General features: G+C 73.3%; 23 protein-coding genes (1 of these 23 cut by a window edge). 10 read left to right on the top strand and 13 right to left on the bottom strand.

Going from position 1 to position 53856, the window contains the following annotated elements; all coding sequences use genetic code 11:
- From ABT147_RS16395 to ABT147_RS16385, 3 genes are all read right to left on the bottom strand, one after another.
- Positions 1-7271: SDR family NAD(P)-dependent oxidoreductase (locus ABT147_RS16395; protein WP_351406348.1), on the bottom strand; the 7271-nt coding region annotated here is incomplete at its 3' end.
- Complete coding sequence (locus ABT147_RS16390; protein ID WP_351406346.1) at positions 7268-16675, bottom strand: type I polyketide synthase; 9408 nt, start codon at positions 16673-16675, stop codon at positions 7268-7270. The genes ABT147_RS16390 and ABT147_RS16395, both read right to left, overlap by 4 nt.
- A gap of 167 nt (positions 16676-16842) precedes the next feature.
- Positions 16843-17373: an NlmOI gene (locus ABT147_RS16385; protein ID WP_351406344.1), complete on the bottom strand. Its 531-nt coding sequence runs from the start codon at positions 17371-17373 to the stop codon at positions 16843-16845.
- 227 nt (positions 17374-17600) lie between these two features.
- Here ABT147_RS16385 and ABT147_RS16380 point away from each other — a divergent pair, with 227 nt between their 5' ends.
- Complete coding sequence (locus ABT147_RS16380; protein ID WP_351406341.1) at positions 17601-18821, top strand: cytochrome P450; 1221 nt, start codon at positions 17601-17603, stop codon at positions 18819-18821.
- Between the two features lie 78 nt (positions 18822-18899).
- Here ABT147_RS16380 and ABT147_RS16375 read toward each other — a convergent pair whose 3' ends face one another.
- From ABT147_RS16375 to ABT147_RS16345, 7 genes are all read right to left on the bottom strand, one after another.
- Entirely contained in the window at positions 18900-20111 is a 1212-nt protein-coding gene (locus ABT147_RS16375; protein ID WP_351406339.1) for a cytochrome P450, read from the bottom strand.
- A gap of 59 nt (positions 20112-20170) precedes the next feature.
- Positions 20171-21163, bottom strand: coding sequence for a 3-oxoacyl-ACP synthase III family protein (locus ABT147_RS16370; RefSeq protein WP_351406337.1), 993 nt, complete (start codon positions 21161-21163; stop codon positions 20171-20173).
- On the bottom strand, positions 21160-22527 hold the full coding sequence (gene ccrA / locus ABT147_RS16365) for a crotonyl-CoA carboxylase/reductase (RefSeq protein WP_351406335.1): 1368 nt from the start codon (positions 22525-22527) through the stop codon (positions 21160-21162). The genes ABT147_RS16370 and ccrA overlap by 4 nt, the downstream gene beginning before the upstream one ends.
- Before the next feature lie 14 nt (positions 22528-22541).
- The gene (locus tag ABT147_RS16360) at positions 22542-22751 is read right to left on the bottom strand and encodes a DUF5988 family protein (RefSeq protein WP_351406333.1); all 210 of its coding nucleotides are present in this window, start codon (positions 22749-22751) and stop codon (positions 22542-22544) included.
- Between the two features lie 95 nt (positions 22752-22846).
- A complete protein-coding gene (locus ABT147_RS16355; RefSeq protein ID WP_351406331.1) occupies positions 22847-25531 on the bottom strand; it encodes a LuxR C-terminal-related transcriptional regulator in 2685 nt (894 codons plus the stop codon).
- Positions 25532-25794: 263 nt separating this feature from the next.
- A complete protein-coding gene (locus tag ABT147_RS16350; RefSeq protein WP_502983095.1) occupies positions 25795-32619 on the bottom strand; it encodes a type I polyketide synthase in 6825 nt (2274 codons plus the stop codon).
- 154 nt (positions 32620-32773) lie between these two features.
- Positions 32774-39466, bottom strand: coding sequence for a type I polyketide synthase (locus tag ABT147_RS16345; protein ID WP_351406327.1), 6693 nt, complete (start codon positions 39464-39466; stop codon positions 32774-32776).
- 247 nt (positions 39467-39713) lie between these two features.
- Here ABT147_RS16345 and ABT147_RS16340 point away from each other — a divergent pair, with 247 nt between their 5' ends.
- The gene (locus ABT147_RS16340; protein WP_351406325.1) at positions 39714-40496 is read left to right on the top strand and encodes a thioesterase II family protein; all 783 of its coding nucleotides are present in this window, start codon (positions 39714-39716) and stop codon (positions 40494-40496) included.
- A gap of 23 nt (positions 40497-40519) precedes the next feature.
- On the opposite strand, the gene ABT147_RS16335 is transcribed toward ABT147_RS16340, so the two are convergent.
- The 3 genes from ABT147_RS16335 to ABT147_RS16325 all read right to left on the bottom strand — a co-directional run bounded on the left by ABT147_RS16335 (position 40520) and on the right by ABT147_RS16325 (position 44553).
- Positions 40520-41683, bottom strand: coding sequence for a restriction endonuclease (locus tag ABT147_RS16335; RefSeq protein ID WP_351406323.1), 1164 nt, complete (start codon positions 41681-41683; stop codon positions 40520-40522).
- Positions 41684-41778: 95 nt separating this feature from the next.
- Positions 41779-42618, bottom strand: a complete 840-nt coding sequence (locus ABT147_RS16330; protein WP_351406321.1) for a class I SAM-dependent methyltransferase — start codon at positions 42616-42618, stop codon at positions 41779-41781.
- A gap of 48 nt (positions 42619-42666) precedes the next feature.
- On the bottom strand, positions 42667-44553 hold the full coding sequence (locus ABT147_RS16325; RefSeq protein WP_351406319.1) for a glycoside hydrolase family 35 protein: 1887 nt from the start codon (positions 44551-44553) through the stop codon (positions 42667-42669).
- Between the two features lie 90 nt (positions 44554-44643).
- Between ABT147_RS16325 and ABT147_RS16320 the strand changes: the two genes are divergently transcribed.
- From ABT147_RS16320 to ABT147_RS16285, 8 genes are all read left to right on the top strand, one after another.
- The gene (locus tag ABT147_RS16320) at positions 44644-45663 is read left to right on the top strand and encodes a LacI family DNA-binding transcriptional regulator (protein ID WP_351406317.1); all 1020 of its coding nucleotides are present in this window, start codon (positions 44644-44646) and stop codon (positions 45661-45663) included.
- Positions 45664-45851: 188 nt separating this feature from the next.
- Complete coding sequence (locus tag ABT147_RS16315; protein WP_351406314.1) at positions 45852-47174, top strand: carbohydrate ABC transporter substrate-binding protein; 1323 nt, start codon at positions 45852-45854, stop codon at positions 47172-47174.
- A 16-nt stretch (positions 47175-47190) separates the two neighbouring features.
- The gene (locus ABT147_RS16310) at positions 47191-48183 is read left to right on the top strand and encodes a carbohydrate ABC transporter permease (protein WP_351406312.1); all 993 of its coding nucleotides are present in this window, start codon (positions 47191-47193) and stop codon (positions 48181-48183) included.
- A 17-nt stretch (positions 48184-48200) separates the two neighbouring features.
- Complete coding sequence (locus ABT147_RS16305; protein WP_351406310.1) at positions 48201-49079, top strand: carbohydrate ABC transporter permease; 879 nt, start codon at positions 48201-48203, stop codon at positions 49077-49079.
- Between the two features lie 30 nt (positions 49080-49109).
- Entirely contained in the window at positions 49110-49316 is a 207-nt protein-coding gene (locus tag ABT147_RS16300; protein ID WP_351406308.1) for a DUF6903 family protein, read from the top strand.
- Positions 49313-50689 (top strand): alpha-L-fucosidase, encoded by a 1377-nt coding sequence (locus tag ABT147_RS16295; protein ID WP_351406305.1) that lies wholly within the window; start codon positions 49313-49315, stop codon positions 50687-50689. The genes ABT147_RS16300 and ABT147_RS16295 overlap by 4 nt, the downstream gene beginning before the upstream one ends.
- On the top strand, positions 50686-51750 hold the full coding sequence (locus ABT147_RS16290; protein WP_351406303.1) for a hypothetical protein: 1065 nt from the start codon (positions 50686-50688) through the stop codon (positions 51748-51750). The genes ABT147_RS16295 and ABT147_RS16290 overlap by 4 nt, the downstream gene beginning before the upstream one ends.
- Positions 51747-53856, top strand: partial view of a discoidin domain-containing protein gene (locus ABT147_RS16285; protein WP_351406301.1) — the 5' portion only. The gene runs 212 nt beyond the window's last position; 2110 of the gene's 2322 nt are visible here — the first part of the coding sequence; the start codon lies at positions 51747-51749; its stop codon lies off the right edge, out of view. The genes ABT147_RS16290 and ABT147_RS16285 overlap by 4 nt, the downstream gene beginning before the upstream one ends.

The following is a 53856-nucleotide window of genomic DNA, read 5'->3' as shown; positions in this document are numbered from 1 at the left end:
GCCCACATCGCCCCGCCCGACGGCAACGCCTGCATCAACCGCGCCCGCGCCGCCACCACCCGACAGGCATCCTCCAGCGACCACACCCCGGACACGTGCGCCGCCACCAGCTCACCCAGCGAATGCCCCATCAACACATCCGGCCGTACACCCCACGACTCCAGCAGCCGGAACAACGCCACTTCCAAAGCGAAGAGAGCCGGCTGCGCCCACCCCGTCGACTCCAACTCCTCCGCCAGACCGTCGAACACCACCTCCTGCAAGGAATCCGGCAACAACCCCTCGAAGCCCTCGCACACCTCGTCGAACGCCGCCGCGAACACCGGAAACGCCTCATACAAGTCACGGCCCATACCCACCCGTTGAGCCCCCTGACCGGAGAACACCACCGCCAGGCCGCTTCCGGTGGCGGCTGTTCCCCGCGCGAGGCCGGGGTACGGGCGGTCCTCGGCCAGCGCGTCGAGGGCGGCGCGGAAGGTCTCCTTGTCGGCGGCCAGGACGGCGGCGCGGTGGTCGAGCGCGGCGCGGTGTGCGGCGAGGGTGAGACCGATGTCGTGCAGGGCGGGTGTCTCTGCCTCGCCGTCCAGGAGGTCGCGCAGGCGTGCGGCCTGGGCGCGCAGGGCGGTGGTTCCCCGGGCCGACAGCAGCAGGGGCACGACCGGCAGGGGGCGGCCGGTGTCCGGGGCGGCGCCCGGCTCGTCCGTATCGCCCTGTTCGAGCGCATCGCCCTGTTCGAGGATGAGGTGGGCGTTGGTGCCGCTGACCCCGAAGGCCGACACACCGGCCCGGCGCGGACGCCCCGTCTCCGGCCACTCCCGGGCCTCGGTCAGCAGCTCCACCGCACCGGCGGCCCAGTCGACCTGCCCCGTCGGCGCGTCCACGTGGAGGGTGCGCGGCAGCGCCCCGTGCCGGAGTGCCATGACGGTCTTGATGACCCCCGCGACGCCTGCCGCGGCCTGGGCATGACCGATGTTCGACTTCAACGACCCCAGATACAAAGGCCGTTCACGTTCCTGCCCGTACGTCGCGAGCAGGGCCTGGGCCTCGATGGGGTCGCCGAGCCGGGTGCCGGTGCCGTGGGCCTCCACTGCGTCCACGTCGGCGGGCGACAGGCCCGCGCTCGCCAAAGCGTCCCGGATCACCCGCTGTTGGGAGGGGCCGTTCGGCGCGGTGAGGCCGTTGGACGCGCCGTCCTGGTTCACCGCCGAACCCCGCACCACCGCCAGCACCGGGTGGCCGTTGCGACGGGCGTCGGACAACCGCTCCACGACCAGCACGCCCACCCCCTCCGACCACCCCGTGCCGTCGGCCGTGTCCGCGAAGGCCTTGCAGCGGCCGTCGGCGGCGAGGCCGCCCTGCCGGGCGAAGGCCTCGTAGGCGGCGGTGGTGGCCATCACGGCGGCGCCGCCGACGAGGGCGAGTCCGCACTCGCCGTCGCGCAGGGCGCGGGCCGCGTCGTGCAGGGCGACGAGGGAGGAGGAGCACGCGGTGTCGACGGTGACCGCCGGGCCCTCAAGGCCGAGCGTGTACGCGATCCGGCCGGAGAGGACGCTGCCGGCGGAGCCGGTGAGGGCGTAGTCCTTGCCCTCTTCGGTGGCGAGGGCCAGGGAGGCGTAGTCGAAGTGTCCGGCGCCGACGAAGACGCCGGTACGGCTGCCGCGCAGGGAGAGCGGGTCGATGCCGGCCCGTTCGATCGCCTCCCACGAGACCTCCAGCAACAGCCGCTGCTGCGGGTCCATCGCCAGGGCCTCGCGCGGCGAGATACCGAAGAACGCGGCGTCGAAGCCGGCGAGGTCGTGCAGGAATCCGCCCTCGCCGGGGAGGGCGTGCCCGTCGCCGAGTGCGGCGGTGTTCCAGCCCCGGTCGGCCGGGAAGGGGGTGATGCCGTCGCGGCCTTCGGCGACCAGGCGCCACAGGTCCTCGGGTGAGGTCACGCCGCCGGGCAGACGGCAGGACATGGCGACGACGGCGATGGGGTCGTCGGTGAGTACGGGTGTACGGGTCCCCTCCGATGCCGATGCCGAGGCCAATGCCGATACCGGGGCCGGGTCGGGGGTGAGCAGGGTGCGCAGTTCGGTGGCGACGGCGGTGGGGGTGGGGTGGTCGAAGACGAGGGTGCCGGGCAGGGTCAGGCCGGTGGCGGTGGCGAGCCGGTTGCGGAGGTCGATGGCGGTCACGGAGTCGAGGCCGAGGTCGCGGAAGGTGGCGGTGGCGCCGACCTCGGCCGTGTCGGCGTGGCCGAGGGCCGTGGCGGCGGCGGAGCGTACGAGGTCCAGCAGGCGGCGGTCGCGTTCGCGGTCGGTGAGGCCGGTCAGGGTGTCCGCCAGGGCGGAGGTGCCGGTGGTGCGCTCCGCGTTGTGCTCCGCGTCCGGGGCGGGTTCGGCGGTCGGGGGCGTGTCGGTGGCCTCGGGGATGTCGTCGAGGAGGGTGCGGCGACGGGAGAGGCGGAAGCCGGTGGCGAAGGCCCGCCAGTCCATGTCGGTGACCGTCAGCCGGGTCTCGCCCCGGGCGACGGCGTCGAACAGCGCCCCGACGGCGAGGTCCGGGTCCATGGCCCGTACGCCGATCCGCTCGAACACGCGCTGGATCCGGGCGTCGACCATCCCGCCCCCGCCCCAACTGCCCCACGCCACACAGGTGGCGGTCAGTCCACGGGCGCGGCGGCGGGCGGCGAGGGCGTCGAGGTGGGCGTTGGCTGCCGCGTAGGCGGCCTGGCGGGCGCCTCCCCAGACGGCGGCGCCGGAGGAGAAGAGAACGAAGGCGTCGAGGTCGCGGTCGGCGAGGAGGTCGTCCAGGTGGCGTGCGCCGCTCACCTTCCCCTCCGCCATCGCGGCGAGGTCGGCGCAGTTGGTGGTGTCGAGCCGGCCGAGCGCGCTGACGCCCGCGGCGTGCACGACGGCGGTGAGGGGTTGTTCGGCGGGGATCGCGTCCAGGACGGCGGCCAGTGCGTCACGGTCCCCGACATCACAGGCGGCGAGCGTCACCCGCGCGCCCAAGGCACGCAGCTCCTCGGCCAGTTCGGCGGCCCCGGGCGCCTCGGCCCCACGACGGCCGGTCAGCACGAGATGGTCCACACCTTCCCGAGCCAGCCGACGAGCGACGTGACCCCCCAGGGCACCGGTCCCACCGGTGATCAGGACCGTGCCGCGCGGCTGCCAGCGGCCGGTGGGGGTGCTCGCCGAGGCGGGCGGGGTGGGGGGCGTCGAGGCGGGCGGGGTGGACGGCTCGGTGGCGGGCGGAGCGGTGGGCCCGGTGGCGGGCGGAGCGGTGGTCGCGGCGGCGCCAGGAGTGGCAGACGAGGCGGTACGCGGAGCGACGGCCCCGGCGGCGCCAGGAGCGGCGGTCGCGGCGGCACACGGAGCGGAAGGCACAGCGGCCCGCGAGGCGGCGGACGAGGCGGCACGCGGAGCGGCAGTCTCATCGGCGCCAGGAGCGGCCGTCGCGGCGGCACGCGGATCGATGGTCGCGTGGGCGCCAGAAGCGACGGCCCCGGCGGCGCCCGGAAAGGAAGACACAGCGGCGCCCAAAGCGGCGGACGACGCGGCGCGCGGGGCCCGGACGAGGCGGCGGACGAGGGGGCCCCCGGCGCGCAGCGCCCACTCCTGTTCGTCGCCGGGGGCGGCGAGTACGGCGCCGAGCATGTGGGCCGCCGGGGTGTCGAGGTGGATCGGCAGGTCGATGAGCCCACCCCAGATACCCGGCGTCTCCAGCCCGGCGACCCGGCCGAGCCCCCAGATCTGGGCCTGTTCCGGACTCGGACCGGGGACGGGGACGGGGACGGAACCGGGCACAGGGCCGACGTCGGCACCTTCGCCACCGCGACCGCGACCGCCAACTCCACCGCCACCGCCAGCGCCAAAGTCGGGCTCGGCCTTGGCGTTCGGCGGTCCGCCGTCCGGGCCCGTGGTGACCGCCCCCCGGGTGAGGCACCACAGCGGGGCGTTGCCGTCGGCGTCCAGGAGGGCCTGGGCGGCCGTGAGGGTGGTGGCGACGCCGGTGGGGACGGTCGGGTGGTCGGGGTGGGGGCGTATGTCGGTGCCGAGGAGGGAGACGACGCCGGCGGCGGAGGCGTGGCGGCGCAGCAGCTCGGCGAGTTCCGTACGCCCGGTCGCTGCGGTGACCGGGATCCGGTGGACGCGGTCGGCGCCGTGGGCGAGGAGGGTTTCCTCCGCCCAGTCCGCGAAGTCGGGGCCGTCGGACGAAGCGTGGTCGCCGGGTGTCAGCAGCACCCAGTCGCCGGTGAGCCGGGGGCCCGCCGACGCGGGGACGGGGACGGGCTTCCAGGCGACCCGGTAGCGGCAGCGGTCGATGGCGGTGGTCCGGCGGGAGTCGGCCCGCCAGGCGGCCAGCGCGCGCACGGTGTCCGCGAGGGAGTCGTCGGGCTGTACGCCCAACTGCCCGGCCACGCCCGCTATGTCGTCCCGGTCCACGGCCTCCCACAGGGCGGCCGTGGCGGGATCGTCGGAGCCGACCGCGGCCGAGGGCCTGCTCAGCCAGTGCCCGGAGCGTTGGAACGGGTAGGTGGGCAGCTCGACGCGGCGGGCGCCGGTGCCGGCGACGAGAGCCGTCCAGTCGACGGACGCCCCATGGACGTACGCCTCGGCGAGGGCCTCCACGAACCGCTCGGGCCGGCCGCCCGGCCCCCGCCGCAGGGTGCCGAGCACGGCGGCGGTCTCCTCGGCCGCGTCCAGGGTGCCCTGGACCGCGCCGACGAGCACTGGATGCGGACTGACCTCGATGAACAGAGTGTGCCCGTCGTCGAGCGCGGCGCGGGTGGCCTCCTCGAACCTGACGGTGTGGCGCAGGCTGCGGTACCAGTAACCGGCGTCGAGCCCGGTCGTCTCCAGGCGGCCGCCGGTGAGCGGGGAGTAGTAGGCGATACGGCCGGGGAGGGGGCGTACGGGGGCGAGGAGGTCGGTGATCCGGTCCTCCAGGGCGGCGACGCGCGGGGAGTGGGACGCGTAGTCGATGTTGACGCGCTGGGCGCGTACGCCGTCGCGGGCACAGTCGGCCGCCAGGGCGTCGAGGTCCGTCTCGTCGCCGGTGACGACGGTCGAGGCCGGGCCGTTGACGGCGCCGATGTCGAGACGGCCGGAGAAGGAGGCCAGGCGGGCGCGTACGGCGTCGGCGGGTTCCGCGACGGAGAGCATGCCGCCCCGGTCCGGCAGTTCGGCCAGTGCCCGGGAGCGCAGGGCGACGACGCGGGCGCCGTCGTCGAGGGTGAGCGCGCCGGCGACGACAGCGGCGGCGATCTCGCCCTGGGAGTGGCCGACGACCGCGTCGGGCCGTACCCCGCAGGAGGCCCACAGCTCGGCGAGGGAGACGACGACCGCCCACAGCACGGGCTGCACGACGTCCACACGTGTCAGCAGCCGCGCGGCGTCCGGGGCACGCAGGACGTCGGTGAGCCGCCAGTCGGCGTACGGGGCGAGGGCGGCCTCGCACTCGGCCATGCGGCGGGCGAACACCGGTGAGGCGTCCAGCAGGTCGACCGCCATGCCGGCCCACTGGGAGCCCTGGCCGGGGAAGACGAACACGGTGCGGGCGGGCCCGGGGCCCGCGTGGTGGCCGCGTACGAGACCCCGCGGGGTCTCGCCCTCGGCGGCCCGCGCCAGCAGGGCGAGCAGGCCGTCGCGGTCGGGTGCGAGGGCGACCGTACGGTGCTCCAGGGGTGCCGGGACGGTGGCGAGCGACCGGGCGACGTCCGCCGCGGAGGCCTCGGCGGCGGCTTCGGCGGCGGCTTCGGCGGCGGCCTCCAGGTGCCGGTGCAGGATGCGGGCCCGGTCGCGGAGCGCGGCCGACGAGCGGGCGGTGAGCGGCCAGGGCAGCAGGGGCGGCACGGTGAACGGGGTCTCGGCCGGGTCGACGGCGCCGGTCTCGATGTCGGCACCGGCGTTGGCGTCGATGTCGGCGGGGGCGGGGGCCTGTTCGAGGATGACGTGGGCGTTGGTGCCGCTGATGCCGAACGACGAGACACCCGCCCGGCGCGGGCGGCCCGTCTCCGGCCACGGCCGGGACTCCGTCAGCAGCCGTACCGTGCCGTCGGACCAGTCCACCTCACGGGTGGGCTCGGAGGCGTGCAGGGTCGGCGGCAGGATGCCGTGCCGCATCGCCAGCAGCGTCTTGACGACACCGGCGGCGCCCGCGGCGGCCTGCGTGTGGCCGATGTTCGACTTCAGGGAGCCCAGCCACAGCGGACGGTCGGCGGGGCGGCCGTCGCCGTAGACGGCGAGCAGGGCCTCGGCCTCGATGGGGTCGCCGAGCCGGGTGCCGGTGCCGTGCGCCTCCACCGCGTCGATGTCGGCGGCGGTCAGCCCGGCGTCGGCGAGCGCGGCCCGGACGACCCGTTCCTGCGCGGGACCACTGGGCGCGGTGAGCCCGTTGGAGGCACCGTCCTGGTTCACCGCCGTACCCCGTACGACGGCGAGGACCGGGTGGCCGTTGCGGCGGGCGTCGGACAGCCGCTCGACGAGGAGCAGTACGGCGCCCTCGGACCAGCCCGTCCCGTCGGCGCCGGCCCCGAAGGCCTTGCAGCGGCCGTCCGGCGCGAGGCCGCCCTGTCGTTCGAAGGTGAGGAAGGTGCCGGGCGTCGGCAGCACGCACACCCCGCCGGCGAGCGCCAGGTCGCAGTCGCCGCGCCGCAGCGCCTGGGCGGCCAGATGCAGGGCGACCAGGGAGGACGAGCAGGCGGTGTCCACGGTGACGGCCGGGCCGTCGAAGTCGAAGGTGTAGGCGATACGGCCGGAGGCCACGCTCGCGGTGGTACCGGTCAGCACATGCCCGCCGGTGTCGTCGGACGCCTCGTCCAGGCGGGGCCCGTACTCCTGGGCGACGAGCCCCGCGAAGACTCCCGTCCGCCGGGACGCGGGCGAGCGCGGGGCGATCCCGGCGTGTTCGAAAGCCTCCCAGGCGGTCTCCAGGAGCAGTCGCTGCTGCGGGTCCATGGCGGCGGCCTCGCGCGGCGAGACACCGAAGAAGGCCGCGTCGAAGCCCGCCACGTCCGGCAGGAAGCCACCCGGGTACACGACGTCCCAGCCCCGGTCGGCCGGGACCTCGCCGATGGCGTCGTGTCCGCCGGCCACCAACTCCCACAGCCGTCGCGGCGAGTCCACGCCGCCCGGCAGCCGGCAGCCGACGCCGACGATCGCGATCGGCTCACGCGCGCTGTCCTCGGCCCTCCGCAACCGGCCACGGGTCTCGTGGAGTTCGGCCGTGACGCGCTTGAGGTACTCGACCAGCTTCTCGGATTCCGCTGCCGCCATGTCCGTCATTGCCCGTGCTCCTGCCGGTCGGTACCGAGTTCCCGGTCGATGAAGGAGAAGAGATCGTCGACACTGGCTGTGCTGAGTGCCGCCCGTACGCCGCCGCCCTCGACGGTGTCCGCCCCGTGCGCATCGTTCGCGCCGCTCGCGCCGTTGCTTCCATTCACGCCGTTCGTGCTGCTCGTGCCGGGGTGTGTGCCGTTGCCGGCCGTCGGTGCTGTCGCTGTCTCCCTGCCGCCCTCGGGGACGGTGACGGCGTACGGCGTCTCGCAGCGGGCGAGCAGGATGCGCAACCGGTCGGCCGCGTGGCGCAGTTCGGCGGGATCAGTGGGGTCGGCGGGGGCGCCGGCCAGGAGTTCTTCCAGCCGGTCGATCCCGTCGGCGAGTGTCCCGGCGGGGGTCGGCGGGGCCGGTGGGGCGAGGCGGGTGCGCAGATAGCGGGCGACCGCCTGGGGTGTGGGCTGGTTGAACAGCAGTCCGGCGGGCATGCGGTGGCCGCTCGCGGTGGTCAGCCTGTTGCGGAGTTCGACGCCCATCAGGGAGTCGAACCCCAGCTCCTTGAAGGTGCGGGCCGCGTCCACCCGTCGTCCGTCGCGGTGGCCGAGCACGGCGGCGGCGTGCGCGCGGACCTGTTCGAGGAGGGCGGCCTCCTGCTCCGGGGCGGAACGCCCGGCCCCGGCCGACAGCCGTACCGGCGTGGAGCCGGCGGTCGCGCCGCCACCCGCTTCTTCGCGGCCGGCGCCGAGGAGGTCCGCCTCGGCGGGGTCGCGCCACGCGCTGCCCGCCAGTTCGCGGTAGAGCGGCAGCGCCTCGCCGTCGTACGCCGTCCGCCGCACGACCGGCAGGGACAGTGCCAGCGGCAGTCGTAGCGCGGGGCCCGGCCGGGACAGGGCGGCGTCGAGGAGGGCGAGGCCGTGGGCCGGGTCGAGCGGCAGCAGTCCTGTGCGGCGCATCCGGCGCAGATCCGTCTCGGTGAGACCGCCGGTCATGCCTCCGCCGGGAGCCCAGGGCCCCCAGGCGAGCGACACGGCGGGCAGCCCCCGGGCACGGCGTGCCTGCGCCAGCGCGTCGAGGAAGGCGTTGCCTGCCGCGTAACTGCCCTGCCCCGCCGCCCCGTTGATCCCGGAGACGGACGAGAACAGCACGAACGCGGAGAGGTCGGCCCCGGCGGTCAGCTCGTGCAGGTGCCAGGCCGCGTCGATCTTGGGCCGCAGTACCCGGTCGAGGTCGCAGGGCTCGATGGCTTCGACGACGGAGTCATGGAGCACACCCGCCGTGTGCACGACCGCGGTGAGCGGGTGCGCCCCGGGGATCCCCGCGAGAACGGCGGCGACCGCGTCCCGGTCCGCCACGTCACAGGCGGCGACCGTGACCCGCACGCCCGCACCGAGCGCGGCGACGGCTTCGCCGATGCCCGGCGCCTCGGCGCCCCGACGACTGACCAGCAACAGATTCCGGACACCGTGCCGCGCGACCAGATGCCGGGCGACCAGGCGCCCCAGGGATCCGGTACCGCCGGTGACGAGGACGGTTCCGTCGGGGTCGAGGGTGGGCCCGGCGGTGTCGAGGGTGGGCCTGACCGCCTCGGCGGGTACGGCTGCTTCCGGGGCGAGGGGGGTGGAGGGCCGCCGCGTGCCGTGGGACACGGATGGGGTGGGGCCCGTTGTCGGCGCCGTGTCGGGGGCGAGGGGCCTCGGTCGGACTAGGCGGGGTGCATGCAGGCGGCCGGCCCGGATGGCGATCTGGGGCTCGCCGCAGGCGGCCGCTGCGGGCAGGGCGGCGGCGGAAACGGGGTCGTCGTCCAGGTCCACCAGCAGGAAACGGCCGGGGTGTTCGGTCTGCGCCGAGCGGAACAGGCCCCAGGCGGGTGCCTCACCGGGCTCGCACGGGCCGTCGTCGACCGCGACCGCCCGGCGCGTGACGACGACCAGCCGGGTGTCGGCGAGACGTTCGTCGGCGAGCCAGGCGCGGGCGAGCCGTGCCGCCCCCTGGGCAACGGCGCGGGCGGCGGCCCCGGTGGAGCCCGCGTCCCCGTCGGCCGGTGCGGTGGCGCAGCGGGCAACGACCAGTTCCGGCAGCGTGTGCGCGGTCGTGAGGGAGGCGAGGTCCCGGTGGTGGTCGGCGCCGGGCAGTGCTCCGGCCGGGAGGAGATCGGGGTCGCCCAGCAGGGCCCAGCGGGCGGGCGGTGCGCCTAGCGGCTGTTCGACGGGGCGCCAAGCCAGTTCGTACGGCGCGGTGTTGGCGTAGGAGTGGTCGGCCGACTCGGTGGGGGTGGGCAGCGGACGCGAGGTGAGCGTGCCGACGCTCGCCACGAGGCGCCCGGCGGGGTCGGTGATCCGGACGCCGACACCCACGCCATGGCCGACGCCCACGCCCACGCCCACGCCGGCAGTGGTACTGCCACCGGCACCAGCACAGTGGCTGACGCCCGCGCCCGCGCCCTCGCCCTCGCCCTGGCCGTGGCCGACGCCGTCGGAGTGGCTATCGCCGTCGCCGTGGCCGTAGGACTGGCCGTCGCCACCGGGCTGGCCGTCGCCGTCGGAGTGGCCGTCGCCCACGCCGGCCGGCGTGATCCGCACCCGCAGTCGCCCGGTCGGGACGCCCGGCACGCTGACGTGGCGGTAGGTCGCCGCGTACCACGTTCCGTCGCCGTCCGCCCGGGTGAGTCGGAGGGCGTGCAGCACGCTCTCCAGGAGCGCCGGGTGCAGCCCGAAGTCGGCGGCGGTGGCGCGGTCGGAGTCCGGTACGACCAACTCGGCCCACAGCTCTGCGCCACACCGCCACACCGCGCGCAGAGCGGAGAGACCGGGCCCGTACGTGACAGCGGCCCCCGAGTCGTACCCGTACCCGTCGGCGAGGGCCCGCACATCGACCGGCTCGGCCCCTCTCGGCGGCCACTCCCCCGCTCCGCCCGTGTCGACGTCCGTGGCGGGCGCGGGTACAGGGGCGCCCCCGCCGTGCCCGGACCGCCCGGCCCCGGCGCGCTCCGCGCCGGTCGCGGGCGCGAGAGCGCCCTCCGCGTGTCGGACCCATCCGGTGTCACCGCCCTCGGCGCGGGCGTGCACGGTCACGGGGCGGTGGCCGTGCACGCCGTCCTGGGGGCCGACCGTGACCTGGAGCTCCAGCGCTCCGTGCGCGGGCGGCGGCAGCGGTGCGGTGGGCCGTAGTGCGGCGACCTGTCCGGCGCCGGTCTCGCGCGCGGCGGTGACGGCGAGGTCCAGGAGCACCGTGTCGGGTACGGCCACCCGGTCGTGCACCGTGCGGTCCGCGAGCCAGGGATGGGTGGTCGTGGAGAGCCGGCCGGTCAGCACGGTGTGCCCGGAGTCCGCGAGGGTGAGGGCCGAGGAGAGCAGCGGATGGCTGAGCGGTGTCGTACCGGGCGCGGTTGCGGGCTGGGCCGTCGTGGGGGCGAGCCAGTAGCGGCGCCGCTGGAAGGCGTAGGTCGGCAGGGACTCGGGAGGAGCGGGCGGGTGCCCTTCGAAGACCGAGGCCCAGTCGGGGGTGTGGCCTGTCACGTGCAACCGGGCGACGGCGGTCACGGCGCTCAGCGGCTCCGGCCGCCCAGCACGCAACAACGGCACGACGAGCGCGTCGGCCCGCCCCGCGACACGGACACCCACCCCTTCGCTCCGCTCCGCAACACCACGCCCCTCACATCCCTCAAGCCCCCCGCCCGTCACACCGCGCCCGTCACTCCCCTCCGCCAAGCACTCCCGCACCATCGCGCCGAGCACCCCGTCCGGACCCAGCTCCAGGTACCGCGTAGTGCCCAGGGCCCGCAGCTGGCGCACACCGTCGTGGAAGCGGACGGTCTCGCGCACGTGGCGGACCCAGTAGTCGGGCGAGCACAGGTCGGCGTCCGTCGCCGGTTCCCCCGTGACATCGCTGATCACGGAGAGGGCCGGCGGGTGGTAGGTCACCGAGCGGGCGACCTCGTCGAAGTCGGCGAGCATCGCGTCCATGTGGGGTGAGTGGAAGGCGTGGGAGACCCGCAGCATGCGGGTACGGCGGCCACGGCGCTCCCAGTCGCGTGCCACGCGGGCCACCGCTTCGGTGTCACCGGAGATCACCACCGCCGTCGGGCCGTTGACGGCGGCGAGGCCGATCTCGTGGCCGCGTCCGACGAGTTCGGGCAGGATCTCCGCCTCGGTGGCCTCCACGGCGGCCATGGCACCCGTCCCGGGCAGCGCCTGCATCAGCCGGCCACGGGCCGCGACGAGCCGGCAGGCGTCCGGCAGCGACAGCACCCCCGCGACATGGGCCGCCGCGAGCGCGCCGACGGAGTGGCCGAGCAGGTGGTCGGGGGCGATCCCCCAGTGTTGCAGCTGCCGGAAGAGGGCCACTTCGAGGGCGAACAGGGCGGGCTGGGCGTACTCGGTGCGGTCGAGCAGGCCGGTCTCGTCGGCCAGTACCTTCGCCAGGGGCCTCGTCAGATGCGGGTCGAGTTGCGCCGCCACGTCGTCGACGGCACCCCGGAACACGGGCTGGTCGGCGGCCAACTCCAGCCCCATGCGCGGGCGTTGACTGCCCTGGCCGGTGAAGAGGAACGCGGTCCGCCCGTCGACGGCCGTCGCCCGGAACGCCGTGGCCGTCTCGGCCCCGGCCGCCAGGGCGTCCAGGTCGGCCAACACCTCCGCGCGGTCGGCGGCCACGACAGCGGCCCGGTGCGGCAGCGCGGCCCGGGTCACGGCCAGCGCGTGGCCGAGCCCGGCGAGTCCGCGGAGGGTGGCCTCGGCGGGAGCTTCGGCGAGCCGGGCGCGCAACCGCCCCGCCTGCGCCCGCAGCGCGTCCTCGGTCGCGGCCGACAGGACCAGGGGGACCGGGGACACCGGGGACACCGGGGAGGCCGGGGAGACCGGGGGGACTGGAGCGCACTCGGGCGACGGACCGGGCTGGTCCGCCCTGGGACCTTCGTCACCACCGGCATGGACAGGCGCCTGTTCGAGCACGACATGCGCGTTCGTCCCGCTGATCCCGAACGACGACACCCCCGCCCGCCGTGGACGGCCCGTCTCCGGCCAAGGCTGGGACTCGATCAGCAGTTCCACCGACCCCGCCGACCAGTCGACCTCGGGCGACGGCTCGTCCACGTGCAGGGTGCGCGGCAGCACCCCGTGCCGCAGCGCCAGCACCGTCTTGATGACACCGGCCACTCCGGCGGCGGCCTGGGCATGGCCGATGTTCGACTTCAACGACCCGAGCCACAGCGGCCGTTCACGGTTCTGCCCGTACGTGGCGAGCAGTGCGTGCGCCTCGATCGGGTCGCCGAGCCGCGTCCCCGTCCCATGGGCCTCCACGGCGTCCACATCCGCGGGCGACAGCCCGGCGCTCGCCAACGCGTCGCGGATCACCCCTTGTTGGGCGGGCCCATTGGGGGCGGTGAGGCCGTTGGAGGCCCCGTCCTGGTTGACCGCCGAACCGCGCAACAACGCGAGGACGGAACGGCCGTTGCGGCGGGCGTCGGAGAGCCGTTCGACGACGAGGACGCCGACCCCCTCCGACCAGCCGGTACCGTCGGCCCCCGCCCCGAACGCCTTGCAGCGGCCGTCGCCCGCCAGCCCGCCCTGGCGCGCGAACTCCGCGAACAGACCCGGGGTCGCCATCACCGCCACACCCGCCGCGAGGGCCGTCGTGCACTCCCCTCGCCGCAGGGACTCGGCGGCCAGGTGGAGGGCGACCAGCGAGGACGAGCAGGCCGTGTCCACGGTGACGGCCGGACCCTCGCAGCCGAGGACGTAGGACAGACGGCCGGAGAGGACACCGGCCGTGTTCCCGGTGAGGAGGTGGCCGCGCAGGTCGTCGGGGGCGTCGTGGAGCCGGGGGCCGTACTCCTGGGACATGGCACCGACGTAGACGCCGGTCCGGGTGGAGCGCAGGGACGACGGGGCGATGCCCGCCCGTTCCACGGCCTCCCACGCCGTCTCCAGGAGCAGCCGCTGCTGCGGGTCCATCGCCAGGGCTTCGCGCGGCGCGATACCGAACAGCTCGGCGTCGAAGTCGGCGGCCTCGGCGAGGAAGCCTCCCCGGTGGCCCTCGTCCTCCCAGCCCCGGTCGGCCGGCGGCGCGGAGATCGCGTCGACCCCGTCCAGAACAGCCCGCCACAGCCCCTCGGGATCGCGGATGCCCCCGGGCAGACGGCAGGCCATGCCGACGATCGCGATCGGATCCTCGGCCGAATCGGAAGAATCAGCCGACGCCGACGAGGCGGACGAGGCGGCTGCGGTTGCGGTTGCCGCAGCCGTCGACACGGACCCAGACACGGCCCCAGCCCCGGCCCCGGACACGACCCCGGAAGCGGACACGACCCCGGGTGATGTCGGCCCGACCCCATGGTCCTCGGCGAGATGCCGGGCGACCGCGCCGGGCGTGGGGTGGTCGAACAGCAGCGTGGTGGGCAGCCGTCGGCCGGTCACGGCGCCCAGCCGGGTCCGCAGTTCGAGGGCCAGGTGCGAGTCGAGGCCGAGGTCCTTGAACGTCAGCCCCGGGTCGACGTCCGCCGCCGCGTCATGGCCGAGGACCGCAGCGGCCTCGGCACGCACGAGGTCGAGGACGTCACGCGCGCCGCCCACCGTCCGGTCATCCGGCACCGCACCGACACCGACACCGATTCCCGCACCTGCTGCACCCGCCGTACCAGCGGCACCCGGCATACCAGCGGCACCCACCGCTCCCACTACACCCGCCGCACTCGCCCCCTCCACCGCACTCATCGCACCACCCCCCGCAACCAGCCAATGCCGTCGCCGCTGGAACCGATACGTCGGCAGTTCCAGAGGCGGGCCGGGCCGGTGTGCGGTGTACGCGGTCGTCCAGTCCACGTCCGTCCCCGCGACGAACGCCTGGGCCAGGCCCGCCGCGAACTGCTCGGGGCCTCCGTGGTTGCGGCGCAGCGTGGGGACGACGACCGGTACGGCGCCGGTGTGTTCGACGGTGGCGGCCACCGAGGCGGTGAGGACCGGATGGGGGCTGATCTCGATGAAGGTGTGGTGGCCGGCCTCGGCCAGGGCGGTGACGGCGGAGGCGAAGGCGACCGGCTCGCGCAGGTTCCGGTACCAGTAGGAACCGTCCAGCCGGGGCCCGTCCTCCCCGAGCACCACCTGCCCCCGGTCGACGGTGGAGTGCAGAGGGATCCGGGCGGGCAGCGGGGTGATGTCCGTAAGGGCGTCCATGAGTTCGGCGTGTACGGCCTCGACGCGGGAGGAGTGGGAGGCGTAGTCCACGGCGATGCGACGGGCGCGTACGTCGTCGGCGGCGCAGGAGGCCAGCAGTTCGTCCAGCGCGTCGGTGTCGCCGGCCACCACGACCGCGCCGGGGCCGTTGATGGCGGCGAGTTCGACCCGTCCGCCGAGTGCCGCCAGCCGGGCGAGGGCGTTCTCCTCGGGCTCGGGTACGGCCACCATGCCGCCCCCTCCCGAGAGCCGGCGGCCGATCAGTTCGGCACGGCGTACGGCGATCCGGGCGCCGTCGGCGAGCGAGAGGACGCCGGCCACACAGGCCGCGGCGACTTCGCCCTGCGAGTGCCCGACGACCGCGGCGGGCTCGACGCCGTACGCGCGCCACACCTCGGCGAGGCTGACCATCACGGCCCACAGCACGGGCTGGAGCACCTCGACCCGGTCGAGGCCCGGTGCGCCGGGCGTTTCCCGCAGGACGGCGGTCGGGGACCAGTCGACGCAGGCGGCGAGGGCCTGTTCGCAGCGGGCCCAGGCGGCGGCGAACTCCGGTTCCGTGTCGAGGAGTTCGACGGCCATGCCCGCCCATTGGGAGCCCTGGCCGGGGAACACGAAGACGGGGCCGGGCCCGTGTCCGGCGGGTCGCCAGCCCGGCGAGGTGACGAGAGCGGGTGAGCGTTCGCCCGCCGCGAGCGCGGTGAGGCCGCGCAGCCTGGCGGGGTGGTCGGAGCCGAGCACGACCGCCCGGTGCGGGAAGAGGGTGCGGGTCGTCAGCAGGGCGTGGCCGAGGTCGGCGGGCGTCGCCTCGGGGGCGGCCTCCAGCAGGGCCCGCGCCTGATCGGCGAGTGCCTGGGGGGTACGGGCGGACAGCACCCAGGGCACCACGGCGGGCGCACGCCCTTCGGCGACCACCGGGATCCGGGCCGGCCCGCTGCCGCCTCCGTCGTCCTCCGGACTCGTGTCCGCCTCCCAACTGGACAGCACCACATGGCAGTTCGTGCCGCCGAGTCCGAAGGAGCTGACTCCGGCGACCCGTGGTGATCCGGCGGTGTCCGGCCAGGGTTCGGCGGTGCGCTGGACGGTGATCCGCAGGTCGCGCAGGGGGATGCGGGGGTGCGGGGTCTCGTGGTGGAGGGTCGGTACGAGGCGGGCGTCGCGCAGGCAGAGCACCGTCTTGAGGAGCCCGGCGATGCCGGCGGCGCCTTCCAGGTGGCCGATGTTGGTCTTGACCGAGCCGACGCGCAGGGGCCGGTCGGCGGGGCGGGCGGCGCCCAGGGCGCGGCCGAGCGCGGCGGCCTCGGCGGGGTCGCCCTCGGGCGTTCCGGTGCCGTGGAGTTCGACGTACTGGATGTCGGCGGGATCGGTGCCGGCCCGCTCGCAGGCGAGGAGCAGTACCTCGTGCTGGGCGTCGGGGTCGGGGACGGTCAGTCCGCTGCCGCCGCCGTCGTTGTTGACGGCGCTGCCCCGGATCAGGCAGTGGACGCGGTCGCCGTCGGCTAGTGCCCGGGAGAGCGGCTTGAGGACGACGAGGCCGCCGCCCTCGCCGCGCACGTAGCCGTTGGCGCGGGCGTCGAAGGTGTGGCAGCGGCCGTCGGGCGAGAGGGCGCCGAGGCGGTCGACGGCGTGGGTGCTGTCGGGGGCCAGGATCAGGTTGACGCCGCCGGCGAGCGCGAGCGCGCACTCGCCGCGCCGGAGGCTCTCCACGGCCAGGTGGACGGCGACGAGCGAGGAGGACTGGCCGGTGTCGACCGTCAGGCTGGGACCGCGCAGGCCGAGGGTGTACGAGATCCGGTTGGCGAGGAGGGAGCGCTGTACGCCGGTGAAGGTGTGGGGGGAGACGGCGTCGGGGCCGTACCGCTGGACGAGCCGGGCGTAGTCGTCGGCGAGGGCGCCGACGAAGACGCCGGTGCGGGTGCCGGCGAGCTCGGCGGGGACGGTGCCGGTGTGTTCGAGCGCCTCCCAGCCCAGTTCCAGCAGCAGGCGTTGCTGCGGGTCCATGGCGGCGGCCTCGCGCGGGGAGACCCCGAAGAAGCCGGCGTCGAACCCGTCCACCCGGTCCAGGAATCCGCCCCTGGCCGGGCGGCCGGGGGTGTCGGGGACGGCGGAGCGGCGTTCGGCGGGCACCTCGGCGACGGCGTCACCGCCACGGGCCAGCAGGGCGGCGAACTCCGCCGGGTCGGTGGCCCCGGGCAGCCGGCACGCGATGCCGACCACCGCGATCGCCTCGGACGCACCCGTCATCCGCTTCCCTCCCTGTGATCCAGAACATACGGAGACAACTCGCGGCGCGGGCCGGCGAATCGGGCCGGCGGCGGGGGGCCGGCGAATCGGACCGGCGGCTCAGACCGGCGAATCGGACCGGCGGCTCAGGTCCGGTGGTTCAGATCCGGCGGCTCACATCCGGTGGCTCAGATCCGGTGGAAGTGCAGGATGTCGCCGGGTACCAGGTCGTCGCCCACGACGACGAACCCGTGCTTGACGATGTGGTCGTCGTCGACCACCTCGAAGTCCTCCACGAAGCCGTGGCGGGCGCCGAACACGGCGCTGTCACCGGAGAGTTTGAAGTGGCCGTCGACCCAGCCGGGGCCGCCGAACACACCGTGGTGGCCCCAGTCGTCGTAGTAGAAACTGGTGAACGCCTTGTCGACGTCGCTCCAGCCGATGAGCCAGGTGGCGACGATGCCGGGCACCGGGATGCGCTGGGTCAGCTCGTAGAACCGGCCGTCGGCGAGGGAGCGGGTGGAGCAGGTCGCCTCACCGGTGGTGACCTTCTCCGTGGTCAGGTTCGTGTATTCGATACGGAAATCCCCCAGCAGGAAATCCAGTTGCCGCATTTCGGCCGCCGGCTCACCGCGGCCGGGAAAGACGACTTCACCGCTCTCGGCGGGAACGGAATCCCGCAGAACGTCGTCCGAGGACTGAATGGGCTGCGCGCTCATGGCCAACTCCGAGATCTCGGGGGCGTCTTGGACAGCGTGGATACGGTTGACGAATTTATGGACCCGGCATTGCGCGGCACAAGCCCGGACGGGCCGGTTAGGGGGGTCGTCGCGATTGATCGGGGGCGACCCGTTCCGGCTAGGGGTGTTCGGCATTACGGGAGGTCATTAGGCTCCGGCGGACGGGACCGGCTCATGGTCCGGTTCCTTCCCGAAGGAGCGAGGCGATGACCACCGATCAGCAGTCTCCGATGCCAGAAACGCAGGACGACTTTCCGTCGCTGCTCGCCTGGCTGACGAAGAACCGGCGGGAAAGTCCGGTTCTTCCCGATGCCTTCCCCGGGCTTTGGCATGTGTTCCGGTATGCCGACGTCTCCCGGGTCCTGTCCGACACGGCGACGTACTCCAGTGACATGTCCGCCGTGATTCCGACCCATCCGGACACCGGCTGGATCGCGAAAGGGAACGTCGTCGGAATGGATCCGCCGATGCACCGCAGGCTGCGTTCGCTGGTCAGCAAGGCGTTCACGCCCCGGCTGGTGGCCGGTCTGGAGCCTCGGATCACCGAGCTGGCCTCCGGTCTGCTGGACGCGGTCGCCGGCCGCGACCGGTTCGATCTGGTGGAGGCGGTCACCCACCCCCTACCGGTGTTCGTGATCGCGGAGATGCTCGGCATCCCCCTGGCCGACCGGCCCCTGTTCGAGAAATGGGGGCTCGCCTTCATCTCGGCCAACGGCGGTGGCGAGAGCGCCCTGCCGAGCGAGGAGAACATCCTCTCGTTCGTACAGACGGCCACGGAGATGCGGGCGTACATGCTGGAGCAGATCGCCCTGCGCCGTAAGGCGCCCGGGGACGATCTGATCAGCCAGCTGGTCACCGCCCGGACCGAGGACGGGCAGTTGGAGGACGACGAGATCGTCGGCTTCGTCGGCACGCTGCTGCTGGCCGGTCACATCACCACGACGGCGGTGCTCGGCAGCACGGTGCTGTGCCTGGACGAGAACCCCGGGGCGCTGGCCGAGGTGCGCCGGGACCGCTCGCTGGTGCCGGCGGCGGTCGAGGAGGCGGTGCGGCTGCGTCCGGCGTTCTCCCGGCTGGTGCGGATGACCACACGGGAGTCGGAGGTGGGCGGGGTGACGATCCCGGCCGGTCAGGTGCTGACCCTGTGGCCGGTGGCCGCCAACCGCGACCCGGAGCGCTTCGACGACCCGGACGCCTTCGACCTCCACCGCGACCAGCAGGGCCGCCACCTCGGCTTCGGCCAGGGCGTCCACTTCTGCATGGGCGCCCCGCTGGCCCGGCTGGAGGGCCGGATCGTACTGAACCTGCTGCTCGACCGGTTCCCGGAGCTGTCCGTGGTCGCGGAGGACGACGCGGTGGCGTACCACCACCCGAAGAACGTGGTCGGGCCGCGCCGGCTGCTCGTCGACGTGACCAAGAACGTCTGACCGTCCGCGCACGGAAGCGGCCGCCGGTCCCCTCGCGGGGGCCGGCGGCCGCTTCGTCGTGCCGTCCGGGTCCACCGGTCACCAGGCGACCGGCAGCCGGGGGATGTCGGGGTGCCAGCTCGGCACGGCGTAGGCCTCTTCGAGCGGGGCGGCGAGCCGTAGTTCCGGCAGCCGCCGGAACAGGGTTCCGTACGCGACCTCCAGGCCGACCCTGGTCAGGTTGGCGCCGAGGCAGTGGTGGATGCCGGAGCCGAACGCCAGGTGCCCTCGGGCGGAGCGGCGTACGTCGAACCGGTCGGGGACGGGGAACTCGGCCGGGTCACGGTTGGCGCCGCCGCCCGCGACGATGACGCCGTCGCCCGCCCGGATCAGCTGGCCGCCCACCTCGACGTCCTCCCGGGCCACCCGGGGCATCAGGTCCAGCGGGCTGACCATCCGGATGGTCTCGTCGACGGCGGCGGGCAGGGTCGCCGGATCGTCCCGTACGACGGCCAGTTGGTCGGGCCTCTCCAGCAGCAGCGCGACGCCGACGGTCAGCATCGTCTGGACGGGCTTCTGGCCCGCCGTGAAGATCACGAAGCAGAGGCCGGCGAGTTCGGCCTTGCTGAGCGAACCAGTGGTGACGTGCTGGGCGATCACCCGGCTGATCGGATCGTCGCCCGGGCTCTCCTCCTTGGTGTCGACGAACCGGGTGAAGTACTCCTGCAGCGCGAGGATCGCCTTGGCCGCCTCGGCCGCGGCCTGCTCGGGGTCCTTGGGCGCGCCACCGCCCGAATAGCTGCTCGCGAGCCACGCCTGCATGTCCGCGTACTCCATGCCGAGGGCCCAACAGGTGATGCTCGCGGCGAACGGCTCGGCGAACTGCCCCACCAGGTCGGCGGATCCGCCCGCGGCGACCATGGCGTCGATCAGCTCGTCGGCCTTGCGCTCAATCCGGGGACGCAGATCCTCCGCCCGGCGCAGCGTGAACTCCCGTACGAGGGCCTTGCGGTGCGCGGTGTGCAGGGGCGGGTCGATCGTGTTGAGCAGGGGGAAGGCCCGGAAGCCCTCGAACGCCGGGGCGTAGAGGGGATATCCGGGGTTGGTGATGTCGGAGCTGAAGCGTTCGTCGCCCAGTACGGCGCGGGCCTGGTCGTAGCCGGTGATGAGCCAGACCCGTCGCCCGTTGTAGATCCGCCCCGGTGTGGGGGCGCCGGTGGCCCGGAGGGTGTCGTACCCCTCGGGCGGCGCGTACGGGCACTGGCGTATCAGGGGCAGGTCGATGTCGTCGGGGGCGGGGGCTTCGGTCACTGCTCACGTTCCTTCTGTGAGGGAGTCAGGACAGGGCAGGAGAGCGGGCGTACGGTGCTTCAGGCCGACCAGCGCAGCAGGCACAGCCCGGCGGCCATGCCCGCGCCGAAGCCGGCGAGCAGGAGCAGTTCGCCGTCGCCCAGCAGGCCCGCGCAGGAGGCCTCGTCGAGGGCGACGGGTACCGAGGCGGCGCCCATGTTCCCGTACTTGACGAGGGGGGTGTGGGTGCGGGCGCCGGTGAGGCCGCAGCGTTCGACGAGTTCGCCGAGGAGGACTCCGTTGGCCTGGTGCGGCACGAAGTGCGTGACCTCGTCGAGGGTGGTGCCGGTGCGCTCCAGCAGGGGGGTGATCATCGGGGGGACGTTCGTCATGACGAAGTCGGCGACGCCGCGTCCGATCATGCGCAGATGGTGCCCGCCGTTCGCGACGGTCTCCGCGGAGGCGGGGACACGGCTGCCGCCGCCCTCGATCCAGATCAGTTCGTGGGCGTCGCCCCGGCCGGCGAGTTCGGTGTCGAGGATGCCGTACGGCTCGGGCACGGCGCCCACCACGGCGGCGCCGGCGGCGTCGCCGAGGAGGACGGCGGTGCCCCGGTCGGTGTAGTCGAGGAACCGTGAGTAAAGGTCGGCGCCGATGACGAGGGCGAGCGAGCCGGGGCGCTGGGCGACCAGGGCGCGGGCGATGTCGAGGGCGTAGACGAAGCCGGCGCAGGCGATGTTGATGTCGAAGCAGGCCGCGCGGTGGGCGCCGAGCGCGCTCTGCACCAGGGAGGAGGTGGGGGGCAGGGGGGCGTCGCCGGTGGAGGTGGCGACGATGAGGTGGTCGATACGGTCGGCGGTGACGCCCGCGTCGTCGAGGGCGGCGAGGGCGGCGTGCCGGGCCAGGTCGGAGGTGGCCTCGTCCGGTGCGGCGTACCGGCGGCCGGTGATCAGGGTGCGGCGGCCGATCCACTCGGCGGTGATGCCGGGGACACGGCGGGCGATCTCCTCGTTGGTGATCTCCTCCTTGGGGAGGTAGGAGCCGGTGCCGAGGATGCCGGTGCGGGGGGTCATCGGGTCACCGCCAGGGCGCCGGGGACGTCGGCGGCGAAGGGGCGCAGCGGGTTGAGGCGGTCCTCGCCGACGCGGGCCCGCAGTGCGGGGTCGGTGACGCCGAGGCCGGGTTCGGGGGCCAGGCACAGCACGCCGACCTTGCCGATGTGTTCGTTGCGCTGTACCAGCCGGGTGGCCTCGCCGACCTCCGCCAGCGGGAAGAGCGAGGACATCACCGGCATGATGCGGCCCTGCCCGAACAGCCGGGCGCACTCCCACTGTTCGTGGAGGTTGGCGACATGGCTGCCGATGACCCGCTTCAGCCGCATCCACAGATAGCGGTTGTCGTAGCGGTGCCGGTAGCCGGTGCTGGAGCCGCAGGTCACGACGGTGCCGCCGCGTCGCACCACGAACAGGGACATCCCGAACGTGGCCTGTCCGACGTGCTCGAAGACGATGTGGGGGTCCTCGCCGGTCTCCCGGCGGATGGCCGCGCCGAGCCGTTTGCCGTCGGCGACGGCCTGCTCGAAGTCGTCGCCGTCCGTCTCGCCGATGCCGATCTCGGAGCGGTCGATCACGATGTCGCAGCCGAGGGCGCGCAGCGCCTCCGCCTTCCGCGGGGAGCCGACGACGCCGACGGGGATGCCGCCGCCGTTCTTGACGAACTGCACGGCGTACGCGCCGACTCCGCCGGTGGCGCCCCAGATCAGCACGACGTCGCCCTGTTTCATCCGGGCGCCCCGGTCCGAGACCAGCATCCGGTAGGAGGTGCCGGCGCACGCGGGCACGCACGCGGCCTCCTCCCAGGTGAGGTGGGCGGGCTTGGGGATGAGCTGGCTGGCGCGGGCCAGGCAGTAGTGGGCGAGGCCGCCGAAGTTGGTCTCGTAGCCCCAGGCGAGCTGGTGTTCGCCGAGCATGCCGTCGGCCTGGGTGACGGCCTCCTGTTCGTCGACGCAGGCCGCGTTGACGAGGACGTGGTCGCCCACGCGCCAGCGCCGGACCGCGGAGCCGACCCGGACGATCACGCCGGCCGCGTCCGAACCGAGGACGTGGTAGGGCTGGTCGTGGCGGGCGGCCCAGCCGCCCTGCCGGCCGTAGGAGGCGAGGAACCGGAAGGTCGGCAGGGGTTCGAAGGTGGCGGACCAGACGGTGTTGTAGTTGATGGAGCTGGCCATGACGGCGATCAGCACCTCGTCGGGCGCCGGCTCCGGCATCGGCACGGGGCCGACCCGGAGGGTCTTGCGTACGTCCTTGTCGGCGACGTCCCGGAAGACGTCCACGTCCTCGATCCGGAGGTGGGCGGCGGTGAACTCCGTCGGCAGAGCCGCACGCTCCAGTTCCTCGGGGGGCGCCCCCGCGAGCACCGCGTCAGTCACAGAACCCATGTCGGCCGCGCCCCCTACTCCGCGATCGCGGTCCGGGTCGTCCAGCGGAACACGGCGACCTCTTCACCGTCCAACGTGGTGAATTCCCCTTGGTGGACGAAGTGCTCGTATCCCGCGCCGAACCTGTGTTTGATCTTCTCCGTCAGCGAGGTCGCGAACTGGACCCTTTCCTCCTCGGGCAGGGACGAAGGGCCGTCGGACAGCAGCACTTTGTAATTCACCATGCCGAAAACCTCTGTTCTCTCGCGAATTCGCCGTCCCAGGAAATCTGACAGCGTCCGGGCGGGTGAACAACCCCTATGGCCCCCGTAAGACGGCCTCACGCGGTTTCCGGCAACCCCAGTTCTATGTGCAGGGGCAGTTCCTGACGGGATGTGATGTCGAGTTTCTTGTAGACACGGGTGAGATGCTGCTCGACCGTGCTGACGGTGATGAAGAGTTCGGTGGAGATCTCACGGTTCGTCATGCCCCGGGCCGCGAGCACCGCCACGCGCCTTTCCGAGTCGCTGAGTTTCGCCGCCGGGTCCGGTATTCGGTGGGGGCCGCGCGGGGACCGCAGGACGGGGCGCTCGTCGACGAGCCCGAGAAAGGCGATCCTTTCCCTCAGAGGGCCCGCCCCGCATTCCTCGGCCAGTTGCTGCGCCTTGCGGAGCGTCAGATCGGCGCGGGCGGACTGGTCGAGGTCCTGGTAGGCCTCCGCGAGGTCGACGAGTACACGTGCCAGTTCCCATGAGTTGCCCGAGGCCTGCAATTGTTCGGCGGCCCGGGTGAGCAGGCCGGGCCGCTCGCACACCTCGGCGAGCTGGGCGCGGACCCGCAGCCACCGCCCGGTGACCAGGGCGCCCTCGGTGCCGGAGGCGGCCTCGTGGGCGGCGAGCAGCTCCTCGGCCTCGTGGGTGTTGCCGAGGGCGAGCCAGGCCTCGGCCGCGTCGATCCGCCAGGTCGGCCGGGGCCGCAGGGACAGCTCCCAGCGCTCGGTGTAGCGGCCCTCGGCCAGGAAGTCCGACAGCGCGAGATGCGGCCGGCCCACGGCCAGCAGGAACCGGCCTCGGGCCCTGAGGTACTCCAGCCCGTAGACGCTGCGGAAGAATCCGTCGGGGACGGGCCGGTCGAGGAGCCGGACGGCCTCCTCGTACCGGCCGGTCGCGGTGCACACGGTGATCAGTACCGTGAGGACCCCGCCGCACAGCCAGTGGCTCGGCGCGTCCCCGCCCAGCTGGAGGACCTCCCGGGCGTACATCTCCGCCTCCGCCGGCCTGCCCTGGGCGAGGGAACTCTCGGCGCGCAGGGCCGTGAAGAGCTGCCGCCAGCCCTCGACGCCGCGCTCGGCGGCCTCGCGCCGGAAGTGCTCGCACCAGGCGTCGGCCAGGTCCGGCCGGCCGGCGGCGATGAGATGGCGCAGTTCGGGCACGATCAGCGGGAGGGTGGTGTCGCCGAGGGTCCAGGAGCCGAGGTGCTCCTCGATCGTGTGGACGGCACGGGCCCGCAGATGGTGGTGGTTGACGCAGACGTTGATCCTTACGCCGTCGGCCGCGACCCGGCAGCCGATGTCGTGGCCCTCGCCGCAGGCGGTCCGCTGGGACGACATCCGGAGGGACCAGGCGTCCGGGATGCCGGGGGTGAGGCAGAAGAACCAGGGCCAGCCCTCGTTGAAGTGGTCCGGCTGCGGGCCCTCCTCGTCCCGGTCCAGTGCGGGCGGGGCCACGGTGCGCAGCATGGACCTGCCCTCCTCCAGCCGGCCGCAGCCGATCAGCAGGAGCGCGGTCAGCACGACCTGGGCGGGGCAGGGGCCGGGCCTGTGGGCGCAGTCGGGCCACGCGGTCGTCTCCAGGTACTGCCGCTCGACCCGCCACGGATCGGTCCGCAGCAGGACGACGGAACGCTTCAGCGCGAGCCGGGCGCGCTCCCAGCAGTCGGTCGTGGAGTCATGGGCGAGTTCCACGCACGCGACCGCGAACCGGGCGTCGTCGAGGGCGAGGGCCTCGTCGGCGGCCCGCTGGAGGATGGCCGACTGCCACGCCTCGGTGACCTGACCGACCTCCAGCAGATAACGGGCCGTCACCCGGGCCCCCACACCGCGTTCGCACAGGTGCTCTGCGGCGCGCAGCAGGATCTCGGCCCGCCGCTCGCAGCCCTGTTCCAGGATGGCGCCCTCCATCACCGGGTGCCGCAGCCGCCAGCCGTCGGTCAGCCCGGCCTCCCGCAGCAGGTTCATACCGCGGACGACCTCCGGGCCGTCCAGGGGCAGGACGGCCGTCAGGGTGGAGAGGTCGGAGAACTCGCGCAGCGCGGCCATCCCCAGGGCGACGGCCTCGGCCAGCCGCCCGCTGAGGCGTACGCAGTCCACGGCCACCTGGGCGTACAGGCCGCGGGGGTAGGGCCAGGGCGCTCCGGGCCCTGAGCGGGTCCGCATGTCCAGCTCTTCGGCCAGGGCGCGGACCAGCAGGGGACTGCCGCCGCTCACGCTGTGGAGTTCCTCGCGGAGCGTCTCGTCCAGCGGGGCGCCGTGGACTTTCTCGCAGAGTTCGACGGCCTGGTCCCGGTCCAGCAGGCCCAGCCTGATCCGGTGGAGGTTGGGCTGCCGGAGCAGATCGCAGTGCACGTCGCCCTTGCAGCCGCCGAACGGCAGCAGGGTGAGCACCAACATGACGGGGCGTTTGCGCAGCCGGCGCCGGGTGGCGTCCAGCAGCCGGCGCCAGTGCGGCGCCTCGCGGTCCTCGGGCCTGTCGAAGCAGACGACCACGGGCGCGGTCTCCGCCAGCTTCGCTATCAACTCGTCTAATGCCGGTGCCTCCTCGCCTTCGGGCGAGCCCGCGCGGGCCGTGTCGTCCGTCCTCGATGCGGGGAGGCCGGCGATGTCGTCGGCGGTGAGAACGGTGGCGCCGGTTTCCGCGGCGTAGTGCGCGAAGCCGTCCATAAGGTCGGTTTTCCCGCAGCCGACGCCTCCCTCCAATACCACGGTCGTGGCGGTGCCGCGTTCGCATTCTGTGAGGAGGGACTTCATGAGTTGCAGTTTGTCGTCTCGGTCAGAAAACAACATGTACGTAACCCCAATCACACCCCACCGTGTTCCGCGTGTTCTGTGGAATCAACCCAGAACGGCCGCAGAGCGCGCCGGACGGTCTGTAGAACTGTCCGATGCGGTCGGTGCCCCCGCAAACACCGCATCGGTAAGCCGAGCCGCACCCAACATAGCCAAGGCACAGCAGCCATGGAAGTGAGCATTCCGGAAACGCTCCGGATGCGACGTATAAAGATTCTCAGAGTTCAGCGCGAAGGATGTTTGCGCGTCAGATCTCTGGCTGTTTCGCTTCCTCCGGAAATGGATCTGGCCATTTCCACGAGAGCCGTCACGTCCATGCCCCGAATCTCCTCGTCCGGGTCGGGATCCACGCCCACGGCCTCGCCCGGTGGTGCCGTACGGCCGGCGGCGAGGGCGAGCAGCGGGTCGAGCAGACCGCTCTCGCGCAGTCGTGCCAAGGGCACGGACAGGATGAGGCTGCGGATCTCCGCCTCCTTTCCTTCGCCGTCCGGTCCGCCGCCCGGCAGGGTCCCTTTCGGCGCGAGCGCGGCCGACACATGGGCGGCGAGCGCGTCGAGCCGGGGGTGATCGAAAGCCAGGGTGGCCGGAAGTCGCAATCCGGTGGCGGCATTGAGCCGGTTTCGCAGCTCCACGGCGGTGAGAGAGTCGAATCCCATCTCGCGGAACGACCGGTCCGTGTCCACCAGCCGCGGGGTGCTGTGCCCGAGCACGGCGGCGACCTCGCCGCGCACCAGAGCGAGCAGGGCGCTGACACGCCGCTCCTCCGGCATGGCCGCCAGGCGCCTGCGCAGCACGTCCCCGGGCTCGTGCGTCTCCCTCGCGGCGGCCCTGCGGCGCGCGCGGGCGCCGCCGGCCGGGCCGAGCAGGGGCTGGAACAGCACGGGCAGCGGCTCGCGCGCGTGGCGCGCCCGCAGGGCCGCGCCGTCGACCGGCGCGGCCACGACCGTGGGACCCGCCGTCCCGCCGGACAGCACCTCGTCGAACAGGGCGAGCGCCTCGTCGGTGGGCAGGGCCCGGAAGCCGCCGGCCCGCAGCCGCCGGTGGTCGGTGGCGTCCAGATGGGCGGTGAGTGCGCTGCTCCGCTCCCACAGCCCCCACCCGATGGACACGGCGGGCAGCCCCCGCGCCCGCCGCCGGTGGGCGAGGGCGTCGAGGAAGGCGTTGGCGGCGGCGTAGTTCGCCTGCCCCGGCGACCCCACGGTGGCGGCGGCCGAGGAGAACAGCACGAACTGCCGTACCTCCGGGCGGAGTCGCGCAAGCCGGTGCAGGTTCCAGGCCCCGTGCGTCTTCGGCCGGAGCACACCGCCGAGCCGGTCCGCCGTCAGGGAGCCGATCGCCCCGTCGTCGGTGGTGCCCGCGCAGTGCACGACACCGCCCAGCCGCACTCCGAGCCGTCCGAGGACGTCGTGGATCCGGTCGGCGGCCCCCGGGTCCGCGATGTCGCCGGCCACGATCTCCGTGTCGGCGCCGGCGTCGGCGAGTTCGGCGCGCAGCGCCTGCGTCTCGGCGGACTCCGGACCCGAGCGGGACAGGAGGACCAGATGACGGGCCGCGTGGTGGGTGACGAGGCGCCGGGCGACCAGGGCGCCCAGGGTGCCGGTGCCGCCGGTGACGAGCACGGTCTCGTCCGGGGCGAACCCGGCGGGCGGCAGGGTCAGTACGGCCTTGCCGACGAGGGTGGCCTGCGCCAGCGCCCGGAAGGCCCGAGGGGCGTGCCGGACGTCCCAGACGGTCGCCGGGGGCGGGGTGAAGGTGCCGTCGGCGAACAGCGCCCCCAACTCGCCCAGGATCTCCTGGATACGTTCAGGTCCCGCGTCGGCCAGGTCGAACGGCCGGTACCGCACCCCGGGCCGGTCCGCGGCGATGCGTCGCGGGTCCCGCAGGTCGGTCTTGCCCATCTCGACGAACCGCCCACCGTGCGGCAGCAGTTCGAGGGAGGAGTCGGTGAACTCCCCCGCCAGACAGTTGAGGACGACGTCCATGCCGCGGCCGTCGGTGGCGGCGAGGAAGGTGTCCCGGAACTCCAGGGTGCGCGAGTCCGCGATGTGCGCGTCGTCGAGACCGGCCGCGCGCAGCGCGTCCCACTTGGGCCGGGACGCCGTCGCGTACACGTCGGCCCCCAGACGGCGGGCGAGCCGCACGGCGGCGGAGCCCACGCCGCCGGCTCCCGCATGGATCAGGACCCGCTGGCCGGCGCGCAGTTCCCCGAGGTCCAGCAGGCCGTAGTACGCGGTCAGGTAGGCGACCGTGGCCGACGCGCCCTGCACGTCGCTCCATCCGTCGGGCACCGGGGCGAGCAGCCGGGCGTCGGCGACGGACAGCGGGGCGAAGGGGGTGTCGAACGTGCCCATCACCCGGTCCCCGGGCACGGGCCGTACGACACCGGGGCCCACCTCGGTGACCACCCCGCAGCCCTCACTGCCGAGCCGGGCCCGGTCCGGGTACATCCCGAGGGCGATGAGGGTGTCCCGGAAGTTCAGCCCGGCCGCCCGCACGGCCACCCGTACCTGGCCCTCGGCGAGTTCGGCGGTACCGGCCGTGTCCGGCACCAGGGCGAGGTTGCCGAACGACCCCGGCTCGGTGACGTCCAGCCGCCACTGCGCCTCGCCGACCGGCGTCCGCAGCACATCCGGCTCACCGGCGGCACGTGTCAAGCGCCGACCGTAGATCCTCCCGTCACGCACAGCGACCTCGGGTTCGCCGACGCCGAGCGCGGCGTCGAGCAGGGCCGGCGTGAGCGTAGCGGGGACGGACGGGGTCGAGGCGGGCGGCTTCTCTTCGAGCGGGGCCGGATCAGGCCACCCGTCGTCGAGCACCCCCGAATCAGACGACCCGTCATCGGCCACGTCCACCAGCATGATCCGGCCCGGCTCCTCCGCCTGGGCCGAGCGCAGCAGGCCGACGAGGGTCGCGTGGGCGGTGCCCGTGGCCGTGGGTGTGGTGCCGGGCACCGGCGCGGCGCCTCGGGTGACGACCACCAGCGGCAGGTCCGCGCTCGCGCCGTCGCCCAGCCAGTGCCGCACCAGCTCCAGCCCCCAGGCGGCGGCGCGTTCGGCGGCCTCGGCCGGAGCGCCCCCTGCCGCCGTGACGGGGCAGCACGCGACGACGGCCGAGGGCGCCGTCACGCCCCCGGCGAGCGCGGCGTCCAGCTCGGCCACATCGCCGTACACCGGCCATCCCTCCCCGGCGCTCTCCCGCTCAGCCCTGTCGCCGTACGGCCGCTCCCCGTCCCCGGCGCTCTCCACGTCCGCCCCGTCGCCGTACCCCGGCCGGTCCCCTACGGCACCCGCGCCGAGCCACGCGTACGAACCGGCGGCGGCGTCCGGTGTCGGCAGTTCCCGCCACTCGACCCGGAGCAGTCCGTCCGGCGTGCCGGGTGCCGCCGGGGCGGGCCGGTCGGGGGAGACGGGCCGGAAGGCGAGTTCGTCCACGGAGAGGACGGGGGCGCCGAGCGCGTCCACCGCGTGCAGGGACAGTCCCTCGGAGCCCGCCGGGGCCAGCCGGACGCGCAGCGACGCGGCGCCGGTCGCGTACGCCGTGGCCCCGGACCACGAGAACGGCAGCCGCGCGCCCCCGTCCAGGGTGCCCGGGAGCAGACCGGCGCCGTGCAGGGCCGCGTCCAGGAGCGCGGGATGCGCCACGAAGCCGTCGCCCGAGGCGTGCGCGGGGTCGGTCTCGACCTCGGCGAACACCTCCTCGCCCCGCCGCCACGCGGCCCGCAGTCCACGGAAGGCGGGCCCGTACCCGAACCCGGCGGTCGCGGTCTTCTCGTAGAAACCGTCCAGTTCGACGGGTTCCGCGCCGGTCGGCGGCCACGCGCCCAGATCGAACTCCGGCTGCGCGGCCCCGCTGAGCACGGCGTCACCGTGCCGGGTCCACTCCTCGCCGGGCAACTCCCCGACCGACTCCGCAGACGAGACTCCGGGGGCTCCGGAGGTTCGGGAGATCCGGGAGTAGAAGCGCACCGCGCGCCGCCCCTCCTCGTCCGGCTCGTCCACGACGATCTGCAACTGCGCCGGCTCCGACGCGTCCAGCGGCAGCGGTGCCGCCAGGACGAGTTCGTCGACCCGGGGGGTCCCGAACCGCTCCCCCACCCACAGCGCCAGCTCCAGAAAGGCGGTGCCCGGCAGCAGGACGGTCCCGTGCACCGCGTGGTCGGCGGTCCAGGGCTGGTCCTTCGGCGAGAGCCGCCCGGTGAACACCGTACGGTCCGCGTCGGCCAGTTCGACGACCGCGCCCAGCAAGGGGTGTTCGACCCGGCCGAGCCCGGCGAGCGCCGCGTCGCCGAACCGTGCGGCGGGCATCTCGGTCCAGTAGCGCCGGTGCTGGAAGGCGTACGTGGGCAGGTCCACGCTCCGTGCCCCGGTCCCCGCGAAGCACACCCGCCAGTCGACGGGGGCACCGCGCACATACGCCTCGCCCAGCGAGAGCAGCAGCCGCTCCGGCCCGCCCTCACCACGACGCAGGGTGCCGGTGACGGCCACGTCGCGTCCGGCCGCCTCCGCCGTCTCCTGCACCGCGCCCGTCAGCACGGCATGCGGGCTCACCTCCACGAACAGCCCGTGTCCCCGCTCCAGCAACGCCCGGGTGGTCTCCTCGAACCGCACCGGCCGGCGCAGATTCCGGAACCAGTACGCTCCGTCCAGCCCGGCCGTGTCGACGCGGCCCCCGGTGACACACGAGTAGAACGCCACCGTCGACGGCCTCGGCGCCACCGGGCCCAGCAGCTCCGCCAACTCCTCCCGGATCTCGTCCACATGGGCGGAGTGCGACGCGTAGTCCACGGCGATCCGCCGGGCACGGGCACCGCGCGCCTCCGCCTCGGCGATGACCTCGTCCAGCCCTTCCGGAGTGCCGGCCACGACCACCGACGACGGACCGTTGACCGCCGCCACCTCCACACGCCCGTCGACCAGCGGAGACAGCTCGCGCACCTCGTCGGCCGGCAACTGTACGGAGGCCATGCCACCCCGACCGGACAGCGCCACGATCGCCTTCGAGCGGAGGGCCACCACACGGGCGCCGTCCGCCAACGACAGCGCGCCCGCCACGACCGCGGCCGCGATCTCCCCCTGCGAATGCCCGACGACCGCCGCGGGTTCCACCCCGTACGACCGCCACACCTCCGCCAGCGACACCATGACCGCCCACAGCACCGGCTGGACGACATCCACCCGGCCCAACTCGCCCTCGTCGGAGAGCACTTCGGTCAACGACCAGTCCACGAAGGCCGACAACGCCTCCTCGCACTCCCCCATCCGCGCCGCGAACACCGGTGAGGACTCCAGCAGTTCCACCGCCATGCCCGCCCACTGCGAGCCCTGCCCGGGGAACACGAACACCGGGCCCAGGGCGCCCCCGCCCGTACGGCCCCGCACCACCGCCGCGTCCGGCCGCCCCTCGGACACCGCCGCCACACCCCGCAGCAACTCCGCACGCCCCGCGCCGACCACCACCGCCCGGTGCTCCAGCGCGGCCCGCGAGACCGTCGACGAGAGGCCGACATCCTGGGGCCGGGCATCGGGGCGGCCCTCAAGATGGGCCAGCAGCCGCGCCGCCTGGGCCCGCAGCCCCGCCTCACCACGCGCGGAGAGCAGCCAGGGCACGGACGGGCCGCCCTCACCCACCTCCGCGGGCGCCTCCGGGGCCACAACTCCCCCGTCGAGATCGCCCCGTTCAGGATCGGTCGGTTCGAGATCGCCCTGTTCGAGATCGCCCTGTTCGAGGACGACATGGGCGTTGGTGCCGCTGATCCCGAACGACGACACCCCGGCCCGGCGCGGACGCCCCGTGTCCGGCCACTCCCGGGCCTCGGTCAGCACCTCCATCGCACCGGCCGACCAGTCGACCTGGCGCGTCGGCGCGTCCACGTGCAGGGTCTTCGGCAGCACCCCGTGCCGCAGCGCCATGACCGTCTTGATCACACCGCCGACGCCGGCCGCCGCCACCGTGTGCCCGATGTTGGACTTGACGGACCCGACCCACACCGGCCGGCCCTCGGGCCGCCCCTGCCCGTACGTCGCCAGCAGCGCCTGGGCTTCGATCGGGTCGCCCAGCCGGGTGCCGGTGCCGTGTGCCTCCACGGCGTCCACGTCCACGGGCGACAGCCCCGCGTTCACCAACGCGTCCCGGATCACCCGCTGTTGGGACGGCCCGTTCGGCGCGGTGAGGCCGTTCGAGGCCCCATCCTGATTGACGGCGGAGCCTCGCACCACCGCCAGCACCGGGCGACCGTGACGGCGGGCGTCCGACAACCGCTCCACCATCAGTACGCCCACGCCCTCCCCCCAGCCGGTGCCGTCGGCCGTGTCCGCGAACGCCTTGCAGCGGCCGTCGGAGGCGAGGCCTCCCTGCCGGGCGAACTCGGGGAAGATGCCGGGCGTCGACATCACGGCCACTCCCCCGGCGAGCGCGAGGTCGCACTCCCCCATCCGCAGTGCCTGGACCGCGAGGTGCAGGGTGACCAGGGAGGAGGAGCAGGCCGTGTCGACGGTCAGCGCCGGGCCCTCCAGTCCGAGCGTGTACGCCACCCGGCCGGACATGACGCTGCTGGTGGTGCCGGTCAGCGACGAGGTCTCCGCGGAGTCCCGGCACGTCGACAGCAGACCGACGAAGTCCTCCGTACCGCCGCCGAGGAAGACACCGGTGCGGCTGCCGCGCAGCGACGACGGGTCGATGCCGGCCCGCTCCACCGCCTCCCAGGAGACCTCGAGCAACAGCCGCTGCTGCGGGTCCATGGCGAGGGCCTCGCGCGGGGAGATGCCGAAGAACTCCGCGTCGAAACCGGCGGGATCGTCGATGAAGCCGCCTTCCAGGGTCGCCGAGGAGGAGGCGTCGCCGGCCGCCTCGTACAGGTCCTCCAGGGGCCAGCCCCGGTCGCGGGGGAAGGCGCCGATCGCGTCCACTCCGTCGGCCACCATGCGCCACAGGTCGTCGGGGGAGGCGACCCCGCCGGGGAAACGGCAGGCCATACCGGTGACGGCGATCGGCTCCCGTACCCGGTCCTCCGTCTGCCGCAGCCGCTCGCGCAGGTCACGGGCGTCGGCGATGGCCCGCCTGAGGTACTCGCGGAGTTTGTGCTCGGTCGCGCTGCCGGGTTCGTCGGATGTGCTGGGCATGCGTGCGTCACTTTCCTCGAAGTGGGGGGTGTGTTGCCTGCCCGGCGGGGGGATGGGGACGGCCGGGCTGGGCGCTGCCGCCCGGTCAGGGCAGCCGGACTCCGTCGTCGACCATGGCGAAGAGGTCGTCGTCGGAGGCCGTGTCGAGGTCGTGTTCGGGGTCCTGGTCGGTGGTCGTGGCGTCCGGTCGGCGCCAGGTCTCCAGCACCTGGCGGAGTCGTTCGTCGAGGTGCCTGCGGTCCGGGTCGTCCGGGGAGACGGCACCCAGGTGCCGGTACAGGCCGTCGAGCAGGGCGAGTGCCTCCTGTGCCGGTGAGGCCTGGGGCGGGGCGAGTTCGGCGCGCAGCAGTTCCGCCAGCGCCTGGGGGGTGGGGTGGTCGAAGACGAGGGTCGCGGGCAGCCGCAGTCCGGTCGCGGCGCCGAGGCTGTTGCGCAGTTCGACGGCGGTGAGGGAGTCGAAGCCGAGTTCGCGGAAGGTCCGCTGGGCGCCGAGGGAGTCGGCCGAGCCATGGCCGAGGACGGTGGCGGTGTGGGTGGTGATGAGGTCGAGGAGCAGCCGGTCGCGTTCGGTGTCGGAGAGCGGGGCCAGCCGCTCGGCGAGGGCGGGTTCCCTGGTGCCCGCGACGGCGGCGCGCCGCAGGACGGGGGCCTGGACGAGGCCGCGGAAGACGGCGGGCAGGGTGCCCGCCTCGGCCTGGGCGCGCAGGGCGGCGGTGTCCAGCGCCAGGGGTGCCACCGCGTCCGCGTCCACGCGCAGCGCGGCGTCGAACAGGGCGAGCCCCTGGTCCGGGCCGAGGGCGCGCAGCCCGGTGCGGGCCATGCGGCGCTGGTCGGTGTCGCCGAGCCCGGCGGTCATCCCGTCGCCTGCCTGCTCCCAGGCCCCCCAGAGCAGGGAGACGCCCGCGAGTCCCCGGGCCCTGCGCCGGGCGGCGAGGGCGTCCAGACAGACGTTGGCGGCGGCGTAGTTGGCCTGGCCGGGGTTGCCGGTGAAGCCGGAGGCGGAGGAGAACAGCGCGAACAGGGCCGGGTCGTGGCCGAGTTCGCGGGTGACCGCGTCGAGGTTCGCGGCGGCGTCGACCTTGGGGCGCAGGACGCGGTGGAGTTGCTCGTCGGTGAGGCCGGCGGCGATGCCGTCGTCGAGGAGTCCGGCGGTGTGCACGACCGCCGTGACCGGCCGGCCGGGGAGGAGCGCGGCCAGGGCGGTGCGCAGGGCGTCGCGGTCGGCGAGGTCGCAGGAGAGGGTGGTGACGCCGTCGGCGCCTGCCGCGCGCAGGCCGGCCTCCAGCTCGGCCGCACCCGGGGCGTCGGGGCCACGGCGGCTGAGGAGCAGCAGATGCCGGGCGCCGTGGCGGGTGACGAGGTGCCGGGCGACGAGGCCGCCGAGGTGGCCGCTCGCGCCGGTGACGACGAAGGTGCCCTCGGGGTCGGGCCCGCGCGGGACGGTGAGGACGGCCTTGCCGACGAGTTTCGCCTGGCTGAGCGCGCGGAAGGCGTCGCGGGCCCGGCGGATGTCCCAGACGGTCAGCGGCGGCGGGGTGAGCGCTCCCTCGGCGAAGAGGTCGAGGACCGCCCGGAGCATCTCGCGCATCCGGTCGGGGGCCGCCTCCTGAAGGTCGTACGCCTGGTAGGTGACGCCGGGGTGGGCGGCGGCCACGGCCTGGGGGTCGCGGATGTCGGTCTTGCCCATCTCCAGGAAGTGCCCGCCCCGGGGCAGCAGTCCGAGGCCCGCGTCGACGAACTCCCCGGCGAGACAGTCCAGGACGACGTCCATGCCCTGCCCGCCGGTGCTCTCCCGGAAGTGGTCGGCGAAGCCGAGGCTGCGCGAGTCGGCGGTGTGGGCGTCGTCGAGCCCGGCGGCCCGCAGCACGTGCCGCTTTCCGGCGCTGGAGGTGGCGTACACCTCGGCGCCCAGATGCCGGGCGAGCTGCACGGCGGCGGTACCGACGCCTCCGGCGCCGGCGTGGACCAGTACCTTCTGGCCGGGCCGGACCCCGGCGAGGTCAACGAGGCCGTAGTAGGCGGTGAGGTAGGCGATGGGTACGGCGGCGGCCTGTTCGAAGGTCCAGCCGTCGGGCATCGGGGCCAGCCAGCGGTGGTCGGTGACGGCGACCGGGCCGAAGGTGGCGGGGCCCAGACCGAGGACCCGGTCGCCGGGCGCGACGCCGGTCACGTCGGGGCCGACGGCCGTGACCACACCGGCGAGTTCGCCGCCGAGGCCGCGCAGTCCGTCGACGAGGCCGAGGGCGACGACGACGTCCCGGAAGTTCACGCCGGAGGCGCGTACGTCGACCCGTACCTGGCCGGGGCCGAGCGGTGCGGTCAGGGCCTCGGGGGCCGGGACGAGGGCGAGGTCGTCGATGGTGGCGCCGTCGCCCGCCCGGTCGAGGACCCACGGGCCGGGCCCGGCGGGCGGCAGCAGCGCGGTGTCGCGGGAGAGGGGGACCAGCCGGGGCGCGTGGACGGTGCCGGCGCGCAGGGCGAGCCGGGGTTCCGGGAACGCCACGGCCCGGGTGAGGACTGCGGCCGACGCCTCGTCACCGTCCCAGTCGACGACGGCGATCCGGTCGGGGTTCTCGTGCGCGGCGGAACTCAGCAGCCCCCACACGGCGGCGGCCACCGGATCGGGGGCGTCCTCCTCGTCCCCGACGCGTACGGCGCCCCGCAGCAGCACGATCAGCCGGGCGGCGCCCGAGTCGGCGGAGTCGGCCAGCCGGTCCCGTACGGTGTCGAGCGCCCGCGCGGTCACGGTGTGCACGGCGGCCACGGCCTCGGTGTCGCCGGGGTCGGTGCCGGGCGGCAGGGCTGCGTCGAGGGCGAGGACGACCTGGTCGGCGTCCCGCGCGGCGGTGGCCGGGTCGGGGTGGAGGGTGGCTTCGGGCAGGTCGGGCAGTCGGCCCGGGTCCCCGACGAGGGCCCAGCGGCCGGCCGGGGCGGCGGATTCGGCGGGCAGCGGCACCGTCTCCCAGCCGGGGAGGTGGAGTTCGTCGGTCGACGCGGCGGCGGGGGCCGGGGCGGCGAGGTCGGGGGCGGCGCGGACGGTCAGCGAGCGGATCGTCGCCACCGGGGTGCCCGTCGGATCGGCGAGCGCGAGGGCGAAACTGTCCGGTCCTGTGGGGGTGATACGGACGCGCAGCGCGGTGGCGCCGGTGGCGTGCAGGGTCACCCCGTCCCAGACGAACGGCAGCCGCGCCTGCCCGGCCGCCTCGGCGAACGCGCCGCCCGCGAACACGGCCGCGTGCAGGGCCGCGTCGGCGAGCGCGGGGTGCAGCGCGAAGTCGGCGGCGCCCGCGACCGGTTCGGGCAGGACGACCTCGGCGTACACCTCGTCGCCGTGCCGCCAGGCCCGCCGTACTCCCTGGAAGGCCGGGCCGTAGGCGAAGCCGCCGGCGGCGAAGTCGGCGTAGAGGCAGTCCGTGTCGACGGCGGTGGAGTCGGCCGGGGGCCAGGAAGCCCCCGATCCCCCTTGCGCGCCGGGCCTTTCGGGCCCGCCGGCCTCTGCGGTCTCTTCGGTCTCTTCGGCGCCGATGACGCCGTCGGCGTGGGTGGTCCACTCGTCGCCGTCGGCGGACTCCGGCTGGGAGACCACACGGAAGGCGCACCGCCCGTCGTCGTCGGGCCCGTCGACGACGACCTGGACCCGTACGCCGCCGGTGGCGGGCAGGATCAGGGGGGCTTGGAGGACGAGTTCGCCGACGGCCAGGGCCGTTCGGGTCGTGGCCTCCAGGCGGGAGGCGGCGTGCAGGGCCAGTTCCAGCAGGGCGGTGCCGGGGACGAGGACCGCGCCGCCGACCGCGTGGTCGGCCAGCCAGGGGTGGGTGTCCAGGCCGAGGCGTCCGGTGAGCAGCAGGGTGCCGGTGCCGGCCACGGTGACGGCGGCGCCCAGCAGGGGGTGCCCGGCGGTGGGCAGCCCGGCCGCGCCCGTGGAGGCGGTCGCGCCCGGCTTGGGCCGCAGCCAGTAGTGCCGCCGCTGGAAGGCGTACGTCGGCAGCGGTACCCGTCGTGCGCCGCGGCCCGCGAAGAAGGCCGCCCAGTCCACCGGGACGCCACGGGCGTGCAGTCGGGCGAGCGCGGTGACGAGGGCGCGGGTCTCGGGCTGGTCGCGGCGCTGCGCCGCGACGGTGGGGAGGGCGCCCTCGTCGGCGTCCGCCATGGCGGTGAGCGCGGCGTCGGGGCCGAGTTCGAACTGCGCGGTGACGCCCGCCTTCCGCAGCGCGCGGGTCACGTCGTGGAAGCGCACGGTGTCCCGGACCTGGCGGGCCCAGTACTCCGGCGACCGCCACTCCTCGTCGTTCTGCGGGGCGCCGGTGACGCTGGAGACGACGGGGACGGCCGGCGGTCGGAACTCCAGCTTCCGTACGACGTCACGGAAGTCGTCGAGCATGGGGTCCATGAGCGGTGAGTGGAAGGCGTGGGACACGCGCAGCTGCCGGGTGCGGCGGCCGAGGCCGGTGAAGTGCTCGGCGATCGAGGCGACGGCGGCGGCCGTGCCCGAGGCCACGACGGACCGCTCGCCGTTGACGGCGGCCAGCGCGACGGCGGTCTCCTGCCCCGCGAGCAGTGGCGCGACCTCGTCCTCGGTGGCCTCCAGGGCGACCATGGCGCCGCCCGCCGGGAGCGCCTGCATGAGCCGGCCGCGCGCGGCCACCAGGGCACAGGCGTCGGGCAGCGTCAGCATGCCGGACACATGGGCGGCGGCCAGTTCGCCGATGGAGTGCCCGGCCAGATAGCGGGGTGTCACCCCCCAGCTCTCCACCAGCCGGAAGAGCGCCACCTCCATCGCGAAGGTCGCCGCCTGGGTGTACTGGGTCTCGTCCAGCAGCGCGGCGGCGTCGGTGCCGGGTTCGGCGAACATCAGGTCGCGCAGGGGCTGTTCCAGGTGGGCGTCGAGTTCCGCGCAGGCGGCGTCGAGGGCCTGCGCGTAGACCGGGAAGACCGTCGCCAACTCCCGCCCCATGCCGGGTCGTTGGGCACCCTGACCGGTGAACAGGAAGGCACAGACCTGTTCGTCGGCCAGGCCCGTCACCAGGCCGGGGGCAGGTTCTCCGGAGCCCAGGGCCGTCAGGGCGCGGGCGAGATCGTCGCCGTCCGTCACGACGGCCACGGCCCGGTGTTCGAGCGCGGCACGTGTGGTGGCGGTGGCGAGGCCGAGGTCGAGCAGCCGGGGGCCGTCCCCCTCGGCGGTGGTCCGGGTCACGTGCACGTGCAACCTGTCGGCCTGCGCCCGCAGGGCGTCACCGTCACGGGCGGAGACGAAGACGGGCACGGCGGGCAGGGGCTGGGCGGCCGGGACGGCGTCGAGCGCCTCGTCGTGGGCTGCGCGCACCCCATCGGTAGCGGCGACCGCACCCCCGCCGGCCGACAGCGCGTCGGCCGACACCGCGTCGGCCTCCTCCGCCGGGGCCTGCTCGACGATCACATGCGCGTTGGTGCCGCCCACGCCGAACGACGAGACGGCGGCACGGCGGGGCCGGTCGAGGGCGGGCCAGTCGCGGGGCTCGGTGAGGAGTTCGACGGCGCCGGCGGTCCAGTCCACCTGGGGTGACGGCCGGTCGACATGGAGCGTGCGGGCCAGTCGCCCGTGCCGCATCGCCATCACCATCTTGATGACACCGGCGGCTCCGGCGGCGGCCTGGGGGTGCGCCAGGTTGGACTTCACCGACCCCAGCCACAGCGGCTGCCCGTCGGGCCGCTCCGCGCCGTACGTGGCCAGCAGCGCCTGCGCCTCCACGGGGTCGCCGAGCCGGGTGCCGGTGCCGTGTCCCTCGACGACGTCCACGTCGGCGGCGGTCAGCCGGGCGTTGGCCAGCGCCTGGCGGATGACGCGCTGTTGGGAGGGGCCGTTGGGGGCGGTGAGGCCGTTGGAGGCGCCGTCCTGGTTGACTGCGGTGCCCCGGATCACGGCGAGGACCTGGTGGCCGTGGCGCCGGGCGTCCGAGAGGCGCTCCACAACCAGTACGGCCGCGCCCTCGCCCCACGCGGTGCCGTCGGCGGCGTCCGCGAAGGACCGGCAGCGGCCGTAGGGGGCGACATTGCCCTGCCGGGTGCTCTCGACGAAGGTGAACGGGCTGGACATGACGGTGACACCGCCGGCCAGCGCGAGGTCGCACTCGCCGGACCGCAGCGACTGGGCGGCCAGGTGCAGGGTGACCAGGGAGGAGGAGCAGGCCGTGTCGACGGTGAGGGCGGGGCCTTCGAGACCGAGGGTGTAGGCGACCCGGCCGGAGACCACGCTGCCGGCTATACCGGTGCTCAACAGGCCCTGGGCCTCGTCGGGGAGGGTGGACAGTTCGCCGCCGTAGTCGTGGTACATGATCCCGGCGTAGACGCCGGTGCGGCTGCCGGCGAGGGTGGCGGGCACGATCTGGGCGTGTTCCAGCGCCTCCCAGGTCACTTCGAGGAGCAGGCGCTGCTGCGGGTCCATGGCGAGGGCCTCGCGCGGTGAGATCCCGAAGAACCCGGCGTCGAACTCACCGGCGTCGTAGAGGAAGGCCCCTTCGCGGGCCCGGCTGGTGCCGAGCCGGTCGTCGCCGTCGGCGAACAGGGCCTCGAAGTCCCAGCCCCGGTCGTCGGGCATCGCCCCTACGGCGTCCCGGTCCTCGTCGACCAGCCGCCACAGGTCGTCGGGGCCGGTGATACCGCCGGGGAAACGGCATCCGATACCGACGATGGCTATGGGTTCGCTGTCGGCGTCCTCCAGCTGTTTGAGCCGTCGGTGCGCCTTGCGCAGGTCGCCCGTCATGGTGCGGATGTACTCGACGAGGCGTGCTTCGTCCGTCACTGGAACCCCCTGGGGTCGGAGCCGTGCGGATGTTCACCAGGGAGCGGGCAGCGGCTGCCGCAGGACGGCGGGCCGAGCGTCCTGGATATTGGGAGATTCAAGTAGAAAGGATCACGGCCGCGTCGCGACACCCCTGACCTAGGCCTCGGAGGTTAGGGGTGGGGTCAGGGGGCCGACGGGAGCCGGCCGGTCACCGTCGGCTGTTAGCGTCCGAGGACCGCCAGCCCCGAGCCCCCGGAGCCACCAGGTGACCGTGCAGACCGAGGACAGGGATCTGTGGATCCGCCGCTACCACCCCGCCCCGGACAGTGCGGTGCGGCTGCTGTGCCTGCCGCACGCCGGAGGATCGGCGAGCTTCTACTTTCCCGTGTCCCAGGCCCTCTCCCCACGGATCGACGTGCTCGCGGTGCAGTACCCGGGCCGCCAGGACCGCCGCCTGGAACCCTGTGTCGAGACGATCCCCGAACTCGCCGACCGCCTCCTGCCGTTGGTCGTCCGGGAGGCGGACCGTCCCCTCGCCCTGTTCGGCCACAGCATGGGCGCGTCCCTCGCCTTCGAACTCGCGGGCCTTCTGGAGCGACAGGCCGGTGTGGTGCCGACGATGCTCTTCGCCTCGGGCCGGCGCGCCCCGTCCCGTTTCCGCCCCGAGGACGATGTGCACCGCCGGGGCGACGAGGCCCTCCTCGCGGAGATAAAGCGCCTCGCCGGCACCGACACCCGCATCCTCGGCGACGACGAGATGCTCCGGATGATCCTCCCCGCCCTGCGCAACGACTACCGCGCCGCCGAGCTCTACCGCCCCGGCCGTATCCACCAAGTCGCCTGCCCCATCACGGCGTTGGTGGGCACCAGCGACCCCAAGGCCCCCCTGGACGACGTACACGCCTGGCAGGACCACACGACCGGCGCCTTCACGACGCACACGTACCCGGGCGGCCACTTCTACCTGGTCGACCAGGCCCCCCAGGTACTCCGGCTGCTCACCGAGACCCTGACGACGGCACGTCCCGCCGCGCCCGCCGAGCGCTGACTCGGTCTCGCCCCCCGGCCCGGCTACCGCTCGGCTCGCGCGTCCGCCTCGGCCAACAGTTCATGCGCGACCGCGTTGACCGCCTCCACCCCGCCCTGGCGGTCGAAGCGGAACAGGAGTGTCCCGCTGGTCTGGGCCCAGGTGCGGGCCTGCGGGGTGTACCCGGCGGCGGAGAAGAAGACGCCGGTCTTCCCCTCGTGCGCGGCGACGCCGTGGAGTTGCTGCACGGTCGGGCGGCCGGTGGCCTTGCCCTCCAGCTTCACCTGGGCGACGGCGCGGGCGCTGACCACGTCGATACCGCCGTCCGCGCCGACCGGGGTGGCGACCGCGTCGGCGAAGCCGAGGTAGCGCATCCACTCGGCGGCGATCAGCTCGGCGTCGCGGGCCTCGCGGATCAGCCGCTCGGGCGGCCGGCCGGAGGGCACGGTCGCCGTACGGCGGGACGAGGCGGCGAGTTCGCGGGCGGCGACGGCCGTCTCCAGGCCGTGGTTGGCGGAGAAGAGGAACGTACGCGCGCCGGAGGCGAGGAAGCCGGGCGCGCCGGGCTGAACCTCCGGGGCGTCGTCGCGGTAGACGACGTCCCGGTCCTTCACCACCAACGCCCGGTCGGTGAGGACCGCGAGCGCCCGGGCGCTGCCGGCGGCACCCTGCTCGGGGCCGACGGCCAGGCCGAGTATCCGCTCGTCGGCGGCGACATGGGCACGGGCCAGTTTGGTGAACCGCACCGCGAGCGGCTGGGGGTCGTAGGGGATCAGCCGGGCCATGCACGCGGCGATCGCGTCCTCGACCGTGGCGCCCAGCGGCGGCAACTCCGCCAGGAGCCGCTCCGCCTCCGCCTCGATGTCCCGCACGGGCGGGCCGGTGTCCGCCGACGCCGCCCCCTCACTGACCAACTGGATCGCCCGCCGGTCCGCGGCGGCCACGCGGGCGGCGGTGCTGAAGTTCGCGTTCCAGACGATCGCCCCCACCGACGCGAGCAGGCCCACCCACAGCACCGCCCACGAGCTGAACGCGACCGCCACGACCACGCTCACGGCCACGCAGGCGCAGCCGACAGCGGGGATGCTGGGCCCAGCGGCGCCGCCGTCCGGCAGGCACGGTCGGCCGTCCTCCCGCTGATGCCGGGCCATCCCCTGCCGTGTCGCCGCCACCTGCCGACCGCACAGCGGACACGCCAGACCGCTCATCCGCCCCCACCCCCGCACCGGTACGTCTCGATCTCCCCGGCCGGGAGACTAACAGCGGCCACCGACAACGCGGCGGGCCGCCGTGGTCGGTGGCTTCACCTCGGTGGCTTCCGCCATGTCCTGATCTCGGTGGCCGGAAGGCGCTCCGCGAAACGGTGGTCGGGGGCCGTCTCCTCCAGGAGCGCGCGCAGGTCCCGCTCGAAGTCCGCCTGCCTGTCGCCGAACAGATGCGGCGCCGCGTCGGACCGGGAGAACGTCCACGCGACGATGTCGTCCGCGGTGCGTGTGACGACTTCCCCGGCCGGCACCACGAGTCGTCCGTAGCCCTCGAACCCGGCGCGTTCGATGATGGGGCCCTCCCCGCCGGGTGTCCCGTCGACGAGCACTCCCTGCCCCGCGCGACGCACCGGGCCGAGGTATCGGCGGACCAGGTCGGCGACGCGGTCGTACGGTGGCGCGGGCGACGGCGGAGACGCCGGGTCCGGAAGCGGGTCCTTGAGATCGCTGACGTGGACGAGCGCGCCGCCCGGTTCCAGCATCTCCAGCACGGTGGCCGCGACGCGCTCACGGTCCGTCCAGTGGAAGGACTGCGCGAACACCACGGCCCGGAACTCCCCCAGGCCCGCCGGCAGGTCCTCGGCACGGGCGGCCACCCAGCGCGCGTTGGTCACCCCTCGGCGTACGGCCCGGCGCTCGGCCTCGGCGAGCATGTCCTCGTCCGGATCGACGCCGACCGCCTCCGTGAAGAACCGTGCCATCGGCAGCAGCACGATCCCGGGGCCGCAGCCGACGTCGAGGAGTCGGCCCCGGCCGTCCAGACCCAGGGCCCCGGCGAGCGCTTCGGGGAATCCGGCGGCGTACGGGAGCCGGCCTCGCTCGTAGTAGGCCGCGCTGCCCTGGAAGAGGGTGCGGTCCCACTGCCATCCCTCGGGCATGACGTCTCGCCCTTTCCCCTCACCGCGTGACCGGGCCCACCGCTCCGGTCAGTCGAACTCCTCAACGTACTCCTCCGGCGGTCCCAGCTCGGGACCCGCCCGCAACTCCAGTTCCCCACCGAGCCGTTCCAGTTCGAGGACCGTCACGGTGTTCGCTCCGGCGCGCAGCAGGGGTGCCGGGCAGTACAGCGTGACCTGCGGCCCGATCTCCCAGTGGCGGCCGAGGAGGAAGCCGTTGACCCAGACGAGGCCCCGACACGACCCCGGCAGGGCGAGGAAGGTGTCCGCGGGTGTGTCGACCCGCAGTTCGGCGACCGCGAACCCGGCGCCCGTGCGCGCGGGCCCGGCCGCGACCGCCTCCGCCAGCTCCCCGGCGGCCCACTCCTGGAGCGCCACCGGCACGCTCTCCCAGCCCTGCACGATCCGCCGGTCGAGGAGGACCGGACCGAGCAGGCCCTTGTGTCCGCCGATGCCGGGACCGTAGTTCACCCGTCCGAGGTTCTCGACGAGGATCTCCAGGCGTACGACCTCGCCGGTTCCGTCGACGCGGAGTTCCGGGGAGCCGGCATCGGCGACCCCGGTGAAGGTGCCGTCGACGAAGACCAGGGCCCGGTCCCGTACGTCGGTGAGGACGAGCCGGTGTGCGCCCGGCGGGACACGGGGGTGCGCGGTGTAGAGGACCATGCCCGCGTCGAGGCCGAGCTGTTCGAAGGAGGCGGGGCGGGGCGCGGTCGTGGTCGGGGCCGGTACGGCGCGCAGGCCGGGGAGCAGATCGGCGTGGTGGACGAGCGGGAGGCGGGCCGGGGGCAGGGTCGGCAGGCGCGGGGGTGACCGGAGCGGGCCCCGGGCGCCGAGCGCCTCGCGTACGGCGTGGAACTTGGCGGTGAGGCCGCCGTCCTCGGCGATCGGCGCGTCGGAGTCGTAGCTGGTGACGACGGGTTCGAGACGGCCCTCGTGGTCGTTGGCGCCCGCCCAGAGGCCGAAGTTGGTGCCGCCGTGGGCCATGTAGACGCTCACGCTGCCGCCGTCGGCGACGATGTCGCGGAGGGTCTGCACCGCGCTGTCCACACCTCGGACGTGGTGCGGTTCTCCCCAGTGGTCGAACCAGCCGTTCCAGAACTCGGCGACGACGAAGGGTTCGTCCGGTCGGCGGTCCGCGAGGAGTCCTCGGGCGTGGTCGGGCTTGGAGCCCAGGGTGACGGCCGTGAGGGTGCCGGGCAGGGTGCCGCCGTCCAGCATCAGTTCGGTGGGGCCGTCGGCGGTGAACAGCAGCTCGCGGATGCCGCGTTCGGCGAGGGCCCGGCGGTTCCAGCGCAGATAGGCGTGGTCGTCGCCGTAGCTGCCGAACTCGTTCTCGATCTGCACCGCCACGACCGGGCCGCCCTCGGACGCCTGGAGTGCGGCGATACGCGGCACCAGGTCGTCGAACCAGCGGCCGACGGGGGTGGTGAACGCCGGGTCGGAGCTGCGGATCGCGAGGTCGCGGGCGGTGAGCCAGCTGGGCAGGCCGCCGTTGGACCACTCCGCGCAGATGTAGGGGCCGGGGCGGACGATGACGTCGAGGCCCTCCTCCCCCGCCGTGCGGACGAACCGTTCGAGGTCGCGCCAGCCGTCGAAGCGGGGCGGCTCGTCCTCGCGGGGCTGGTGGAAGTTCCACGGCACATAGGTGTCGACGGTGTTGAGGCCGAGGTCGGCGAGGCGGCGGATCCGGTCCCGCCAGAGGTCGGGGTGGACCCGGAAGTAGTGCAGCGCGCCGGAGAGGATGCTATGCGGTTCGCCGTGCCGGTACAGGCGGCGCCCGCCCCAGGTGAGCGCACCGGTGGCGCCGGTGACGACCGCTTCGGCCGCCGTACTCGCCGTGCCGCTCGTCGTACCGCGCGCCGCATCGGTTGTGGTGTGGGCCGGGCAGAGGGGTGTCGTGGTCGGCTCAGTCACGAACTGAGCCTATGTTATCGGTGCCATGTGTAACAAGGTCGATAGAATCCGGTGAACGACACCGCGGGCCGTCCGCGGGAGGGGAGCACCATGTCCGAGGAGACCGCGAGGCTCAGGCAGCCGAGCATGGCCGATGTGGCGCGGGCCGCCGGGGTGTCGGCGCAGACCGTCTCGCGTGCGCTCCGCGGCTCACCGAACGTGAATCCGGAGACCAGGCGGCGCGTGCTCGCCGCCGTGGAGCAGGTCGGCTACCGCTTCAACAGTGCCGCCAGGGCGCTCTCCTCGGGCCGCAGCCACACCATCGGCCTGGTGCTGCTGGCGTCGGGCGGGTACTACTCGCGCTCGGCGGTGACCGCCGGTGTCGAGGCGGCGGCCGGCGCGGCCGGGTACGCGGTGAGCATCGCGACCATCGCCGCGCTGGACACGGGCCTGATGGAGCAGTCCCTGTCCAAGCTGGCCGACCAGGGCGTGGACGGCTTCGTGATCGCCGTGCCCCTCATCTCCGTGACGCGGAAGATGGAGGACATCACCCGCGACATCCCGACCGTCACCCTCGACGGCTCGCGCACGGCGGGCGCCCGGGTGCTCGGCATCGACCAGCAGGAGGCGGGCCGGGTCGCCACCCAGCATCTGCTCGACCTGGGGCACCGTCAGGTCTGGCACATCTCGGGCCCGGACGAGTGGATCGAGGCGCGCCGGCGGCGGCAGGGCTGGCAGGAGTGCCTGACGGCGGCCGGGATCGAGCCGCCGCCGATCCTGGAGGGTGACTGGTCGCCCGACTCCGGTCACCGGCAGGGGCAGATCATCGCGATGATCCCCGAGGTCACGGCGGTGTTCGTCGCGAGCGACGAGATGGCCTTCGGGGTGATCCGCGCCCTGCACGAGCGGGGCCGGTCGGTGCCCGACGACGTGTCCCTCGTCAGCGTCGACGACATCGCCCTCTCGGCCTACAGCTCGCCCCCGCTGACCACCGTCCGGCAGGACTTCTACCGCTACGGCGCGGCGGCCGTCGACCTGCTCCTGCACGGCGACGAGGCCGATGTCGACGCCTCCGTGGTCACCGCGTCGCTGACGGTTCGCGCCTCCACGGCACCCCCGCGCTCCTCCTGACCGACCGTCACCGCACGCCCCGTTCCAGGCCCCGCACAACACCGGCCCCGGGCCCGTCCGTTCGGCAACTCCCTCTCGTGAGCCTCTTGCGCTGTCATGTTATCGGTGCCACCGTAACAACAGCGGATCGCCATGTGATCCAGATCTCTCGCAGCCAGGTGGGCAGCCGTCCACGGGAAGGACCTCACATGAGGAGATCGCTCGTCCTCACGGGCGCCGCGGTCACAGTGCTCGGACTGCTCGCCGGCTGCTCGGCCGGCGGGAGCGGCTCGGACTCCGGCAAGACGGTTCTCAAGGTCGCCGCCCTCGAAGGCGGTTACGGCCGGGACATGTACACGCAGGTCATCAAGGCGTACGAGGCCTCGCACCCCGACATCGATGTCGAGTTGCAGATCTCGAAGAGCATCGAGGACGAGATCACCCCGAACATGAAGGCGGGCCGGTATCCGGACGTCGTGGTGCTCGGCCAGGGCCGCAAGGCCGCTCTCACCGAGACCCTCATCAAGGACAGGGCCCTCGAAGACCTCACCCCGGTGCTCAAGGAGAAGGTGCCCGGCGAGGACACGACCGTCGGGGACAAGCTCACCGAGGGCATCGTCGGCAACCTCAACACCAACCCGTACGGCACGGACCAGACGTATCTGATGCCGATGTACTACGCGCCCACCGGGCTCTTCCACAACCAGGGTCTGTTCGAGGAGAAGGGCTGGAAGGTCCCGGCCACCTGGGACGAGATGTTCGCGCTCGGCGACACCGCGAAGAAGCAGGGCATACCCCTGTTCACCTACCCGACCGCCGGGTACCTCGACTCGTACTTCTTCGCGCTGCTCGCCGATGTCGGCGGGGAGCGGTTCTACACCGACGTGATGACGTACAAGAAGGACGTCTGGAAGTCGGCGAACGCCCGGAAGGCGCTCGACATCACCACGAAGCTGCTGGGTTACGCCGCGCCGGCGACGGTCGGGTACGCCAACGAGCAGGACTTCACCAAGAACCAGCAGCTGGTGCTCGACGACAAGGCGCTGTTCATGCCGAACGGCACGTGGATCGTCGGCGAGATGGCGGACGCCCCGCGCGCCGACGGCTTCCAGTGGGGCCTGACTCCGCTGCCGGCGGTCACCACGGGCGGCAAGCGGTACATCACCACCTCGGTCGAGTCGGTGTGGGTGCCGAGCGCGGCCCAGCACAAGGACGCGGCCAAGGAGTTCATCGCCTATCTGTACTCCGACGAGGCGGCGAAGATCTTCGCGAAGTCGAACGCGATCCAGCCGGTCGAGGGCATCGCGGACAGTCTGTCGGCCGAGAACGCCGAGTTCTACAAGGTGTACGAGGACCCGTCGGTCGCCGCGCTGGTGGGCGGGTTCGCGAGCACCGCGCCCGTCGAGGGCGTCGACATCAAGGCCACGCTCTTCGACACCGCGAACAGCATCATCAGCGGCGACACCACCGAGGACAAGTGGCAGTCCGCGCTGAACGAGGCGAGCGAGAAACTGCGGCAGGCGGGCAGTTGAGGTGAGGACAGGCACGGTGACGACCTCCGCCACCCCACCCACCGGCACGCCGAACAGCGTCTCGAAGTCCGATCCGGCACCACCCGCCGGGAGTTCCCGGCGCGGCGGCACCCGTCCTCCGGCCCGTCGCCGCGCCGACACCCGCTTCGTGCTCCTGTGTCTGCTGCCCGCGCTGGTGCTGTTCGCGGTGTTCATGATCGTCCCGACCCTGAACGTGTTCCGGATGTCGCTCTACACCTGGAGCGGGTTCTCCCCGGACATGCGGTTCGTGGGGCTCGACAACTTCCGTGCCCTCCTCGACGACAAGCAGTTCGTGCGCGCGTTCCAGAACACGGTCGCGCTGCTGGTCGTGGTGACCGTCGTGACCATGGGCATGGGCCTGTTCCTCGCCGCGATCATGACCCGGCAGCGGCTGCGCGGACGCAACCTCTACCGGTTCGTGCTCTACATCCCGAACGTGCTCTCGGTGGTCGTGATCGCGGCGATCTTCTCCGCCGTCTACGACCAGGAGAACGGCCTGCTCAACGGCACGCTCCGGCTGCTGTCCCTCGACGGTCTGCAACAGGTGTGGCTGGGCAACCAGAAAGTGGTCCTCTACTCCGTCGCCGTCGCCATGGTCTGGCAGTCGCTCGGCTACTACATGGTTCTCTACATGTCGAGCATGGCGAGCATCCCGGAGGAGCTGTACGAGGCGAGCGCGCTCGACGGCGCCTCTCCCGCCCGGCAGTTCTTCGCCGTCACCCTGCCACTGATCTGGGAGAACCTCCGCACGACGCTGACCTTCTTCATCATGAGCGCCGTCAACCTCAGCTTCGTCCTCGTCCGCGCGATGACCGGCGGCGGACCGGACGGCTCCTCCGAGGTCCTGCTGAGCTATATGTACAAGCAGGCGTACACGAATTCGTCGTACGGCTACGGCATGGCCATCGGTGTCGTCATCTTCGCGTTCTCGTTCCTCGTGTCGCTCCTGGTGAGCCGGGCGACGCGGCGCGAGCCCCTCCAGTACTGAGGACGGACACCCCGACCATGACCACGCCCACCTCGTCCCGCCCGCGCATCGGCCGTGGGCTCACCCACACGCTCGTCATCGCCCTCGCGCTCGCCGTCGCCGTGCCGGTCGCCTGGGTGCTGCTGGCCTCGCTCAAGGAGAAGCGCGAGTTCTTCGGCAGCCCCTGGACGCTGCCCGAGGGCCTGCACATCCAGAACTACGTCGACGCCTTCGTCACCGCGCACATGGGCCAGTACTTCCTGACCTCCGTGTTCGTCACGGCGCTCGGCCTGGTGTTCGTCCTGGCGGTCTCCGTGCCGGCCGCGTACGTCATCGCCCGCTACGAGTTCCGGGGCCGCCGCCTCGTCGAACTCGCGCTCCTGGCCGGGCTGTTCGTCAACGTCAACTACATCGTCGTCCCGATCTTCCTGATGCTCGTCGACTGGGACCGCTCGCTCATCGACGTCTTCCCCGGCGGCTTCTTCATCGACAACCCCGCCGTCCTCTCCCTGGTCTACGCGGCCACGTCGATCCCGTTCACCATCTATCTGCTCACCGCGTACTTCCGGTCGATCCCGGTCGAGTACGAGGAGGCCGCCGCACTGGACGGAGCGTCCCGTTTCCGGATCATGACCACCGTCATGCTGCCGATGGCGCGTCCGGCGGTCACCACCGTGATCCTCTTCAACTTCCTCGCCTACTGGAACGACTTCATCATCGCCCTCACCCTCCTCCCCGGCGAGGGCAAGACCTTGCAGGTCGGTCTGCTCAACCTGTTCACGGCGCAGAAGGCGGCGGCCGACTACGGGCGTCTCTACGCCGGCATGGTCATCGTCATCGTCCCCGTCCTCCTCCTCTACGCGGTCGTCCAGCGCCGGCACATCGAGGGCATGGCGTCCGGCGGGGTGAAGGGCTGACCGCTCCCACCAGCGGAAGGAATGCGAAACATGCCGAACCTGAAGGGCATGAAGGGCATGAAGGAATCGACGCGTACGGCGCTGCTGGTCGCCGCCCGTACGCTCGTCGCGGCGGCCTGCGTCACGCTCGTCGTCACCGCGCGCACGACGGTCGGGTGGGACAGCCTCCTGGTCATGCTCGCCGCCCTGGCCGGGCTGCTGGCCCTGCTCGCCTCGTACAACCGGCGGTTCCGATGACCACGGCCGCCGGCACCGGACGGGCACTGGCCGCGATCCGGCCCAGCGAGCGCCAACTCGCCTGGCAGGCCATGGAGTTCTACGGGTTCGTCCACTTCGGTATGAACACGATGACGGACCGGGAGTGGGGCGAGGGCCACGACGACCCGGCGTTGTTCGACCCGGCCGGGCTCGACGCCGACCAGTGGATGGCGGCGCTCAAGAGCGCCGGAATGACCGGTGTCATCCTCACCTGCAAGCACCATGACGGGTTCTGTCTCTGGCCGAGCGACGTCACGTCCTACTCGGTCGCCTCGTCGCCGTGGCGGGACGGCCGGGGCGACGTGGTCGCGGAAGTGGCCGACGCGGCACGCCGGCACGGGCTGCGGTTCGGCATCTACCTCTCCCCCTGGGACCGCACCGAGGCGTCGTACGGCTCCGGGACCGCGTACGACGACTTCTATGTCGCCCAGCTCACCGAGCTGCTCACCCGGTACGGGCCGGTGTTCTCGGTCTGGCTGGACGGCGCGAACGGCGAAGGCCCCCATGGCAAGCGGCAGTTCTACGACTGGGAGCGGTACTACGCGGTGGTCCGCGAGCTGCAGCCGGACGCGGTGATCAGTGTGTGCGGGCCCGATGTCCGCTGGTGCGGCAACGAGGCCGGTCAGACCCGCCCCGACGAGTGGAGTGTCGTGCCGCGCGCCCTCCAGGACGCCGAGCGGACCGCCGACCGTTCGCAGCGGGCCGACGACGGGACCTTCGCCCGCCTGGTCCGCAGCGACGACCGCGACCTCGGCAGCCGCGCCGCCCTCGCCGGGCACGAGGACGACCTGGTCTGGTACCCGGCCGAGGTCAACACCTCGATCCGGCCCGGCTGGTTCCACCACCCGGCCGAGGACACCCAAGTCCGCTCCCCGGACGAGCTGTTCACCATCTATCTGCGCTCGGTCGGCGGCAACTCCTGTTTCCTGCTCAACGTCCCGCCGGCCAGGGACGGGCTCCTACGGGACGCCGACGTGGCGGTCCTCGACCAACTCGGGCGCAGGATCAGGGACTTCCGCGCGCGAGGCGTCGAGGCGACCGAGACGGTCTCGTACGGCACCCCGGGCGGCCCAGGCCCCCTGACCACCGTGACTCTCGCCTTCCCTCGGCCCCAGCTGGTCGAGGCGGTCGTCCTGGGCGAGGACATCGCTCAGGGGCAGCGCATCGAGCACCTCGTCGTCCGGGGCCACCGGGACGGCCGGTGGACGCCCCTCGTCGAGGCCGACTCGGTGGGCCACCAGCGCATCCTGACGTTCCCTCCGACCGAGGCCGACACCGTACGCGTCGAGGTGAACCGGTCCCGGGACACACCGGTTCTCGCCCGGGTGACCGCGATAGGGGCCGCGTCATGAAGAAGACAGGCACTTCCCGTGGAACCATCGCCCTGATCGTCGGCGCGTGCCTCGCCCTGGTCGCGCTGCTGATCACCGGGGTGACGCTTCTCGGTGACGACGAGAGCGGCAGCCGGGTCGCCACCCTCGACGGCCACCCCGTCACCCGCGACGAACTCCTCTTCCACATGCGGCGGTTGGCACCGACCGTGCAGAACGAGCTGCGCAACGAGTACGGCCTGCGCGGCACGCTCGACTGGAACGCCGAGGCCGGTGACAGGACCGCGCTCCAACGCCTCGAATCCCGTGCGCTCGACGAGATCCGCCGGGACAAGACCACGCTGATCCTCGCCGAGGAAGAGGGGCTCATCGACTCCGTGGACCACGCGGACTTCCTCGCGGAGCTGGAGCGGGAGAACGAGTCCCGGGCCCGGGCCGTCACCGAGGGCCGGACCGTCTACGGCGTCACGGAGTTCTCCGCCGACGAGTACTACACCCACCGGCTCACCGAACTCACCACCGGCCTGAAGAAACGGCTCGGCGCGGAGACCGGGGGCCCGTTGCGGGTCACCGACTCCGATGTCCGGCACGCGTTCGACACCGACCGGGACGCCTGGAGCTCCAACGCGACCACGTACACGTACACCCGGCTGGTGGTGCCGGTGCCCGCCGACGCCCCCTCGGACCACGCCACCCGCCTCCAGCGCCGCGTGGCCGCCGCCGAACGTCTCGCGGACGTGGCCCCCGAGGAGCCCGGGGCGAAGCTCACGACCGCCACGTACGACGGCAGCGGCTCCACCGGCCTGAACGCGCACGACCAGGACCTCATGGCGGTGCTCGGCAAGCTGAGGACGGGCGAGGTGTCCGCCCCGGTCCCGGGCACCGGCCAGATCACGTACTACGAGCTCGACGGCAGGAGCGTCGACGAGGACAAGGCGTTCGCCGCGTACGCCCAGCGGATCCGGCAGTCGCTCGTCGAGGAGAAGTTCGACCAGTACCTCCAGCGCCGTGTCGACGACGGTGACATCGATGTCGACTCCGCGGCGCTGGGTGCCATCAACGCAGAGGATGTGCAGCCATGAGACCCGTCGACACCGGATCGCCTCCCGTACGGTCGCTGTACGTGGGCTTCGTCGCCCTGCTCGCCGCACTGCTCGTCGGAGCGCTCGTCCCCGCCGCGCACGCCGGCACGGCCCCGCATCGCGCCCCCGCCAAGATCAAGCCGTCCTGGCCGGGCAACTCGCCGAACACGACCGGCGGCAAGGACTACTTCATCGACGCCACGCTCGGCCGCGACAGCGCTGCCGGGACCTCGCCGGGCACCGCCTGGCGCACCCTGGCCAAGGCGAACGCGAAGACGTTCGCGCCCGGCGACCGCGTCCTGCTCAAGGCCGGTGCGCAGTGGCAGGACGAGCAGCTGTGGCCGAAGGGCTCGGGCAGCACGGGCCGGCCGATCACCATCTCGGCCTACGGCGACCCGAGCGCGCGACGCCCGTACATCGCGACGAACGGAAAGGTGCCGAACCCGTTCCGGGCGGACGGCACGAAGAATCCGGCGACGGTCGGTCTGACGGGTGCCATCGTGCTGCGCAATCAGCAGTACTGGGACATCAACAACGTCGAGTTGTCCAATGACAACGACTTCGCGACCGACATCACCACGGGGACGTACGTCCGCGACGGAATCATGGTCTCGATCAACGCCGACCTCCTGGCGAGCGGCGCGGACAGCGTCATGGACCACTTCCGGATCTCGAATGTGTTCGTCCACAACCTCGACGGCCCGAGCACCTGGCAGAAGATCCACTACGGCGCCGTGAATTTCCAGGTCTTCGGCAGCCGCGGCTACAAGGAGTACGGCACGGGCGGCTATTACTTCAAGGACGTCCGGATCGAGAACAACACCTTCGAGAACGTCGAACTGCACGCCGTCCAGTTCGCGTTCAACTGGTTCGCGGCCGACGGCGCGGACGCCGGTCAGTACGACGAGAGCGGGAAGTGGCACGAGGGCTGGGAGCAGTTGTGGGTGCGTACCCGCGATCTGTACAGCCGTGACGTGTACATCGGCCACAACTACGCGGAGAGCGTCGGCCAGGGCGCGATCCAGCTCGCCAACACCAAGAACATGACGGTCGAGTACAACGAGGTGAACGGCTTCCTGGAGCGCTACGACGCGGTGTCCTGCGGGCTCTATCTGTGGGCGGGCGCCGACTCGGTGATGCAGTTCAACGAGGTCTACGGCGGCCCGGACAACGAGTACGACGGCACGCCCTGGGATCTCGAATACACCAACTTCAACGTCACGTACCAGTTCAACTACTCGCACGACAACGCGGCGGGCTGGATGGCCTATATGGGCAACAGCTCCAACTCGATCGCCCGCTACAACCTGAGCGTCAACGACAACGGCGTCCTCGTGAAGAACATGCTGTCGACGAACTATGCGCCGACCTATTTCACGAACAACACGTTCGTCTACGACGGCGCCGATCTCGACTATGTCCACGACGAGACGTTCCTGAGCCGCGTCTACTTCCTCAACAACGTCTTCTACAACACCTCGAAGACGAAACCGACGACGTGGTACCGCCGGACGGGCGCCCTGCGGCAGGCCGTGTTCGCGCACAACGACTACTACGAGGCCGGCGGCACCCACTCCCCGCAGGAACCGGCCGACCCGGACGGGCCGCGGGCCGACCCGAGGTTCGTCGGTGATCCGGCCGACTATGTCACCGGGGTGGGCGTGAACCGGATCCGGGAGGCCGCCGCCCACTTCGCCCTGCGCGACGACTCACCGCTCATCGACGCCGGGCGCTACAACCCGCGTCTGGGCACCCAGGACTTCCTGGGCAGGCACATCTACTACGGCGGCGCACCGGACATCGGCATGGCGGAGACCCTGATCGGTCCGAAGGTCCCGAACCCGGTCGACAACGATCCCATCGAAGAGGAGGTGGACAACCGGGTCGACCTCGCGCTCGGCAAACCGGTCACCGCCAGTTCCACCCACCCCGGGGCGAACGGCACCCTCACCGCCGACAAGCTGACCGACGGCAGCCTCACCACCCGCTGGGCCGCCGCCGACGACGCGTCCTATCCCATCACGCTCGACATCGACTTCGGCGCGAACACCACTTTCGACCAGGTCTATCTGGACGAGTACACCGACGCGGGCACCAACCCCCGGG

The sequence above is a fragment of the Streptomyces sp. NPDC001868 genome, assembly GCF_040297125.1.
Classification (GTDB): domain Bacteria; phylum Actinomycetota; class Actinomycetes; order Streptomycetales; family Streptomycetaceae; genus Streptomyces.
Note: the sequence above shows the minus strand (reverse complement) of the source record. Positions and strands in the feature narration are given on the sequence as shown.

Bases quoted from the DNA above. Each gene is read 5' to 3' on its own strand.
- ABT147_RS16300 (WP_351406308.1), top strand. From the start codon at position 49,110: ATGCCGAACCTGAAGGGCATGAAGGGCATGAAGGAATCGACGCGTACG.
- ABT147_RS16295 (WP_351406305.1), top strand. From the start codon at position 49,313: ATGACCACGGCCGCCGGCACCGGACGGGCACTGGCCGCGATCCGGCCC.
- ABT147_RS16370 (WP_351406337.1), bottom strand. From the start codon at position 21,163: ATGACCCCCCGCACCGGCATCCTCGGCACCGGCTCCTACCTCCCCAAG.
- ccrA (WP_351406335.1), bottom strand. From the start codon at position 22,527: ATGGGTTCTGTGACTGACGCGGTGCTCGCGGGGGCGCCCCCCGAGGAA.
- ABT147_RS16290 (WP_351406303.1), top strand. From the start codon at position 50,686: ATGAAGAAGACAGGCACTTCCCGTGGAACCATCGCCCTGATCGTCGGC.
- ABT147_RS16315 (WP_351406314.1), top strand. From the start codon at position 45,852: ATGAGGAGATCGCTCGTCCTCACGGGCGCCGCGGTCACAGTGCTCGGA.
- ABT147_RS16305 (WP_351406310.1), top strand. From the start codon at position 48,201: ATGACCACGCCCACCTCGTCCCGCCCGCGCATCGGCCGTGGGCTCACC.
- ABT147_RS16330 (WP_351406321.1), bottom strand. From the start codon at position 42,618: ATGCCCGAGGGATGGCAGTGGGACCGCACCCTCTTCCAGGGCAGCGCG.
- ABT147_RS16380 (WP_351406341.1), top strand. From the start codon at position 17,601: ATGACCACCGATCAGCAGTCTCCGATGCCAGAAACGCAGGACGACTTT.
- ABT147_RS16385 (WP_351406344.1), bottom strand. From the start codon at position 17,373: ATGAGCGCGCAGCCCATTCAGTCCTCGGACGACGTTCTGCGGGATTCC.
- ABT147_RS16390 (WP_351406346.1), bottom strand. From the start codon at position 16,675: ATGACGGGTGCGTCCGAGGCGATCGCGGTGGTCGGCATCGCGTGCCGG.
- ABT147_RS16355 (WP_351406331.1), bottom strand. From the start codon at position 25,531: ATGAAGTCCCTCCTCACAGAATGCGAACGCGGCACCGCCACGACCGTG.
- ABT147_RS16360 (WP_351406333.1), bottom strand. From the start codon at position 22,751: ATGGTGAATTACAAAGTGCTGCTGTCCGACGGCCCTTCGTCCCTGCCC.
- ABT147_RS16335 (WP_351406323.1), bottom strand. From the start codon at position 41,683: ATGAGCGGTCTGGCGTGTCCGCTGTGCGGTCGGCAGGTGGCGGCGACA.
- ABT147_RS16320 (WP_351406317.1), top strand. From the start codon at position 44,644: ATGTCCGAGGAGACCGCGAGGCTCAGGCAGCCGAGCATGGCCGATGTG.